The following is a 54890-nucleotide window of genomic DNA, read 5'->3' on the forward strand; positions in this document are numbered from 1 at the left end:
GTAACTGGCAACACGTCTGATTTTGGTTCAGAAGAGTCTAGGTTCGAGCCCTAGTCGGGCAACTATAAAGTAAAAGGTCTGAAACAGCTGTTTCAGACCTTTTTTATTTTAACGCTCGGAGGCTTCTCTTATGTCAGGTTAGAATTGTAATACTTCAAGTTTCCAGTCACCTCTTCTCCTAACCACTCTGGCTTCTCAAACGGTTGGTCTGGATCCTCTAACTCTACTTCTGCAATTACCAACCCATCATATTTTCCGTGAAAGATATCCACTTTAATCGTGTGTTCTCCCCACTTTATTGCTCTACGTGTTTTTTCAATCACACCAGGCTCACATATCTTCAACAAATTTAGGGCATCTTCCATACTGATTTCCTGTTTAAACTCGTATCGGGACAAGCCATCTGCAGAGATTTTTCCTTTTACCGAGATATTTGCCTTATCTTTTCTAGTACGAATTCTTACAGTTCTTTCAGGGTTACGACTTAAATACCCCTCTTGGATTGGCGTATCTTCTCCTTCTGGAATTGGGCCATTTACTAAAAATTTTCTTTCTATATCAATCATATTTATTCAGATATGAGGTGTAGAATATTATACATGGAAAAGGTATAATACTTCTCATTATTTTCCCAATAACAATGTCTTATTTACTAAAAGTTTGACAACACTCATTCAATTCGCCCAATTCTCTCTATCCAAACTTCTATATTGTATGGCTTCTGCCAAGTGTTCCGGTAGAATCTTTTCACTCCCTGCCAAGTCTGCAATCGTTCTGGAAACCTTCAGAATACGGTCATAGGCTCTCGCCGATAATCCTAGCTTTTGCATCGCCATCTTCAATAGGTTCTTACCCACCACATCTAACTCACACACCTTTTTCAAAAGCTCTACAGGCATCATTGCATTATTGTGAACCTTTGGATACCCTTCAAAGCGCTTCTCTTGTATCTCTCGGGCCTGTATCACTCGCTTACGGATTTCCTCACTGCTCTCTGTCTGTACCGCTGAGGTCATCTGATCAAAGCTTACAGGAGTGACCTCTACGTGTAGGTCAATACGATCCATTAACGGACCACTAATTTTATTGAGATAGCGCTGTACTACTCCAGGTCCACAAACACAACTTTTCTCAGGGTGATTGTGGTAACCACAAGGACATGGATTCATACTGGATACCAACATAAAATTAGCAGGGTAGTCTACGGTTACCCTTGCCCTTGAAATAGTCACTTTTCGCTCCTCCAAAGGCTGTCGCATCACTTCTAACACCGTACGCTTGAATTCTGGTAACTCATCTAAAAACAAGACCCCATTATGCGCCAAAGAAATTTCTCCAGGCTGAGGGTTGGAACCTCCACCAACCAGCGCAACATCACTAACCGTATGATGAGGGGATCTGAAAGGGCGTTTTGGAACCAATCGAGAATTTTTCCCTAACAAACCGGCTACGGAGTGAATTTTGGTAGTTTCCAAAGCTTCTTGTAAAGTAGGAGGGGGGAGTATGGAGGGGATTCGTTTAGCCAGCATCGTTTTACCAGCACCTGGAGGGCCTATCATCACCACATTATGTCCTCCTGCTGCTGCAATCTCCAAAGCTCTCTTGATATTTTCCTGTCCTTGTACCTCTGCAAAATCTTCCTCAAAGTCATTCAGCGCATCAAAAAAGTATTCCCTAGTGTCATAATGAACCGGTTCTATATGCTTTCTGCCCTCTATAAAATCAATCGCTTCCATTAAAGATTCCACTCCTATAACGTCCAGGTTGTTCACTATAGCAGCCTCTTCTGCATTTTGTTTCGGAAGGATAAAACCTTTAAAGCCTCTTTTTCTTGTCTCTATGGCTATTGGTAGTACTCCTTTGATAGGACGTAACTTTCCATCCAAAGACAATTCCCCCAAGATCACATAATCAGCCAACTTATCAGGATTTAACTGTCCTGAAGCCCCCAATAAGGTTAATGTAATTGGTAGGTCAAAAGCACTTCCTTCTTTTCTCACATCACCTGGAGCCAGGTTCACGACCACTTTTTTTCTTGGAAAGTAATATCCGTAATGTTTAATCGCCGACTCTATTCTATGAATACTTTCTTTGATGGCACTATCTGGCAACCCTACCATAAAGAAATTAAAACCATTATCCAGTACGTTAGCTTCTACAGAAATTAAAGAAGCATCGACTCCCTGTACCGTACTACCGTGTGTTGTAACTATCATAATAATATATCTTAAATATGAATCCGGTTTATTCGTTCCATCATGATGGAATCAAATAAAGATGGCCGACTATAAGTGAATATAATCGGCCCGGTGTCAATAAATCTTAATGTATCGTAAGTAATTACTCTTCTTCTTCTGTTACTTCTTCACTGCTTTCTCCCTCTTCAGCGGCTTCCGCCTCTTGTTTTTCTTTTTCCTTTTGCTCTCTCTCTAAGCGGATTTGTTCTGCAACTTCTGGGTTTGCCTTTAAATAAGCTCTCCATTTAAGTGCCTTATCCACTCTTGTGGCTGCCTCAGTAGCAATCGTCATGGATGAGTCTAGTTCTACTGCCTGGGTATAAAATATTTTAGCCTTTTCATAGCGTTTGTACCAATACTCATTTGTAAAACCTAGCTGATAATAAGCTTCTGCCAAATCAGGCTGCTGCTCCAGTATCTGCTCGTAATACGTCACTGCTATGTCCGGTTTCCTTTGCTTACGGTAATACCCCGCCACCTTACTCACAATTTCCCAAGATGTACTATCTACTGACAGTGCCTGTTTATACCAATGCATGGCACTATCTAACTTATTTCGTGTTTCCAATGCTTGTCCAACCTGAGCAAAAAGCGCTGCATTAGGAGAACAATCATTAATTGCCCACTTCGCATACTGTAAAGCCTTATTTGTCTCATTATAGCTTAAGTAAAGACTTATCAGATCCACATATACTTCCGGGTTATCACTCCTTTTTTGTATACTCTGTTTCATATAGGACACAGCCTTACTCGTATCCCCTTGTGCCTGATAGACATCTGCTACTGTCGCCAAGATCTCTGGATCATCCGGAATCACAACCAATGCCTGCTTCAAGTATTCAATTGCCTTGCTGTACTTCTCCTGTTTCAAATAACACGCTCCAATTAAACTGAACAAATGAGGTTCCTTAAACCCCAAATCAAAAGCACGTTCTGCCGAAAGTAATGCCTGCTCAATAGACTGCTCCAAGTAGAATACCTTTGCTTGTTGTGCATAATAAGCCGCGCTGCTACTATCTAATTCTAAAGCTTTTCCGATATCCATTAAAGCCTTTTCTGGATCTCCTAACTGCTCGTAAAGCTTAGATCTCAGATAATAATAATGTGCATTATCTTCCTCGTCATCAATCAAATCCGACATAAAGTCAATCTGTCGACCATAAAACTCCTCCGTCTGCTCCTTGAGTGTAATCAAGGCATCCATCTGCTGCTGCTCTTTTTGACAGCCTATCAAAAAAATGCACCCCAATAAGGTGTAAATGATATATTTCATATTTATTTATTTTCTGACTTTCGCCCTTGTAGTTCAAACAACTGATCTCTCAAACGAGCTGCCTCTATAAAATCCAAGTCCTTGGCTGCTTTCTCCATTTGTCGCTTTGTCTCCTTGATTAGCTGATCCAAATCCTTATTCGTATCATAAATCAATTCACTTTCTGACAACTGTAATTTTTCTTCTGCCACTGCTTCCTCCGGTTTTGCAGTTCTATGATCTGCTACCCTCGTTTGTCCTTTAATCGCTTCTGTTGACTTCTTCACCGTTGTTGGTGTAATCCCATGTTCCTTATTGAAGTCCATCTGTATCTTCCTTCTTCGGTTCGTCTCATCGATGGCCTTTTGCATGGACTTTGTCATCTTGTCGGCATACATGATCACCCTTCCTTCAGAATTTCGGGCAGCACGTCCAATTGTCTGTATCAAAGAACGTTCATTTCTCAAAAACCCTTCCTTATCAGCATCCATAATCGCTACCAAAGACACTTCCGGTAAGTCTAGTCCCTCTCTCAGCAAGTTGACCCCCACCAATACATCAAACTCTCCTAAACGCAGTTCTCTTAAGATTTCTACTCTTTCCAAAGATTTAATTTCAGAGTGAATATAACGCGTCTTAACACCAATACGGGTCATATATTTTGTCAACTCCTCAGCCATTCTCTTCGTCAAGGTCGTGACCAGCACTCTAAAACCTTCATCAATCGTCTTATTGATTTCATTCAATAAATCATCAATCTGATTGATACTTGGACGTACTTCCACCTGAGGATCTAATAGACCTGTTGGACGAATCACTTGCTCTACTACAGCTCCTTCGGTTTTCATCAACTCATAATCCCCTGGTGTTGCACTCACATAAATAGACTGATTCAATAACCCTTCCAATTCATTAAATGTCAACGGACGGTTATCCAAAGCAGAAGGCAAACGGAAGCCATTATCTACTAAGGACACCTTTCTGGAGCGATCTCCTCCCCACATCGCCCTGATCTGTGGCAAGGTGACATGACTCTCATCTACCACAAATAAAAAGTCATCAGGAAAGTAATCTAATAGGCAGAAAGGTCTTTCTCCCGGCTTTCTTCGATCAAAGTATCGTGAATAGTTCTCTACTCCGGAACAGTACCCCATTTCACGCATCATCTCCAGGTCATACTCTGTACGCTCCTTGATACGCTTAGCTTCTGCAAAACGTCCTTCTTTTTCAAAAAACTTGATTTGAGCAACCAAATCGTCTTGTATATCGTGAATGGACTGATTTACAGTTTCCTGACCTGTCACGAAAAGATTGGCCGGAAATATCGTGATCCCCGATTCTGAAGAAATTCGCTTTCCAGTTTCTGGATCAATACGATGAATATCCTCAACTTCATCTCCCCAAAAATAAATCCTATAAGCAAAATCAGCATAGGCCGGAAATACATCCACTGTATCTCCTTTTACCCTAAAATTTCCTCTTTTAAACTCTGCCTCTGTTCGGCTATAAAGAATATTGACTAGTTGAAATAACAACTGATTCCGCTGCACACGATCTCCTTGTTTCAGGGTAATGACATTTTCCCCAAACTCTTCTGGGTTACCTATACCATATATACAAGATACCGAAGCCACCACAATGACATCCCTTCTACCTGAAAGAAGCGCAGAGGTAGCCGCCAATCGAAGCTTTTCGATTTCCTCATTAATCGCCAGATCTTTTTCAATAAAGGTATCTGTGGTGGCGATATAAGCCTCCGGCTGATAATAGTCATAGTAAGATATGAAGTACTCTACCGCATTATCCGGAAAGAACTGTTTAAACTCTCCATAGAGTTGAGCTGCCAACGTTTTATTATGGCTTAAGATCAACGTTGGGCGCTGTACTTGCTCAATAACATTGGCAACCGTAAACGTTTTACCAGAGCCTGTCACTCCCAAAAGTACCTGCGCTTCTTCTCCGTCTACTATATTTTTAGATAATTCCTTTATCGCCGCAGGCTGGTCACCCATAGGACGGAACTCTGAGTTTATCTTAAAATCCATATTATCTCTTCAAATATTTAATATGCCTTAGAACATGTTTGGAATCCAGATTTTGAGGAGAAAACTTCTATAAATTGGATCAGAAATTCCTGACTTGAGCCTAATAGTGGTTCTATTGGATGAAAAATCAGGACTTTCTCAGACAAAACTAGAAGAGTTTTGTACCAAAAGATGTGGTTCCAAACATGTTCTTATCTCTCTTATCAAAGGTAGGAAGTAAAAAGTAAAAAATATAGGGAGTACCGAAGATGCTCAATCACAAAGCGCATCGTTACAGCCCCCCAAATTACTGAATAAAATTCATTAGCTTTGCAAGAAAAAAACAATGCAAAAAAACATACTGATCGCAGGCGCTATTCTTGGACTCCTGGGCGTAGCCATCGGAGCATTTGGTGCTCATGGATTAAAAGGAATGTTGGCAGAAAATGGCCGATTAGAAACTTTTGAAACCGCTGTCAAATATCAATTTTATCATGCTCTAGCACTTTTACTCATTGGTCTATTTATGTTTCATATGAATGATCCACTACTTCATTGGGCAGGTATATTGATGGGAGTGGGAACCTTAATTTTCTCCGGAAGTCTTTATATTCTTTGCTTAAGTAATGTCGGATGGTGGGGTGCTATTACTCCTATTGGAGGAACCGCTATGATTGCTGGTTGGGGATGCGCCATTTATGCGTTTATGAAACTATAGTATTTGTTCATGATGTTTAGTTGAGCTTCGCTCGTTCATATTGTTTAGTTGTGTAATCTATTATATGGTGTCTTGACTCCATAACAAGTAGCGTAAGCTACTTCCAATAATTAATTCAACTAACATACTCCGTGTAGCGGTATGAACAAACGAAGCTCATCGAAACAATATGAACAAAGCCTCTTTACTGCTCTTTTTGATTAATAAACTGCAAATCCCACGCTAACCTTCTGGAAATAAATCCTGTCGTTACCTTCACTTCTAACACCTGGCCTATTCTTCTCAGTTCTGTATCGAACCAAGTATTAAGATGAGGAGCATAGATTTCTCCTACCCAGACATCTCCTTGTTTAGAAAAGCCTCTCAGAATTTTCACCCCCAAAGCATCATCCTCAGGGTCTTGCGTCTTAACTACCTTTCCTTGAAAGGTTTCTCCTTCCTGATAAATCTGTATATGTGATTGTTCTTTCCGTGTTACCCACACGCCTTCGATAGACTCTTGTGCTTTAACCATAAGGCTACACAAGAGTAATGAGGTTATTAGTAGTAGCTTGTTCATTTTTAATTGGGTTATTTTTAAAGTAAAAGGTAGTAGATATAAGGTGAAAAATTTTGTCAAATTTCCCCTCAAATGACGTTGGGCGACCACATACAGCCTGCCTTTTACAGGCGAGGACGACCACATGGGGTCGCCCCTACCTTTTTAATAACTATGTTCATCCAACTTGGTCTTTCCTCGAAATACCCAATAGATAGATATGGTATAAGAAAGAACAAAAGGTATCCCCACCAAGGCCAGGTAGAACATGATTTTCAATGTCTTCTGTGATGAGGCTGCATTATATATATCAAGGCTATATGCTGGCTCCAAACTAGAAACCATCATATTTGGAAAAATACCTAAGGCAAAAAGCGTAATAAAGGCCGCTATCGACAGGCAAGAGGATAAGAAAGCCCATCCATAATTTTTAAGCTTAAGAGAGCGATGGATATTCAGTACTGCCAGGAAGTTAAGAATGGCTACTGTCCATGCCCATATAGAAATTAGTACCTCATTATTTTCTACCAAAGGGTGCTTTTCACCAACACCTTCAAAATAACCAAAAGAAAAATTAGCAACCATCTCCGGACGTATCATCAAGGTTATTGCTGTCGTGATCGCATAAAAAATCACAAATGTCCAATAAGCTTTAAAAGCCCATTTTTCAACCTGTTTTTGTAACTCGCCCTCCGTCTTCACTAATAGGTAATTGGCACCATGCATCGTAAACATAACTACTGTGAATAACCCCGTACATATAGCATAAGGGTTAAGTTGCTCCAATAAGGTACCGGCATACTCCATATCGGAACCAATCTTCATTCCTATAATCACGTTCCCAATAGCCACTCCAAAAAGAAAAGAAGCTAGAATGGATCCTATAGAAAATAACTTATCCCAAGTATTTCTCCACAGCTCTCCAGGCTCTTTGGAACGAAACTCCATAGCTACAGCCCGAAATATCAACGCTGCCAACAATAAGTAAAAGGGCAAATAAAATGCTGAGAATGCAGTGGCATACACATGAGGAAATGCGGCAAACAAGGCCCCTCCAGCAGTGATTAACCATACTTCATTGCCATCCCATACAGGACCAATAGAATTCATTACAATCCGTCGGTTATGATCTCCTTTGGATAAAAGATGCAAGGCACCCACTCCCAGATCAAAGCCATCCAGGATCGCATATCCCACTAAAAGAATTCCTACCAATAAATACCAAATAACATTATAGTCCATAACTTAATTGGGGCTTTTAAGAGCTTGTTTGAAATATATTTTCAGAGAGAAAATTGCTCTATCTAAATCAGTATTTGAAACAAGCCCTAAATGAATCTATTCGTCTTTTTCTTTATTATCCAGGCCACTCAACTTCTCTGCTCGCTTGAGATAACCACTTTCAAAGTATGTCTCATCTGTATCATCTGGTCCATGCTTAATCTCCTTATTAAGAATATAAAGCCAAGTGAAGAACAGAAAGACATATAAAACGAAGAATAATAAGATAGAGGTAAACACTTCTCCTCCGGTCACGGACTTAGAAATAGCATCACTAGTTCTCAGCATCCCATAAACGATCCAAGGCTGTCGGCCTACCTCTGCTGATATCCATCCTGTCTGATTGGCGATCACAGGTAACACCACGGACCAGGCAAATACTTTGAGCATTATATCGTTAGAAAACAGTTGCTTTTTAAAATTGAGAAAGGCACCTAAAAGCAAGAGTCCTATTAATAACATTCCAATCCCCACCATAATATGATAGGTCTGAAAAACCAGCCCTATTTGACCGGGCCAGTCCTCTTTAGGAAAAGCCTTTAACCCCTGTACCTCTTGATCAAAAGAAAAACCTATCAGAAAGCTCAACATACCTGGAACCTGAATACCATACGTCTGTTCAGACTCTGGATCCGTATACCCTACTACATATAGGGGGGCTTCTTTAGTCGTTTCATACAAGCCCTCAAACGCGGCAAGTTTTACAGGCTGATACTCCGCAACGACATTGGCTTGCTCATGTCCCAAAATGGGCTGAATCAATGCTGCAAACAACGCCACATATAAACCTATTTTAAATGATCGCTTGGCCACAGACTTGTGTCTCTTTTTCAGTAAGAAGTAGGCCGAAACACTAATCACCAAAAAACTCCCTTGTAACCAAGCGCCTACAATGGTATGAGCAAAGCGTATTCCTGAAGAAGGATTAAATACCATCCCCCAAAAATCCGTAATCACTGCTCTAGCCTGATCCCCTGTTCCAACAATTTCATAAGCTGCAGGTGTTTGCATCCAGGAATTTGCTACTACAATCCAGAATCCTGACATCATAGAGCCTAAGGCAACCATTACCGTCGCCAGAAAATGTATCCTAGGAGATACTCGATTCCACCCAAAAAGCAATATGGCTAAGAAACCTGACTCCAAAAAGAAGGCAAAGATTCCTTCGGCTGCCAAAGGTGATCCAAAAATGTCTCCCACATAGCGGGAGTATGTAGCCCAGTTGGTCCCGAACTCAAACTCCATTACAATTCCTGTAGCTACGCCAATTGAAAAGTTGGCCGCAAAGATCTTGGTCCAGAACTTGGTCATCACTTCATAAACAACATTACCTGTCTTCAGGTAAAGCCCTTCCATGATCACCATAATCAGCCCTAACCCAATACTAAAAGGGGGAAATATATAATGGAAGATGATCGTAAACGCAAACTGAATTCGTGCAAGTATTTCGACATCCATAATTGTTAAGGGTTCTTTTGGGTATATGTCTTGATAAGTGCTACAAGCAATATTACTCCTCCAATCACCTTTAAGCCCTTACGAATCTGTAAGCTCAGGTCTTCAGGGAAAAAAAGGGGTAAAACACGACTTATCAACATGTAAATCAGCAATGCTCCAATTACGATTAAGAACTGCTTTTGTACTTTTGTCAAGGGTTATTCTATTTGATTATAAGCCGAATACAAATTATTGAGTTTTCAAATATTTACTATTTAAAACCCTAATTAGATTGAATAGTTTCCAAGAATAAACAAAAAAGCCCCCCTAATGATTAAGTTCAATCATTAGGGGGGCTGGCTTTATATTATTTATAAAAATTTACTTTCCTAGTAAATGATAAAACTCCAAAAAGGCCGTAATAAAAGGAACTGCTAAAAGTAATCCATCAAAACGATCCAGAAACCCTCCATGCCCTGGAATACTTCTTCCTGAGTCCTTAATAGCAATACTTCGCTTAAATAAGGATTCTACCAAGTCTCCATATGTTCCGGAAATCACAATAATCAGGGCAAATACGATCCATACCCACACCGGTAATACATCAAAATAATAAGATAATCCTAAGCCTACGAGTATCGCTAATAATGTTCCTCCGATACTACCTTCCCATGTCTTTTTAGGAGACACTCGTTCAAATAATTTATGTTTGCCTAAGGTCTTTCCTGAGAAATAAGCCCCTGTATCACTAGCCCACAAGATACAGAACAACCCTAAAGGAACTTCAAACTGATAAGTCTCATGTGGAAAACTCGCTACATTCAATAAAGAGAAAGGCAAAGCCACATACATAATACCCATAAAGGTCAAGGCGATATTGACAAAAGGCTTTTTGTCTTCTTTATTATAGAGCTTTACCAGGTAAACCAAGGCAATCCCTACAAAAAGTAAGTACATATAACGATTACTCAACTGTCCTTTCTGAATAAAAAAAGAACCTATAAACATCATGGCCCCCAAAAAGGTTCCATACGTTTTCAACGGTAAATTGCCCCCTAATCCTAACAGGCGATAAAACTCTTGTATGGAAAAGATCAGGATCAATAAAAAAACTAAAAAGTAAGTCCATTCACTGTATTGTATTCCCATTACAATAACCAATCCTCCCAATATTCCTGATATAATCCTCTGAACCAACTCAGAGGGCTTCTTGACGTTTGCCATGTGTTTATTATTAATAATGCTGTTCCAACTCTACCGTTCGGAAATACCGAAGTACAGTCATCATCACAAAAAATTTATTCTACGGTTGGCACTTTTTGCTCCGGTACTCCGGCAGTACTTACCCTATAAAAACTATATAATGCACCTATAAAAAGAGGTGTACTTATTAGTATAAACCAAAAGGAAGGTGCTTGCACTGATAACATCTCTTCTTCCAGGTTTGTCTCAAAAAACTGTTGGCCAACATAAGCCGACACTAATGTATAGGCGTTATTCACAAAATGAGCAAACATAGGAACGTATAAGTTCCCAGACCACCAATAAAGGTATCCAAACAATGCCCCTAACAACATACGAGGAAGGAAGCCATAAAATTGCATATGAATCGCAGAAAAAACAATGGCACTGATCCAAATCGCCATATGCGCATTGCCCCATTGCTTCAGAAACATATTTTGTAATATCCCCCTAAATACAAACTCCTCCAATATCCCTGCCAATACAGCAACGACAAGTAACCCCAAAATAAACTGGTATATACTCTGAAAGCCAAGTAAAAACAGGGTTGTCTCTGCCAAACGGACTTCCATATCTTTCATGTACAGCTCCAGTTCTTTGAAGGCCTCCGGTAAAGCCATCTGCTGATTCAAGTATACAAACCAGCCAATTGTAGGTATTGCTAATAAAATAATCCCTCCTCCGGCCAAAATTAATCGATTATTGGTCATTGGCTTGAGGTGGAACAACTGCATTGGACTTTCTCCTTTTGTGAATTTCCAGAAATACCAAGGTCCCGCTCCAAAAAGGCAAAAACTCGATACCCCCTGAATCAAAAGCAAAGGTGTACGGTATGACTCATCTCCTGTCATATTCGCAGTCATCGCAAAGATGGCGTCCAGATCAAATCCAAAGTAAGGTAGTACAATGATAATACTTAAAAACTGACCGATGAGGTACCCTCCCAGCATAAATAAAATAAGAAGTACCACCCTAATAAAAAGACTTTGAGAGGGCTTTGCTGTATTTTTATGATCCATATTGTATTTTTGTCCTGATTTGATCTGCTATCCAAAATAACATGTTGGTGTTTATTAACATCCTTCGTGAGTAAATAGCTCAGCAAAATAGTTATATACCTGTATGATTAAAAGTACATCCTTTGTAAAAATAATCATACGATCAATAAGAATATAAAATTATTCATAAGAAAAATTATATCTCGTGGTAAAGATAGGAAATTTAGAGTTAGGAGACTTTCCATTATTGCTAGCCCCTATGGAAGATGTCAGCGATCCTCCATTTCGTGCCGTTTGTAAGGAAAATGGTGCTGACATGATGTATACGGAGTTCATCTCGGCCGAAGGACTTATTCGAGATGCTGCCAAAAGTGTACAAAAATTGGATATCTACGACTACGAACGTCCTATCGGTATACAAATCTTTGGCGATAAAATCGAGTCAATGAGAGAGGCTGCAGCCATTGCTGAAGAAGCCCAGCCCGAGGTGATTGATATCAATTATGGTTGTCCTGTAAAAAAAGTAGCCTGCAAAGGTGCCGGAGCAGGTATCCTTCTGGACTTACCTAAAATGCAAAAGATGACAGAGGAGATTGTCAAGCAAGTCAACCTTCCTGTTACAGTAAAAACACGATTAGGTTGGGACCACAACAATATTAAGATCTTAGAAGTCGCGCAACGTCTTCAAGATGTAGGGGTGCAAGCCTTGAGTATTCACGGACGTACCCGCCAGCAAATGTATAAAGGAGAGGCCGACTGGAATCCTATTGCTGATGTGAAAAATCACCCAGATATTCATATTCCTATCTTTGGTAACGGAGATATTGACTCTCCTCAAAAAGCCTTGGAGTACAAAGAAAAGTATGGGGTAGATGGTATTATGATCGGAAGGGCTGCTATTGGATATCCTTGGATATTCCGTGAGATCAAACATTATATGAATACAGGCGAGCTATTACCTCCTCCTACCTTGGAAGAAAGAGTAAATACTTGCTTGAAGCACCTGAAATTCTCCGTAGAATGGAAAGGTGACCGTCAGGGTATTCTGGAAATGCGTCGTCATTACACACAATACTTCAAAGGTATCCCACATTTCAAACCTTACCGTACTCAGTTGGTGGAATCTTTGGACTTTGACGAAATCGTTCGTGTCCTTCATCAGGTACAAGAAGAGCTGCAAACGGTATAAAAGTGGGTGAAGAAAAATTAACCGACAGTTGAGGTGGCCTGCGCCACCTCAACTGTCGGTTAATTAATTTAGTCATGGCTTTTCTTGCTTAATATAGGCAATGATTTCCTCCAGCTGATCTGGGTGAAACCACTTAGTCTCCTCATCTCTTTTAAACCACGTGAGCTGTTTTTTCGCATAACGCCTACTGTTTCTCTTCAATAAGCGTATCGCTTCTTCCCAATCGTATAGCCCATCCCAGTGATCAAAAATTTCCTTGTAGCCTACGGTTTGAAGGGCATTTTTATCTTTCCACTGCTTTACAGAAGCGACTTCCTCTACCAATCCCTGTTCCAGCATAATATCCATACGGCGATTGATACGGTCATATAATTCTTCACGATCCCTTTCCAAACCTATCTTCAATATTTTAAAGGGACGTTGTTTTTTATTGGCTGTTCTAAAAGATGAAAACGGCTTTCCTGTCATTCGAATAACCTCTATAGCACGCATTACTCGTTGAGTATTCGCTCGATCTACCTGTTCATAATACTGAAGATCTTTTTCTTGAAGCTCTTGTAGTAGATATTCTAACCCTTTCTCCTTGACATCTAAGATTACTTGCTCTCTTATTGCCAAATCTGCCTCAGGCAAATCATCCATGCCTTCACATACAGCTTTCACATACATTCCTGAGCCTCCAGAAAGAATGGCTATCTCCTTTCTTTTAAAAATATCATCCTGCAATAAACTTATGACATCTCGCTCATATTGCCCAGCACTATATTCCTCCTCAATGGACAAGCAATCTACAAAATGATGAGGGACGTCTCTCATCTCTTCAGGAGTAGGCTTAGCCGTTCCTATCGATAGCTCCTTAAAAAACTGTCGGGAATCTGCATAAAGCACCTCTGTATCAAAGGATTCAGCTACTTTTACACACAAATCTGTTTTACCTACCGCAGTTGGTCCTACAATCACCACCAATAATTTGTCAAAGGTCATCTCGAAAAAGCGATTAATTACACCTGATAATTCTACTGAATCTATTAATTTTGCAACCTACAACAAAGGAACACTAGTGCTCTTTTGTACTCTCCATGCTTATTCATCATAGGTTGAATGCTTCAAAGGTAAGCAATCCCAACCGTATAAAGATATACTTCATGTTTGTTGAACCAAGATTTAGTAATACGGCTTCTACCCACGCTGGGTGGATAGAAGTGGTTTGTGGCTCCATGTTCTCTGGTAAAACAGAGGAATTAATCCGCAGAGTTACCCGAGCAGTCATCGCCAAGCAACGCGTTCGCATCTTTAAACCTCATATCGATGTACGCTATGATGCTAACGATGTGGTATCACATAATAAAAATACAGTGGAATCCATCCCCATACGCCACTCTAAAGAAATTCTGGAAAAAAGTGAGGGCTACGATGTTATCGCCATTGATGAGGCACAGTTTTTTGATCAGGATATTGTTGAAGTATGTTGTAAACTAGCCGATCAAGGTATAAGAGTCGTAGTTTGTGGCCTAGATATGGACTATAAAGGACAACCTTTCCATCCTATGCCTGCCCTAATGAGTATTGCTGAATATGTCACCAAACTACATGCGGTCTGTATGCGATGCGGAGAGCCTGCACAATTCTCCTTCCGCACCCATGAAAGCCACTCACAAGTAGAGCTAGGAGAGAGTGATAAGTACGAAGCCCTATGTCGAAAATGCTATAACTTAGCCAATGAGAAATAAAATGTGTAAGGGTGTGATAAATCACGCCCTTACACATTTACCTTTTATATTACATACCATTTATCCTATTCCACTCTTATCAAAACAATAATCCAATTAGATTAAGCATTAGAACATAAAACCCATAGTAACGCTCGTTCACAAACGGCATGTATACTATTAACCCTTTTCGTTTTTAACTATCTATATGCTTGGCAGATCTATTCAGTTCTTATCACACCTTTTCGAAACCTATCTGAACCTAAAAACCATACAGGGACGCATTGTCTTGATGGGTATTCTTTTTGTGTGCTCTCTATCGGTCTTTTCAGGTATGGTATTACTACAAAACCGATATATCCGTAGCACAGGAAGTAAGGTAGTGAATATAAGCAACCCACTGCATGCCAAAATAAGTCAGATACAAGAAAGTATAGAACGATCTTCTGCCGTTCTGAGAGGGTATTTCCTTAGTGATAATAATACCTTAAAAGAAGAAAGAGGTATTATCTGGGACCTAGAAATATCTCCTGCACTCAAAAAAATTGAGGAAATCGCCAAAGAGTTATCCCCTGAAGAAAAACGTAGTATTGATGCTTTAGGGCTGCGTCTTCGAGAATTACGCTACCTACAAGGGGAGTTAGAGCTCTACTATGAACAGCATCGTAGCAATGTCCATTGGTTAAAGAATAATACACCCGACTCTATCAAGGCTATCCAGGAGATTTTATTAAGTGAGCAAGAAGTTCGTTTACATCTGGAAAATGAAATTATCCATACCTTACGCCCCTTAAAAGTTGAAATCAAGAATATGCTTGCTCCTTTGAGCACGGCACAAAGCGCCTCTTTTTCCGAAGATGTTGCCATTATTGATCAAGGTATTTCTCAAGCCAATAACATCCTGTTACTTATCACTGGAATTTTTGGGGGAATGACCCTTTTCATTACTATCTTATCACTAAAAAATATCCAAAGATCCATTGCAGTACCTATTCAGCAGCTCGATACCTTAGCCCAAGGTGTAATTAATGATGAAAAGGTACATTGCAATAATGAGTTACAAACCATCGTACAGGCTGGTCATACCCTAAAAGAAAATATTCAAAAAGCGATCACCTTTGCCACCGCTGTTGGTAAACGACAATTTGATACTCCTTTCGAACCATCGAGTCCACACGATATGTTGGGCAACGCATTAATAGAGATGAGAGAGCTCTTAAAAGAAGCTGCTATAGAAGAAGAAAAAAGAAGCTGGAGTGATCGTGGACTGGCACACTTTACGGAAGTCTTGAGAACCTCTCAGGAAGACCTTTCGGTCTTGTGCCAAAATATGATCAATGAACTAGTACGATTTCTTAATGGCATCCAAGGGGGGATTTATCTTTACACCAAAGATGGACAAGAAGAATACCTTAAATTATGGGCTTCTTGCGGATACTCAAAAGCAAATAAAAATCGGGAAGTGATACATCTGGATGGACATTTTGCTGAGGGCCTTATTGGGCAAGTCTACCTTACGGGAGAAACTACTTATCTGGATGAACTTCCAAAAGACTACAGCCCTATTCGTTCAGGGTTGGGGGAGTCTACTCCAAAATCACTTCTAATCATTCCCATGAAAGTAGGGGAGACTTGTAAAGGAATTATAGAGATTGCTAGTACATTTTCCTTATCTCAGCATGAAATTAATTTTGTACAAAGACTCGGTAATTCTCTCATCCACACCTTACAAGGGATACAGAATGCCGAAAAAAATAAAATCTTGCTTGAGGAATCACTAAAAAGTAGAAAATTACTCGCCACACAAGAAGAGATTACTCGAAAACACGTAGAAAAACTATCCAAAACCCAAGAAGAAACACGTCAAAGACAGGAAGAACTAGAATCTCTCCAAAAAGACCTTGAAAAAGAAGTGCGTAAACGTACCCAAGAACTGGAAAATACACTACAACGCTTTCATTTGGCAACCAAGGGAACTTCAGAAGGTTTATGGGAGTGTATTTTACCTATAGGGATAGAAATCAACGAGATGACTGTATTTTGGTGGTCAGAGCAATTTAAACGACTTCTAGGGTACGAAAACAATCAGCTAGAACACGAATTGGGTAGTTTTCTAGAATGCCTTCTTCCTAATGAGCGTCCCTTGTTCACCAAAGAATTAAATGCTTTTATTCGGCAAAAAGACCCTTCTAAACAATTTACCAAGGAAATATACCTTCACCATAAACAAGGACATATGCAATGGTTCCGATTTATAGGAGCTATTTCCATATTAGAAGATAAGAAAATACAATTTGCCGGATTGATCAAGGACCTTTATGCTGAAAAATCGTTACAAGCAAACCAAGATATTCTAGCAAACAGAGAAGCTCAGTTACAGTCCTTATTGAATAACTCCTCAGATCGGATGATGATGTTAAATAAAGAATTTAAAATCATCATGATGAACAATGCCCAAAAAGATGCCTTCAAAAAACAAGGACTGAAAATAAGAGAACGTAAATCTGTTTTGTGGGAAACTATTCCAGAGCATGAACACGATAGCTACAAAACAATCGTAGAGGACACCTTTATGGGGATTCCACACGCCAAAAATATTACTTTAGGCAAAGGGAATAGTATTCAACACTTTATTGTACAATTCGCACCGGTATATGATCGAGTCAACAGTATTATAGGTCTTTCTATTACTAGTAGAGACGTTACGCCTTACAAACAAAGTCAGTTACAAGCAGAGAAAGCCTTGCAAAAATTACAAACCGTATTAGATAACTATGATGCTGAAGTATACATTAAAGATACTACAGGAAAATATTTGATGGCAGACCAAACATTCTGTGACCGTATTAATAAGCAACAATTTGAAGTCATTGGCAAAACCGATATAGATCTTTTCCCCGAGTATCTTGTGAAAATCATTTGGGAAAGCGACCAAAAAGTCATTCAACAAAAGAAAGCCATGACCACACAGTATATCTCAAAAAGTGGTCAACTGTATGAATTCACAAAGTTTCCTCTGTTTGGCGAGCACGGACGTGTGGAAAGTGTTTGCTCCTTTGGAAGGCAACTTGAGCAAGACACTACGATGAAATATCCTCTTTCCTCCAGCCAAACATGCATACCGGGCATCATTATAGAACGAAAAAGACAATCGCCTGATATTCTAAAAATCAAAGGAGGACAACTAGACTTGTCTGACAGCCTACACACTGATGAGCAATGTCTACAAATTCCATTAGAGCAATATAAGCTCTATCAAGAAGCCCTTAAAACTATTGACAAAGCATTCCAACAGAAAGGAAATTACACCGTTAAATATCAACTTCCCAATAAGACACATACCCCTAGATTATACATGGAGCAAGGTATCATCATAGAACAAGAAGACGGTAGCCTATCAGCAAGTGCCTACCTTACCGATATTACAGCCTTACGCCCATCCTCTCACCATCATAATAATTAATCGTAACTCATAGAGTTATGGCAGTTATCAGAAACTCATAGTATATTTGCGAAAACAAAACACGAAATCATTCAAACAATGAAAAAAGCTATAATACATACCGAGAAAGGTGCTATGACAGTAGAGTTCTACGAAAAAGATGCTCCTAGAACTGTACAGAACTTTATCAACCTATCAAAACAAGGGTTCTATGACGGTCTTACATTCCACCGTGTCATCCCTAATTTCGTAATACAAGGAGGTTGCCCTGACGGAACAGGTGCAGGAGGCCCAGGATACAGCATCGACTGTGAATTGGACGGAGATAACCAATTCCATGATAGAGGAGTACTATCGATGGCGCACGCTGGTAGAAATACTGGAGGCTCTCAGTTTTTTATCTGTCATAGCCGTGACAACACTGCACATTTAGACAGAAACCATACTTGTTTCGGTAAAGTGATCGAGAACGTTGACGTTGTTGACGATATTCGTCAAGGAGACAAGATTGAGAAGATTGAGATTATCGAAGAGTAAAAAATAAAGGGTGTCTGTAAGAGACACCCTTTATTTTTTATCACTGTTATTGGAGCTCAGCTCCTATTAACTATCTACAGACTTTCCTAGAATAGCCTCTGCTTCTTTAGCTAATCGCTTTTGTACCCTTCCTGCAATCATAATACTCATCTCATAAAGCAATAGTACTGGCATAGCGATCAAAACTTGTGTAACCACATCTGGAGGAGTTATCACTGCGGAAATAAGCAAGATCACCACAATAGCATGCTTGCGGTACGTACGCATATCCTCTGCTCCAACCAACCCCGCTCTAGCCACGAAATAAGTAACAATAGGTAACTGAAACATCACACCTCCTGATAGTACAATCATGATCAATGTAGAGACATAAGAAGTCAAGTCAATGGTATTGGCAATACTCGCTGACACCTGATAAGTTGTCAAGAAATTAACTGCCAAAGGCGATACAATATAATACCCAAAAGTGACCCCTAAACCAAAAAGAAGAGAAACAAAAAATGTTGCTCCTGAGGTTGCTCTTTGCTCATTATGATATAGTCCCGGCTTCACAAATCGCCAAATCTCCCAAAATGTATAAGGGAAGGCAAAAATTAACCCAATCACAAAAGAAGAGGCAATATGCATAGAAAACTGACCAATCATCTTACGGTTTATGATCTCCACCTGAAGATCTTTGATACATAAGGCATCAGATCCTAGCCAAGAGGACAGTTCACACAGCTTTTGATAAGTAATAAACTCCGATCTGGATGGAGCCAAAATGATTTGATCAAACACAAAATCATTAAAAATAAATGCCACTGTCGCAAAAACCAAGATAGACGCAAGGCTGCGAATCAAGTGCCACCTCAATACCTCAAGGTGATCTAAAAATGACATTTCGTTTGTAGTATTCGTTGACATGCCCTTTATCGATTATCAGCGGATTTAAACCTCCGCCTCTTTAAAATTCATCGTTACTATTTGTGTTATTCCAATGATTAATAGCACTTTATAAAATAACCCCAAAATATCCGCAAAGGTCGGTATTTTTTCTTTCACCCGCTATAGTTTTTAATTTTTAATTATAGGACAGTACTTAGAATTAGTTTGGATAATCGCATATTGAAAGCGATAAACAACATAAAATAATGTCATTCACTAATAACAATCTCCAATTATTTTCCAGATATAATTGGAGATATAAGTAAAATTCAAAATTTTTACTTTTTAAAGTATTTAAGCTAGCCACTAATCCAATTGAAAAATAGACGCTGTTTTTGCCATGCTCAAACTGTTATTTAACATATTTCTTCTTTGCCTATTGACAATGAGTGTCTCTCAGGGTCAACAAGCAAAAAAGATCAAAAAAACCAGAACGACCCCTTTTGTAGTAGTCATTGATCCAGGACATGGAGGGAAAGACACTGGACAAGAAAGAGGAGCAAAAGGCAGGATGCACGAAAAAGACCTCAATTTAGTCATCTCTAAGTATATTGGTGTTTACTTACAAAAGAACATCAATGATGTAAAGGTACTCTATACTCGTGAAGATGACTCTACTGTTTCCTTGGATGAGCGTGTTGATTTTGCTAACCAACAAGATGCCGACTTATTTCTTAGTGTCCACTGCAACTCCTTACCCATGGACCACTACAAAGGCACCGAAATTCATATACAAATCAAGGAAGGAGATTCTTTTAAGCTTGCAAAACTTCTGAACTCAGAGTTAAAAGATAGGGCTAGACGTCCGAATCGAGGTATTCGTTCCGTACAGGAAAGAGGCTATAATCTACAAGTGCTTAAGTATACACAAATGCCTGCCGTATTAGTAGAATGTGGCTTTATGACCAACCAACAGGAAGAAAAATACCTCAACAGTAAGTTTGGACAAGAAATCGTTGCCTCAGCTATTTATCGGGCTACCAAGGAATTTATTCTATCCACTCCTAGTGTAGAGAAAACGAAAACAGAAAGTGTCTATAAGGTACAATTGGCTTCTTCTAAAGAAAAGCTCGACCTAAACACTGAGCCTTATGTTCATATCAAGGACAAGATAGAACTGTATTATGATGAGAACAACGGCCCCTATAAATACCGCTACCTTATCGGTACCGCTACAGAAATGACTGTTGCCAGAACAATTCTTAAGAAAGCCAAGGAAAGTGGATTTCCTAAGGCTAGTATCGTCGCCATGAATCAGAAAGACCGCAATACGGAACTATCTCCTGATTACACCCATAAACATTGGGCAATACAGGTAATGGCTGGAGCTAATAGAATCAGTCTTCATGATAAAGCTTTCAAAGCTTTACAGTCTGAAGTGGAGGTCATGGAAAAAGAAGGACTTTACAAATACATTGTAGGGCGATCGTACAAAAAGGAGGAAGTAGTCAAACTACTGAAAAAAGTGAAAAAGCAAGAGGGCTTTAAAAAAGCCTTTTTAGTAGAAGTTGATGCGGAAGATATTGTAGCTGTGGAGTAATTGGTTATCGGTTATCGGTTATCGGTTATCGGTTATCGGTTATCGGTTATCGGTTATCGGTTATGAAAATTATTTTAACCCTAAGTGACATACAATACCCTACCGATATTTTTTCAACCTCTTTTAAACGATAAGCAATAACCAATAAACCTTCTTTAAGCGATCACCGATAAACCTCTTACTGTATCGCTTTTTTGACTACTTCTGTATCAATGTCCTTATAAGATAATACTGGTAGCTGCCCATTATAGTCTTTGGCAAAGCTCTCCGCATCTTCCTTTGTTTTAAAGGCAACAAATCCTTTTCCCATAGGACCTACCTTATCACTTCCCCACACAAAGAAGGCCTTTTTCCCATCTATTTTCTCCAAAGTATAGTAATCCGTTACAGATACTTCTGTTGGATTAGATAACTCTTCCATCTGATGTATCGTCATCATCAGACATTTATTGCTACAAAACTTATGTTCTTTGCTATTCTCATCGACCAAGGAAGAACTCCATTGCTTATAAGACGAAGTGGGCATCCCACAATGCGCACAGTTGTCAGAGACTGTCGCCTCTGCTTCTTCCTGTTGGTGCTGATGTTTCTTATCTGAAGATTGACATCCCAAAAATGTCAATGAGATAAATAGTAGAGAATATATCCATTTCATTACTGATTCATTTTAATGTTATATAAAATGGCTTTGATTTGTTGTGCATCCACAAAGCCAACGACCTTACGAATAACTTTTCCTTCCGGAGTGATCAAATAATTAGTAGGAGTTGCTCTTATTTTATACTGTCCAAAAGCAACGTCTTTCCCTTCCTTTAACAGAGGAAAGGTAATATCATAGTTATCCTTAAACTCCTGAGGAGCACTCTTTGAGTCCCCTAAATACACAGCTAGAATCTCAAAGTTTTCACCGCCAAACTCACGGTAATACTCTTCCATAAGAGGAAACTCCTTTTTACATACATCACAGTTATCCTTCCAAAAGTTCAATAAAACCAGCTTTCCTTTCTGTTCTTTTAAACTGTAAGGTTTACCATCGAGTCCCGTTAACTCAAAATTAGGGGCCATTTCTCCTTGCTTAGGTGCTTTTTGCTCACCACAAGCGCCCAACAATAGGGTCATCACAACAGGAAAAAACCAACGGATAGATTGCATTCTCAATTTCATGATTCTCTTCACATTAACTCTGGTTTTATTCGCCTATTCATAGCGATAAAGAAAATATAACTATTCCCACAAATATACGTTAACTTTGGGGGAAAAGTAATGTTATTCTGATTGTTAGAAATGAAGTTATTCTTAAAACGCCTATTCAAAATCACTGGAGTCGCCCTCCTTGTCCTCATCATCCTAGGTTTCTTATTGGTTGACTTTATTGACCGCACACCACTGAAACAGCTCACTGCTTATCAGGAAACTATGCAATCACTTGAAGACAGTACTTATACTGTTCTACAGGGTGATAATCCCATAAAAGCTGGTTGGGCAGCAGTCAACATTACTCCAAATTATCCAGCTCCTTTGGCAGGGTATGGAATTCGAAAAGAGTTTAGTGAAGTGAATGATTCACTATTTGTACGTGCCGTTGTCTTTGAAAAAGACAAAAAGGTCTATGCCATGGTTTCTTATGACTTAATGGTGGTTCCTAAAGTGGCCATAGAAAAAATTACAGGTAAACTTCCTTTCTTAGCTCCTCATCACCTTTATCTATCAGCGACGCATACACATAGTGGTTATGGTGGTTGGGAGGGAACTTTTCTTGGACAAGTCATTACAGGCTTTGCTAATGAAACTACCATTGAAATGCTTTCCAAGGCTACTCAAACTGCCTTAGAAAAAGCCTATGCCAGTCGAAAAGCAATTTCCATGGAATACGGAACGATTACCGCTCCTCAATATGTGAATAACCGCCTTTCCAAAGGTAAAAAAGACGATGGTTTACGCTTTGTCAGGCTCCGTCCAGCTCAGGGACCTTCAGCGATTATAACAACCTACGCAGCCCACCCTACGAATATTAATAAAAAGCTTCAGATTCTTAGCGGAGACTACCCCGGTATACTAATGGCCCAGCTAGAATCATCCCCATCCATTGATTTTGCACTATTTGCTGCCGGAATGGTAGGAAGTCATTCACCCAATTACAACATTGGTGGAAAGGATATTCCAAGGGCTAAAAAAATAGGAGAGGGCCTCGCTAACCTCCTGATAGAACAAATGGACTCCGTTGCTATTCCTTCTAAAAGTTCAGGAATTGGAATGATACATTTTCCTGTTCACGTACATGAAGCCCAATTTCGCATAGATCAGGATTTACGTATTCGCCACACTGTATTCAATTTATTAACGGGAGGACTTACTCCTAAAGTCTCTGCATTTCAGGTAGGTGACTTATTCTTTATGGGAATGCCGTGTGACTTTTCCGGTGAAATTTATCTAGATCATAGCATAGAAAAAATAGCCCAAGATAAAGGACTATTCCCTATTGTAACCTCCTTTAATGGGGAATATATAGGTTACATTATACCGGACAAATACTACGACACCGTCAAGAAACATGAAACCCGGGAAATGAACTGGTTTGGCCCATATCAAGAAGAGTATTTTGTCTCTATTATGGAGAAAATTCTCTCAAAATGGCCTTCTACTCAATAAAATACAATCAAATTCTATGAGGTGTTTTGTAATTTCAACACATTCACTTATTATTGCACAATAACGACACTAGTTAGGTAATTCACTCCCCGATAATAGTTGTGGATCAACACGACAAATTAGATACCCATCAAGACTTCCTGTTATTGGGCAACACTTTTTATACCTGTCTACATTATACGTGAAGAAAATTACCTGAATAATCACTTTTCTTTAGAATTCAACAAAGCAAATCAAAAAGATTCAATCGGCTATCAATGCCGCGATCACATCACTATGTATACAATTGAAGAACTGGAAATCCGATTGCTTTCAGAACTGAAAACAATTGCGAAGGAACTGGGCGTAAAAAGCTATAGTGGACTATCAAAGAAAGAGCTTATTTACAAGATTCTAGATCAACAAGCCATTAATCCTGATAGAAAAACGGAATCCAAACAAGAAACTAGTGACAGTACTGTCACTTTATCGAAGCGAGATACTGCGAAGAGCGATTCCAAAGGAAGCCCAAGAGTCAAGCGAGAAAACGTCGCTAAGGCCACAGAAGAACAAAAGCCTAAGGCTACGACGAGTACTCCAAAAGAACCGCAACCTAAAGCACAACCCCAGCAGCCTAAGAAACCCAGAAAGGAAAGAGAGCAACGTCCAAGACGTGAAGGCATTTCTTCCTCAGACAAACCTAAAAAGGATAATACTCAGGAGCGCCGAGGAAACAGAGGAAACGCTCAAGAAAATCGAAGAGAGAAAGATAAGGATGCTGGCTCTGTAAGAGATTTTGATGGAATCATTACCAACGAAGGGGTATTGGAAATCATGCAAGATGGCTATGGTTTCTTAAGATCTGCAGACTATAACTACCTTGCCAGCCCTGACGATATTTACGTGTCTCCTTCTCAAATCAAACTATTTGGTTTAAAAACTGGAGATACAATCAAAGGACAAATTCGTCCACCTAAAGAAGGTGAAAAGTACTTTGCCTTATTAAGGGTAGAAAGTGTTAATGGAAAAACGACAGAAGAAATTCGTGATCGTGTTCCATTTGAATACCTTACACCTCTTTTCCCTGAGGAACAACTTCACCTCAGCACTCGTCCAAATACATATTCTACAAGAATTCTTGACCTTTTTGCTCCAATTGGTAAAGGACAAAGGGGAATGATTGTAGCCCAGCCTAAAACAGGTAAAACCTGGTTATTGAAAGAGGTTGCTAACGCAATCGCCAAAAACCACCCTGAATGTTACCTAATCGTACTTCTAATCGATGAAAGACCGGAAGAGGTAACAGACATGCAGCGTAGTGTCAATGGTGAAGTTATCGCCTCTACCTTTGACGAGCAAGCAGACCGCCATGTAAAAGTTTCTTCCATCGTATTGGAAAAAGCAAAGAGAATGGTAGAATGTGGACATGATGTTGTCATTCTAATGGACTCTATCACCCGTCTAGCAAGAGCCTATAATACAGTCGTACCTTCTTCAGGTAAAATCCTTTCTGGTGGTGTAGATGCTAATGCACTTCACAAGCCTAAACGCTTCTTTGGTGCTGCCAGAAATGTAGAAAATGGAGGTTCTCTTACCATTATTGCTACTGCCTTGATTGATACCGGCTCCAAGATGGATGAGGTGATCTTTGAAGAGTTCAAGGGTACTGGTAACATGGAATTGCAATTGGATAGAAAACTGGCTAACAAACGTATTTACCCTGCCATCGACATTACGGCATCAGGTACACGTAAAGAAGATCAGCTTCTTGACAAAGATACGTTATCAAGAATTTGGATCATGCGCCGCATGATGGCCGATATGAACTCTAACGAGGCTATGGACTATCTATTAAAGGCCATGAATGGAACCAAAAACAACGAAGAGTTTTTACTATCCATGAATGGATAATATAATAAGTACCAACTAGCAGTCTTTGGGCTGATAGGAGGTATACAGATATAGCAAACCACTCTCAATCTGCGGATTGGGAGTGGTTTCTTTTTTGTTCATGATGTTTAATTGCACTTTGTGCGTTCATGATGTTTAGTTGTTTTTATAAATGAACAAGTTTAAAATAACTAAGAGCTTGTTTGGAATACGTCTTCAGATAGAAAATTCCTCTAATCACTGTTCAAATCGACTCAAATTTTCAATAAATAGAACCACTATTCTTCTCAAATTTGAATCAATTTGAACAGGTTATAGAAATTTTATCTATCTAAATCAGTATTCCAAACAAGCTCTAAACATCATGAACGCAATTGCACAGCAATTGCAATTAAACACCCTGAACAAGAAATAACCTGATCAATACCTACTTATAGGATCACGGAATAGATTTTGTAAATATTCAAAAGGATGATTAAATTATAAGAAGAACTCAAACCACTTAGACTATTGGTGATCGAAAAAAAACTACCCTTACAGTCGCCTTACCTCAAGTCATTTTTACCCTACAGTGCACACCTCAACGACTATAAAAACTACGTCTGCCTGTATCATTTTTTCAATAGTGCGGGAATTATGTCTGCTCTATTGATCACCAGTACCTTCTTGATTTCTCTCAGCTCATCCCTCAAATGGATGTATATGCTTAGTACAGGGGCTGCTTTACTTGCGCTCATTGGACTTTATATGCTATTGATAGAGCGATATATCAGTATCAAAAGACAACTGATTCATCATCATGTTTATCTATTGGTTATTACCTTACTCTTATTGGTGATTCCCCAGTTTCCTTGGTTCAAATTACTACTCATTCCTTCCTTTGGAGGGTTGTGGATCATTCAAAAATATACTTCCTACAACTTATACGAAAGGGGGATTATTTATATAGATGTCAAAGTTTTCTATCAAAAAGTCAAGCTATATACCTTAGGTGGTTTTATCAGTGGGGCGATCGCTTTTGTCCTATTATATTGGTTTTTCAATATCACCGCAGTATTGCTATGGATACTGTTCTGTTTTCTAATTGGTACTATTACGCTGATTCTTGTTTTTTCATTCTCATCCATGAATGCTTCTATACAGTTTCACCGTCATGCCCTAAAAAAGTTTCAACGTCAGTACTCTGTACAAAAGGTAATTAAGGACGTTCTTAATAATGAATACTTCGCCTACCTATTACTTATTTTTATGACCGGTAGTAGTGTTATGACAATATCCCTCCTACATTTACCTGATCATTTTCTACTTGGCAAAAATACTGAACCTTATACCTACCTACTGCTATCGATACTCACCCTTATCCTTAGTCTTTATTGGGGTATATGGAAATGGCCTTTAGAGAGAAACATCTTTCTAAATGCCAGAGTTAAGTCACTCATTAAAATCTTCCCTATCCTTTTTGGTGTATTCTTACTGCTTTACACCTTTACGGCTTTATTACTGAATCACAGCCTTTACCTCAATGTCATCTTTCTTGGAATTTTAGCCTTTTTATTTGCTACTGATATCAGTCTGGGGGATTACCTCATTATTATTTTATTCAAACCCTTCAGAGAGAAAGTCAAAAATACCGCCTTTGTCCTTCTTATCTTCTTGGGGGTATCGCTGCCTACCTTGTTCTTTTGTGCTATCGACACCCTCGTGTACCTCCCTAAATACGTCTGGATCCTAACACTTTTCATTTGTACAGCACTATGGGTCTACTATAGTATCAAGGGAAGTGTAAAATATAAGTCCTTAATGCGGATCGCCATTTCCGAGCGCCATAATATCAGACGGTATGATCTCACCACGATGGAGGATGAAATATTAGAGCATTTTATTACACTCTCTGAATCTCCTTTACCCTATAAAGGGATTTATGCCTACAGTGAGCTCTTACAGATCAATCCCTCCTTAGTTCAGCAAATTGTCCAAGAGGTATTGAGCAAAAAAGATCACAATATGCAAATTCCTATCATTCGTTGGATACAGCAAGAGCGTATTCTGGAATTAAAAGACAGCTTATTGCCAATTCTAGATCAACCTACCGATCAGGATGTACGCATAGATGTATTACAAGCAGCGATTGATAGTCTATTACAGTTATCCAATAAACATACGTACAAAGAACATATTCCTCAACTACAAAAGTGGCTGGAGTCTTCTTATTCTTTACCTATTCTACAGATACTGGTAAGATATGACATACTTCCCCTTCAAGAGCAAGTCAATGAGAAGATTGATAACTTATTGGAAAGTGACTCCCTGCAGGATATTATCATTGCGATTAAACTTATTGCCCAATCTCCTAAACAGCAATATACCACTACACTCGACCATCTAATTCAACATCCTAATAGAGCTGTTCGCAAACAAGCAATCAAAGCTACCGGACAATTGCAATCTCCACACCATATCCCGGTACTCATGCAATTACTTCAAGGTGATGAGATGACTAAAGAAGCCATAGATTCACTCAGTGCTTACGGAAGCGCTGCACTAGAGGCTATTGATCATGCACTCACATTCTATCACAAAAGCAATCCTAATATGCCTTTGTACTTATGTAGGGTATTGGGAAATATAGGAGGAAGTAAAGCTCAAGAAATCCTATGGAGAATCGTCACCTTTCCTTGGAAAGAGGTGCAAAACACAGCACTGATTGCCTTGAGGAAAAGTATTCAAGTATTGGATAACGAACAGACCTTCTATCTCATCACAGACCACATTGAGCGAAAGGTCAAACAGATTTCCTGGATATACACAGCGCTCAAAATTATTGATGGGCAAAAATCTTATCACTATCTCTTTCAAGCATTAGAGGATGAGGCAAGAGTCTTACAGCATCAGATTGGTGTACTTTATAATATTTTGAAGCAGCATATTTCAGAAATCCCCTCTTTCAGTAGCCTTGGAAGCAAGGTTGATGAACTAAGGAGGGAGCAAGATTTGCTTTCTGATGATAATGACCAACTACTTCAACATCTTCTGCCCAAAGACCTATCTCAAAAACTCATGATTATTGAGGGTTTTTATAGTCTGGAAGAGAAACAAAAAAAGCTAGATTTTTACTATAACAACAACTTGATTGATGAATTAAGTATTACTTCTACTATTCTCAAGCCTAGTAATGTGAAAAACAGGGGGTTTAGTCGGTGGACTATCGCCATGACTCTACATGTCACCTTTGATATCGCCACCCCTAAAATCATGGATTACTTCTCTTATTACCTCAACAGTAATGATTGGCTACTAATAGAACCTGCATTGGATCGCTTAAAAAGATATAGTCATTTTCGTGGATTTGATATTGCGTCCTTACTTAAAGAATTTGTTTCACCAACACGGTACAACTTACTTATGAATATCCTCAATGAAAGTGTCAAGCCTCTCACACAAATTGAAAAAGTACTGCTCTTAAAATCAACTCGGTTGTTCAGCCAATTATCAGAAAGTTATTTAACCGAAATCGCAGAACTATTAACCGAGGTCAAGCTAACCCAAGGAGAGAAGCTCTTTGAAAAAGGAGCATTCCTCACTGGCATTTACATCATATATGAAGGGGAAGTACTTATTTCTAAAAGTGCCATCTTGAAAGACACTCTTATTGATCGGGATTTCTTTGGGACACTTTCCGTTTTGGATAACCAACCTGTTGACTATTCAGCATACATCATCAAAGATGCTATTCTACTTAAGATCAATAGGGAAGACTTTCTGGGGCTATTGGAGCAACGTCCCGAGATTATGAAGTATATCATACAGCTCGTATGTAGTAAACTCCGTCAAAAGGATCAACTTTCATCCTTATACTAAGAGCTTTTGTTCATATTGTTTAGTTGAGCTTCGCTTCGCTCGTTCAAAATGTTTAGTTGAAATACTATTCCTCTCACCTCTTGGCGAGAGCCTATATTATACCATCAGTCCGGGAAATTAACTTTTATGAATACTTCCTGTATAAAACAACTAACATACGCCGTGTAGCGGTATGAACGAGCGAAGCTCAGCTCAACAATATGAACAAATAAGTTCCTTAAGATACTACAGCTCGCATAAGTACCCCAGCAAGGCTCTAACGTCCTTGTGCGACTTCACATGATATGATGCTGCCGTCGTTCCCATTCCCACTTTTATGGTATGTGCCCTCTTAGGCATTACTTTGAACATATCTTCGTCGGTCACATCATCACCAATAGTCAAGATAAAGTCTTGCTCATCACTCAGCCATTTGCTTGCAGCCCTTCCTTTGTTCACCTCTTGATGCTTGACCTCGATCACCTTGTTGCCTTGCATGATCTGTAGATTCATATCACTGGTCATGTAACGAAGATTATCCACTAGCTCTCTTGACCTCATGATACCGAACTCGGGATCTGCCTTTCGGTAGTGCCAAGCGATGGAATAATCCTTATATTCCGAAAGTGCTCCTGGCGTACGATCTACGTATCGCTCAATAATTCCTCCTATTTTCTCTTTCCACTCTTCTCCTAAAGGCTCTATCGTACTAAATGCTTCTCCATATTTACGGGTCCATACCCCATGTTCTGCCACAATATCTACCTTTAAGCCCTTCAACCACTCATTTAAGGTATATTTATCCCTGCCACTAATAACAACTATCGTGTTCTTGGGGTCATTGGTTAATTTTGTCAACAAGTTAATCAACTCCTGATCAGGGAAGACACTTTTAGGATCATTATCAAACCCTTTAAGGGTTCCATCGTAATCCAAAAACATAATTCTGTTTTCAGCCCGATCATAACGCTTCTTTAATTCTTTCTTGAAGGAAACAGAGATGTTTCTTGCATCCAGTTCCTTTTGTCGATTTTTGATAACTGTCAATCCCTCCATAAAGCGATCTACCCATTTGTGAACATTATAGCGCTTGAGCTTTTGCTGCATATCCAGCAATCGAGTAGATTGTTCTTCCAACGGCATTTCTAAAGCGGACTTTATTGCCTCGACAATTTGACCTTCATCGTTAGGGTTTATCAAAATGGCCTCGGAAAGCTCCTTGGCAGCACCCGCCATTTCACTAAGAATCAATACCCCTTTACGATCTACCTTACTTGCTACATATTCTTTGCATACCAAGTTCATTCCATCTCTATTCGGAGTGATCAAGGCGACATCAGAACGGGTATACAATGCTGATAAAACGGGGAACGATAAGGAACGATAGAAATAATGGATAGGCATCCAATTTAATCGGCTGTGCTTGCCATTAATATTTCCCACCAATGTATCGATCTCCTCTTTAAGTTGCTGATACTGCCCTACTTTATCTCTTGAGGGCACAACCAACAAAATCATAGATACTTTCCCCTTATAATCAGGGTAAGCATCCAGAAAACGATCCAATGCCAAAAGACGACGTTTAATTCCTTTCGTATAATCCAATCGGTCAATGGAAAGGATGAGTTTCTGATCCTGCCAAAGGCTCTTATAGCGTTGTAATACTGTATGCGTTTTTCTAGACCTTGCCGATTGCTCAAACTTTTCATAATCGATTCCCATTGGAAAAGCATCGACAGCTATCAAGCGATTACCTACAGAAATATTCCCCATACTATGTCCATATCCCAGGATTCTACTGACAGAACTCATAAAATGTCGCATATCATCATAGGTATGGAAGCCTAGCAAATCAGCCCCTATCATCCCTTGTAGAATCTGTACACGGTGAGGAAGTAAACGGAAAATCTCATAAGAAGGAAAAGGGATATGTTGGAAAAATCCAATCGTAGCATTGGGTAAACGCTCCCTCAACATCCCGGGTAATAATAGTAGTTGATAGTCATGTACCCAGATCACATCATCATCTGAGGCATTTTGAAGAATCGCATCACAAAAGCGTTGATTCACCATCACATACATTTGCCACTCTTCATCATCAAACTTGGCAAACTCCGTAAAATAATGGAACAACGGCCATAAGGTTCCATTACTATACCCTTCGTAATACTTCTTTATTTCTTGCTTGGACAAGAACACAGGAAACATATTGTCTTTATGTAGTGCCTTGGTAATCGTCTTTTCCTGCTTTTTATCGACGTCAATCATCCCAGGCCAACCGATCCAAAGGTTTCCTTCCTCTTTGTAAATAGAACTAAGTCCTGTAGCTAAACCTCCTGCACTAGGGGAGAACTCTATATCTCCTTCTTGGGATTCCTTGACTGTGACAGGTAAGCGGTTGGATACAATAATTTTTTTTCCAGCCATGTTTGTTAAGTAATTGGTTTATATGTTAAAGAATTGATTTTGGATTCATCTCTATGGATATAGTACTACACACGATTCCTCTTTATACTATGAAAATATGAGAACATTATTCTCAAAGGATTAATAAAAGTCATTTTTTATCAATGAGATATACTTAATATTGCCGAGGTTAAATAATATATGGATTTTATCATATATTACGATGTATAAATTACAGGTTTCCTAGATCATATTATAATAATTGAACAATTAAGCAAATCACGATAAAACTATTACCACCATGAAAGAAGTTACGATTGGGATCGATATAGGAGGAACTAACACAAAAATTGGAATCGTTGACCGAGAAGGATCATGCTTAGTTTATAAAAGTATAGAAACTGCGGCAGACCAACCTGTAGAGGTTTTTCTTTCCTTACTTTTTAAAGCCATTGAAGACCTAAAAGAAACCCTAACCGAACCTCATGACATCAAAGCAGTAGGGATCGGAGCTCCCAATGGAAACTACTATGCCGGTACAATTGAAAAAGCCGCTAACCTAAAAGGATGGGGAGATTATGTCCCATTGGCCAATATTATTAGTGAGCGTCTAGGTATTCCTGTATCACTAACGAATGATGCGAATGCCGCAGCCTTAGGAGAAATGAAGTACGGTGTCGCTAAAGGGATGAAAAACTTTATCGTGATTACCCTGGGTACTGGTTTAGGAAGTGGCATTATCGTTAATGGAGATCTATTGTATGGACACGATGGTTTTGCTGGAGAATTTGGACATATCAATGTGGTCCCTAATGGTCGTCAATGTGGTTGTGGTAGCAAAGGATGCTTAGAAACGTATGTTTCTGCTACAGGACTTGTGCGTAATATGATTGAGCTTATCGCTGAGAACAACGGCGGAAGCCACTTAGACCAATATAATTTCCACACGATTTCTTCTAAAATGATTTTTGATGCTGCGGAAGACGGTGATCCTATCGCTGCACAAGCATTCGAAATGACGGGAGAAATTCTTGGAAAAGCATTAGCCGATGCGATCGCTATCTTTAGTCCAGAAGCTATTATTTTGTTTGGAGGTATGGCTTCTTCAGGTGATCGTATTATGGAGCCTACAAGAAGAGCGATGGAGGAACATACCATTCGTGTCTTCAAAGGCAAGACAAAATTACTGATTTCAGACCTAAAAGGGGATAATACAGCAATTTTAGGTGCTAGTGCACTAGCTTGGCAAGAATTGGATAAAACCAAGTAATCCACAATTAAATACCAACATCATCCACTTTTACAAAAGCAAGTTCTACGGAGCTTGCTTTTTTTGTTATTATACCCTCCTTAGGAGTGTCAAGAACAAATGCTTAGCCAATGATTATCAGGGTTTTCTCCAACTCTTTTCCCTATATTTGCAAAAATCAACTACTACCATCAACATGCTAACCAAAATTTCAGAACTAAAAGAGCTTGTTGCAAAACAATCTCAAAAGAAACGTGTCGTATTATGTGCCGCTGCCGATGATCACTCATTGGAAGCTGTCTACCATGCCTATAAAGAAGGGTTTATCAAGCCTATCTTGGTAGGAAATGAGGAAAACATACGCACAATGATCAAGGAGTTGAACTTCAACTTTCAGGAAAGTGATTTGACTATTATCCACGAAACTGATCCCAAAATGATGGTGGAGAAATCCGTAAGGCTCATTCGAGGTGGGGGAGGTGACATCCTGATGAAAGGGCATATTACTACCGCTGTTTTGCTCCGAGGTGTCCTTAATAAGGAATGGGGTTTAAAAACACATCGTCTACTATCACACTTTGCACTGTTTGAGATTCCTGCCTACCATAAGCTGCTTACCTTAGCGGATGTAGCCATGAACATCTCCCCTGATTTGGAGACTAAAATTGGGATTATCAATAACTGCGTAGAGTTTATGAATAAGCTAGGCATTCAGAATCCTAAGATTGCCGCTATCGCCGCAGTAGAAATGGTTAACGAAAAAATGTCAGCCACTACAGACGCTGCCTTGCTTTCTATCATGAACCGCAGGGGACAGATAAAAAACTGTCAAATTGATGGGCCTTTAGCCTTTGATAATGCGATTAGCTTTGAAAGTAGAGACCATAAAGGAATTAGTGGTGAAGTAGCAGGAGATGCCGACATGCTATTGGTTCCAGATATTGAAGCTGGTAATGTTTTGTATAAAGCATTTGTCTTCTTTGCCAATGCCAAAGTTGCTTCCATTATTCTAGGAACAAAAGTCCCTGTCGTACTGACTTCTCGTGCAGACTCAGAAGACACTAAGCTCAACAGTATCCGATTAGCTGCAGCTTCTGTGTCAAGCGTAGGTTTCTAACATTGAACATTCAGACATTCTAATTGTATCTATGATATCTTTGGTGATCAATCCAGGGTCTACTTCTACAAAAGTAGCCGTATTTGAAAACGATCAAGAATTATTCGGTCAAAATATAAGCCATCCTACAGAAGAGCTGGCCAAGCTGTCTACTATCGATCAGCAATACCAGTTTCGTAAGGATGCTATTCTCCATATCCTAAAAGAACAACAGCAAGATCTTCAAAAGCTAGATCTAATCATGAGTAGAGGAGGACTATTAAAACCTCTCAGCTCTGGTGTATACCAAGTCAATACACAAATGATTGACGATCTTAAAAATAGTCCCAGACAACATGCCAGCAACCTGGCTGCCATGATTGCCTTAGACATTGCTGAAGAGCTAGGCATCAATGCCTATATTGCAGATCCTGTAGTGGTGGATGAACTCCAACCATTAGCTCGATACTCTGGAAATCCATTATTTCCGAGACGATCTATCTTCCATGCATTAAACCAGAAAGCCATTAGTCGTCAATATGCCAACGATATTGAACGCCATTATGAAGATCTTAACTTAATTGTTGTTCATATGGGCGGTGGTATTTCTGTTGGGGCCCATGAAAAAGGACAAGTAGTCGATGTAAATCAAGCTTTGGATGGGGAGGGACCTTTTTCTCCAGAAAGAAGTGGTACACTTCCAGTAGGAGATGTGATACGTACTGCTTTTAGTGGAAAATATTCTGAACAGGAAATGCTACAAATGGTTGTGGGAAAAGGAGGCATGGTTGCCTACCTGGGAACCAACGATGCTTATCAGGTAGAATTAAATGCACAGGCAGGTGATGCTAAGGCGATGGAGTTCTATGAAGCAATGGCTTATCAGGTAGCCAAAGAAATTGGTAGCATGAGTACTGTTCTAAAAGGAAAAGTGGATGCAATCCTATTAACTGGAGGCTTGGCCAAAAGTCGTATGCTTACAAAACTGATCGAAGAAAGAGTCGCTTTTCTTTCAGAAGTCAAGTGCTATCCAGGTGAAGATGAAATGAAAGCTTTAGCATTTAATGGAATGCTATTAAGCCAAGGCGAGTTGGAGATAAAAAAGTACCAGTAATGAATAATTACTGAATACTCATTAACAAAAGTTCGTAAATAATTGTTAATACATTCTTTTTTAGCGAATTAGAAAGACAATAATTTGTCAGATTCGTTCAAATACTAAAAAGATTAGTACTTATATTTACAGCGCAATACAGAGGGAGATCGCGGGAACAATTTACCACTGTCTCATTAACTTCTGTAAAGTCGCTATTTCATTTATAAAGCTAACCACTCACGGTAATGAAAATCAATCTTAACAACTTTGAGAGATTTGAGGAAAGGCACAACAGCCCCAACCATACTCAAATCGAAGAAATGCTTAAAGTAATCAACGCGTCATCTGTTGACGAACTGATCGAGCAAACCGTACCAGAACACATTCGACTAAAAAAAGCATTGGATCTGCCAGCTCCAATGACAGAGTATCAGTTTCTGAAAAATTTTAAGACGATTGCACAGAAGAATAAAATCTTCAAGTCGTATATCGGAATGGGCTACTACAACACCATCGTTCCAGGGGTAATTCTTCGAAACATTATGGAGAACCCGGGGTGGTATACTGCTTATACTCCTTATCAGGCTGAGATCGCTCAAGGTCGTCTGGAAATGCTGATCAATTTCCAAACAATGATCACAGATCTGACAGGAATGGAAATTGCCAACTCATCGTTACTGGATGAGGCGACAGCAGCTGCTGAAGCGATGGGACTATTCATGGCATTGAGAAAGAAAGATAAGAAGAAATCAAATACTTTCTTTGTTGCTGACCACTGCCACCCTCAAACGATCGATGTAATGAAAACGAGAGCGGAAGCTTTCGGATTCAACCTGGTGATCGGTGATTACAAAACGATTGATTTAACAGACGCTGACCTTGTTGGTGTATTAGTACAATACCCTGATACCAACGGTGAAGTAGTTGACTATGCTGACTTTATTGCTGCTGCACACGAAAACAACGTAAAAGTAGCTGTAGCTTCAGACCTTCTAGCCCTGACGATCCTAAAAACTCCAGGAGAAATGGGCGCAGATGCCGTGGTGGGTTCTGCACAGCGCTTTGGTGTACCAATGGGATTCGGTGGTCCTCACGCTGGTTTCTTTGCCACTCGCGAAGAGTTCAAGCGTCAAGTACCTGGACGTATCATTGGTGTCTCTAAAGATATGGATGGAAATGATGCTTACCGTATGGCCTTACAAACTCGTGAGCAACATATCAAACGTGAGAAAGCAACCTCAAACATCTGTACTGCACAGGTATTGTTGGGGGTTATGGCTGCCGCTTATGCAGTTTATCACGGACCAGAAGGATTGAAGCGTATTGCTTTCCGTGTACACGGTATGGCGACCCTATTGAAAAGCTCTCTTGAAAAACTTGGTTTTGAGGTAGAAACAAACAATATGTTTGATACCATCACTATCAATACCAACGGACAAGCAGCAGCTATCCGTAAAGTAGCTGAGGCAAACGAGGCAAACTTCCGTTATTTTGATGCCAACCGTATCGGTATTGCATTAAACCAAACTACGGATATCAACCACATTAACGATATTGTAAACATCTTCGCAGAAGCAGCTGGTAAAGCGGTTGACTTCACGCTAGCAGAAGAAGTAGAAGCATCTTTGGATAACACACTACTAAGAACTTCTGAGATGTTGACACACCCGGTATTCAACCAGTACCACTCAGAGCATGAAATGCTTCGTTACCTGAAACGTCTTGAGAACAAAGACCTTTCATTAGTACACTCCATGATCTCTCTAGGATCATGTACGATGAAGCTAAATGCTACGGCAGAGATGATTCCTGTAACATGGCCAGAATTTGGACAAATTCACCCATTTGCTCCAGCAAACCAGACGGAAGGTTACAGAGAAATCTTCAAGAACTTAGAAGCATGGTTGGAAGAAATCACAGGATTTGATGCCTTCTCACTACAACCAAACTCTGGTGCAAACGGAGAGTATGCAGGTCTTTTGACTATCGCCAACTACCACAAGGCAAATGGTGACACACACCGTAACATTGCCTTGATTCCATCTTCAGCCCATGGTACTAACCCTGCATCTGCAGTGATGGCTGGTATGAAAGTGATCGTTACAAAATGTGATGAGAACGGAAACATCGACGTAGAAGATCTTCGTAAGCATGCAGAAGCAAATAAGGAAAACCTTTCTTGCTTGATGGTGACTTACCCATCGACACACGGTGTATTCGAGGAAAGCATCCAGGAAATCTGCCAGATCATTCACGACAATGGTGGTAGAGTATATATGGACGGTGCAAACATGAACGCCCAGGTAGGTTTAACAAACCCTGCAACAATTGGTGCAGACGTTTGTCACTTGAACCTTCACAAGACCTTCTGTATCCCTCACGGTGGTGGTGGACCAGGCATGGGACCTATTGGTGTAGTTGCTGATTTGGCTCCTTACTTACCAGGACACGTAGTAGTAGACAATGGTGTAGGAGAAAAAGCGGGTTCTGCTGTTTCTGCAGCTCCTTGGGGTAGTGCAAGTATCCTACCTATCTCTTATGCTTATGTAGCTATGATGGGTGGAGAAGGACTAACCAATGCGACCAAAACAGCCATCTTGAATGCAAACTACATCCAATCAAGACTGAAAGAGCACTATCCTGTTCTTTATGTTGGATCTAACGGAAGATCAGCACATGAAATGATTGCTGATTGCCGTCAGTTCAAAGCCGTAGGAATTGAGGTAGAAGATATCGCAAAGCGTTTGATGGACTATGGCTTCCACGCACCTACGGTATCATTCCCAGTAGCTGGAACATTGATGATCGAGCCTACGGAGTCGGAGACTAAGGCTGAGCTAGACCGTTTCTGTGATGCTATGATTGCGATCCGTAACGAAATCCGTGAGATCGAAGAAGGTAAGGCAGATCAGGTAGTAAACGTATTGAAGAATGCTCCTCATACAGAAGCAATGGCTGTTGCTGATGAATGGACACTTCCATACTCTAGAGAAAAAGCCATCTATCCTCTTCCTTACGTAAGCGCCAACAAATTCTGGCCAACAGTAAGAAGAGTAGACAGTGCCTACGGAGACAGAAATCTATACTGTAGCTGTATCCCTGTCAGTGATTATGCTGAAGAAACCGTGAATGCTTAATCAAGTATTTCATTGTTAAAGTATATATAGAAAAACCTCCCGGAAACGGGAGGTTTTTCTTTTAATAATGCTTCTCCAAAAAAGCCATCGCATTGTCACTCAGGAATCGGCTGACAATCTCTTCAGGATCTGTGTGACTTCCATTGGATAAGTACTTCCCCTTTCCTTCCATATAATCATAAGCATGCATGAGTAGGTAGGTATCCAGCTCCTTTAGATCTTCTGCTGTCCAATAACCATTCAAAGGATTCACTATCCCATCATAATCACTCCCCAATGCCACCGTTCCCCAAGGATAAAAATCCGCCCGATCCAACACTTCAGCTACATGCTGAATATTATTCCAAACGAGCTTTGCCCGATGAAAGAGTACTTTCTTTCGGCCTATCTTTCCTGAGGCTTGCTTAAGCGCCGCTTTACTTGCTATTCTTCGTTCATCAATTTGCAAACAGAATAACCCTCCGGAGCGAGTGATTTCCAAGATTTCATCATCAAAGAAGTTAATATCCATATCATATAAATGACTGCTCATTTCCGTGCTCATCGTTTGCTCGTAATAAGACTTTGTACCTGTGGCTGCACCATGACTCACAATCAGCGGAACCGGATCGTATTGATAATTTTCTTTCAGATATTGTAGATACTGCTGCCGACTCTTGACACTCATATGTTTGATATCAATCAAAATACGATGCTTCTCTTTGTCTAATAAGCGATCTAAGACCTCAAAGCCCAAAGGAGTAATTCCTTCATTTAACCCCTCACTCTGATCCACCAACTTATTGCTAATACCATTCATACTCTCCGCGTGTCCGCATAGATTATTGTAAAAATGATGTGCATACGTCATATAAAGTGGCTTGTGGGACCATGCTTTAATCTTATCGACATTCTGTAAGACTTCTTCTCTATGGATAGGTTTTCCCATCCCTGTATTCAGTACATTTCCCCCTTCAATTGAAAATACCACTCCAATCGCATGTTCATCCTTGGAAATTATATCCATTAAGTGAGCATAATTTTTCGATAAGCAATACTTAAAGGTTCCTTTATGGGTATCTACTTCCTTTCCATCCCACCAACGATAAAAAGCATATTCTTTTTCCAGGTCACTAAAATAATCTTCCATTTCCTGTAGTCGCTTAATCCTCGGCTTACCTACCATAGTCGTTAAATTAACGACAAACTCTGTCAGTTTTCCCGTTCCAAAATTACTATCCACAAACCCTCTTTCTAATGGGTATAAAGCCACGGTCACTACCCTAACATTACCTGCTGCTATGGAAGTAAAATCAGACTGAGAAAAGTGTATCAGGTTACCTGGTAACGCATTTTTAAACTTGTCCCAAAAGGTAGGGTTATCGTAATGCCAAATACTATTTCGTTGTGTTGCCAGGGGAGGGGGGAGCTCTAAAATGTCTTGCTGAATACTATCCGGAATGCCCAACGCATGATGTTGTCCAAAAGGTTTAAGGGCAGGGTGGCAATGCATATCCACTATGATATCGTTAAAATCGGACATGTTTTTAGGGTTTTAGGTTTTTTAGCAAGGGTACCTCATAGTAAGCAATCAAGCGAGATGTTTTTCTAATGGATGAAGGATGAAGGATGAAGGATGAAGTTAATCCATCACTTTTTACCTTTTACTTTTTTCTCCTTTCTCCTTTCTCCTTTCTCCTTTCTCCTTTCTCCTTTCTCCTTTCTCCTTTCTCCTTTCTCCTTCAACCAAAAGTTGAGATAACCTTTCTTCGTTCAATATTTCAGATAATAAACTACATAAGCCTTTCTAAAAATCGAAATATAGTTCCCCGAAATCAGAGAACAGTACATTGATAACATATACTCTATTTATTCCCTTAGAAATTTAGTAAATTGAATTATCACAATATTTCAATTGAACTAAACCTTTCTATTGAACAATACTCTTGGTATTATTCAATTTAAAAGGTGATATAACTCAACCGATAACACCCAAAAGCTATGAAATCAATACTGCTACTTATAAGCATGTCTTTTACGATATGGCAGATCTCCATGGCACAAACAGATCAGGAAGTGGAGATGAATAAACAAGAGGAAAATACCCGCGGACAGGTTCTTTACGAGGAATCTATGCGAACTCAGGAACTTGAGTTCAGAGACCTTTCGCTTGACGAATTCTCTATATATGTAGAAAACCTTGAGGATCTTGAAAGCTACTCTGAAGACGAATTACTACTCATTAAAGCATTGGAAGATCCTGATGCCATGAATGAAGAGGAGATTGAAGCCATGTACCTGCTCGAAGATGAAAAATTTGAAATTTATGAGGAAGATCAAATCAAAGAACTCTACCTCTTTAGTGAAAATGACTTTGAGCTACTGGAACAGCAAAGTACAGAAGAGAATCAGTCAATTGACCTTGACCGCATTCCTTCTGAAGCTACCCTCTTATTCAAAGAAAATGGGGAGTATATTTTTATCATTGATGATACGCCAACGACAACAGGGGACGAATAAATTAACGTTCTGGTAATCCTAAGAGAAAAAACACTTAATGTTCCTTTTTCTTTCATGCGATTTACTAACTTTGTCGCATCTTTGAGCCTTCGGGCTTAAAATTAAGCAATAACAAAACATATCAACATCTTTAGGTACACACTTTAAGAGCAAATCTAGTAATGTCCTCTGTAAAAATCTTTTCAGGCTCCGGCACTGAATATCTCGCAAAAAAAATTGCACACTCTTACGGCAAGTCACTTGGTGAAGTACAAACCAATCGTTTTAGTGATGGAGAAATCTCTGTTCACTTTACAGAATCTGTTCGTGGGTGTGATGTTTTTCTTATTCAATCCACATGTCCTCCAACAGACAATATCATGGAGCTGTTGTTGATGGTGGATGCTGCCAAAAGAGCCTCTGCTGCTACTATTTCTGTGATTATCCCTTATTTCGGATATGCAAGACAAGATAGAAAAGACAAGCCAAGAGTAGGTATTGGAGCTAAACTTGTAGCCAATGTACTAACTGCTGCTGGAGCTTCTCGTGTAATTACTTGTGAACTACACGCTGACCAAATTCAAGGTTTCTTTGACATTCCAGTAGTTCACTTACAAAGCTCTCCTATCTTCGTTCCTTACATCAGTAGCCTTAACCTAGACAACTTGGTATTCGCGGCTCCTGACGTAGGAGGTTCTAAAAGAGCCCGTACCTATGCAAAGCACTTCAAAGCGGAAATGGTAATCTGTGATAAATACAGAGAAAGAGCGAATGAAGTGGCTTCTATGCAGGTGATCGGAGACGTAAAAGACAAAAATGTTATTCTTGTGGATGACTTGGTAGATACAGCTGGAACACTGTGTAATGCTGCTGAGATCATTATGGAGAAAGGAGCTAAGAGTGTAAGAGCAATCTGTACGCATCCTGTGCTTTCAGGCCCTGCTTATGACAGAATTGCGAACTCCGTATTGGACGAGATGATCGTTACTGATACGTTAAAAGTAAAAGCCAATGCTGAAAAAATCCGTGTACTTTCTGTAGCAGATCTATTTGCTAAAGGTATTCGTAAGATTCAGGATCACGAGTCAATCAGCTCTTTGTTTATCTAGTATAAACATTTCTGATATATACTTGAAGCCTTAGTTGTTATCTAAATAAACAGCTAAGGCTTTTTTGTTCATACCGCTACACGACGTATGTTAGTAAACATATTAATTTAATATATACACTTAAAATCAAGTATTTACGGCACTTCCTTCATTCAAATAAGTAATAAAAATACTTTGATTTTTAAAATAATAAGGAGACCTTTGCACGGCAAAAAACCAACCACTGGTTTTTTACAAGAACATGTTTCGGGATGGGGTCTGTCAAGACCAAGTACCGAGGCTATTATACATGTTTTACACTATATCAAAAAAAGACAATGAAAACAGTAGAGGTAATAGGCTTCAGAAGAGAAGATCTTGGAAAATCAACTTCTAAGAAACTTAGAGCAGAGGGTAACGCTCCATGTGTACTTTATGGTGGTGAAGAAGTAATCCACTTCCACGCTCCAATGTACCTGTTCAAGGATATCGTTTACACACCAGAAGCTTGTTTCGTTCACTTGAACATTGAAGGTGTTGAGAAAAAAGCAATCCTTCAAGATGTTCAGTTCCACCCAGTTTCAGAGGTAATCATGCACGCTGACTTCTTGGAGTTGGTAGATGACAAGCCAGTGAAAATGGAGATCCCTGTATCTTTCGTAGGTAAGTCACCAGGTTTGCAAATGGGTGGTAAGCTTGTTGCAAAACTAAGAAAGCTTAAAGTAAGTGCATTGCCAGCTAACATGCCTTCTTCTGTAGAGGTATCTGTTGAAGGTCTTGACCTTGGTAAATCAGTAAAAGTAGGTTCTGTTGAGGCTAAGGATTTCGAAATCCTTTACAACCCATCAGTAACAATTGCTTCTATTGCAATTCCAAGAGCCCTTCGTTCTGCTCAGTCAAAATCTGCAGAATAAGCATCATAGATATTGCTTATCATTTACAAAGGCCACTGTGTATATACAGTGGCCTTTTTTTATGAAAAAATTAGCCCAAAAAAAACCATTCAAAGAGCGTTATAAAAAATCATTAGGATTTCTTATTACGTAATAAGTTTTAATGATTTTACTTTCACTTAGTTCTAATGTATCTTGAGATCAAGATCAAAAAATGTTGAACGGTAATTAAAGAAGGATATTATCTTACTGATTACCGACTACTAACTATATTATTCATTATAACCCCATAATAACACTATGAGTAAAAAAGAGAGTAAAACTAACCGTATTGGACTAGAAACTGAGAAAACAGAAAAGCTTGCTAAAAAACTGAATAAACTTCTAGCCAACTATCAACTTTATTATCAAAACCTAAGAGGGTTTCACTGGAATATCAAAGGAAAGAATTTCTTCGAATTACACGTTAAATTTGAAGAGTTATATACAGAAGCTCAACAGCAAATCGATGAAATTGCTGAGCGTATTCTTACTTTGGGGCATCAACCTTTACATACTTTCAGCGACTATTTAAGTGTCTCTGACATTAAAGAAATCAAAGGAGTCTCTAAGGATGAAACTGCCGTTAAAACCGTAGTAGCTAATCTGAATACGTTACTGGAGATTGAACGTAAAGTTTTAGACCTCGCTGGAGAGCAAGAAGACGAAGGTACTACAGACCTTATCAGTGGACTTGTAAGTGGACAAGAAAAGCATGTGTGGATGCTAACCGCTTGGTTAGGCTAACCCTCACTCTTCATGTATAAAAAAAGCACTTGGCGGTATAACTGCCAAGTGCTTTTTATTTTACCGGATTAGGGTAATGGTCTAAAATTTCACCTCTTTACAAAAAAATCAACATTCCCAAGGCTACCAACATGGTCAGATGTGACAATCCCAAAGCCCATGAAAACATCTTGTTTTTCAAATACTTATCTTTATTGACAATTACCTTGGAAACGATATAGCGTATTGATCTACGTTCGCGAGGAGAATAATGATAATCCTTAAGCGCTCGGTCATCTTTCAATTTAGCATAGTAGTCAATCAACAACATCAGGTCATCTTTCAACATGTCATTTCTTTTCAACTCTTCCTGAAAATAAGTCGCTTCCCTAGTATCCATTTGTCCTGTCAGGTAGCGTTCTGAAAGAATAATATAGCCGATTGTTGTATTGATATTTCTCATAGTGGGTCATGTTAGTGCTGTTGAACTTATCTCTAAAATAGAGGAGGAGGGGTAGTTTACCCAAGATCATTATCGTTCATTAATAAGTGTACGTCCATATTCCTTCTATATTTTTCTTTTTTTGAGCCCCCATTCATACCCTACCTAAAAATAATTATATAATTTTTCATTTTGATTATCAGCACAATAATACTTGACCCTCCATTTTTTTTATAGAAAGATTTGTAGGTTTCAAAAAGCATCGTACCTTTGCATCGCTTTCAGGGAAAAGCAACACACTAAAAGCGAGAATAGCTCAGCTGGTAGAGCACGACCTTGCCAAGGTCGGGGCCGCGGGTTCGAATCCCGTTTCTCGCTCAAAAAAATGCCAATAGGCATGCCGGGATGGTGGAACTGGTAGACACGCAAGACTTAAAATCTTGTCGCCTTAGGGCGGTGCGGGTTCGATTCCCGCTCCTGGTACAGACATAACATAATTATTAGCGAGAATAGCTCAGCTGGTAGAGCACGACCTTGCCAAGGTCGGGGCCGCGGGTTCGAATCCCGTTTCTCGCTCAAAACCTGACAGTATCCTGTCAGGTTTTTTTGTGCCCTATATTTTCCCAAAAGTCCTAAACATCCCTGATCACTGCAAATCCCCTGTATATTCCCCTTTCAAAAGCAGTACATTATCCCCCTTAAACTTATTCTCCTTATATCCTATTGACAATTCAAGATTTGTATGGTATTTATTTGTGTCACTGATGGATTAATCCTACATTTGTACACTTTGAAAAACGTAGTGATCAATCAACTAGTTAAATTCTGCAAGGATTGAAATGCAGATCAAAGTGACCTATATGTTTTGTGATGGATGTATTTTTTATCGCTTAGTACATACAATGGGGATATATAGGATTGAGTTGAATTTTTTGATTTAATGAAATAAGCGGAAACTAACAATTTAGCAGTTCAGTCATGGCGATTATTAATAAGATTAGACAGAAGTCAGGCATTGCCATTGGAGCAATCGGCGGGGGGATGATCCTATTCCTTCTAGGAGGAGATCTATTATCATCTAACTCAAGCATCCTAGGAAAAAACAAACAAGTCGTTGGAGAAGTTGCTGGAGAAGAAATCTCTTTGCAACAGTTCAACAATGCTGTTGAGCGTTTCAAAGGAGGAAGATCCTTTAGTGAGGCTCAAATGGCTCAGGTAAGAACAGCTGCCTGGAATGAGCTAGTAAGAGAAATAGCTTATGGTAAAGAAGCTGAACAACTAGGAATCACAGTAACAGAAGCTGAGCATAAAGACATGATCAATGGCGACAACATTGATCCTACTTTTGCACGTAATTTCATTGACTCTACCGGTCAAGTCAACCGTGAGCAAATCAACAACTACCTAAATGCACTTCAAAGCATGGATGCAGGTAGCCCTTATGTACAGCAGCAGCTTTACATGCAAGAGGTACTTAAGATCAACCGTCAGCGCCAAAAATATGTAAACCTAATTGGCAATACATATTTTGCTAATAAACTAGAGGCAAAACAAAAATACCAGGAGCAAAACACAACAGCAGAAGTTGTTTACGTAAATGTTCCTTACTACTCTGTTCCTGACTCTGCTGTAGAAATTTCAGATAGCGACCTTTCTGCTTACTTCAACAGCCACAAAGAAGACTTCAAGCAAAAAGAAAGCAGAGGAATCAAATTTGTTAGTTTCCCTATCGAAGCTTCTGAGGATGATCAAAAAGAACTTAAAGGAGAAATCTCTAAGTTGATCGCTCCTTTCAAGAATGCTGCTAACGATACTGCATTTATCGCTGCCAATACAGAAGGAGCAACGAACTTCATGACGGTTAACATGACTGGTGTTCCTAGCGTTCTTAACGTAGACGAACTGAAAGAAGGAGAAGTATACGGCCCTTATTTCGCAGCAAACGCTTACAGAATCTACAAAGTAGAAGATATCGCTAAAGATACTGCTTATACTGCTCGTGCGAGCCATATCCTTTACAAAGCAGTTAAAGGAGATGCAGCTTCAGAGGCAGAGGCTAAGAAAAAAGCTGAAGAGACTCTTCGCAAAGTAAGAAGTAATCCTGCTTCATTTGAGGATATCGCCAAAACAGAAGGTGATGCTGCTCCTCAAACAAAATCAAGAGGTGGTGACCTACAGTGGTTTGCTGAAGGTCGTATGGTGAAGCCTTTCAACGATGCAGTATTTAACGCTAGCAGAACAGGTATTATTCCTCGTTTGATCAAAACAGACTTTGGCTACCACATCATCAAGGTAACTGCTACTAAAACCAACAAGCAGTTTGTATTGGGTGTTATTGAGAAAGCACTTCAGCCATCTCAAAGATCTGTAGATACTGCCTTTGGTAAAGCAATGAAATTTGCTTCTTCAAGCAAGAATGAAGCTGCTTTCAACGCAACTGCTGAGGAAGAAGGTCTATTCCAGGAACAAGCATTGAACATCACTCCTGAAGCAACTTATATCAACAGCATGAGAAGCAGTGGAGTAAGATCAATCGTTAGATGGGCTTATGAGGCTGACATGAATGATGTTTCCAATGTATTTGAATTGGAAGATCGTTATGTAGTTGCTGCCTTGATTGCTGAGAAAGAAGAAGGAACAGCTTCTTTGGACGAAGTAAAAGATCAAGTGAGAAGAGAAGTCTTGAAAGAAAAGAAGATCGACTATATTGCAGAAAAGCTATCAAGTCTTGAAGGTTCAGTTGAAGACATCAAAGATGCTTATGGCGCTGGTGCAACTATCCAAAAAGAAAATGATCTTACTGCAGCAGCTAGATCACTTCAAGGTGCTGGTTCTGCTCCTAAGACAATCGGTACTATCTTCGGTATGCAAGAAGGTACTATTTCTTCTCCTATCAAGGACGAAAATGGTGTTACTATCGTGAAGCTTGTGAAAATCAACAAGCCTCTAGAAACTGCTGACTACTCTATCTATAGAAAGCAGATCGAGCAAACACAAAACAGAACAGCTGAAAGCAAAGTATTCAACGCTGTATCTGAACTTGCTGAAGTAGAAGATAACAGACATGACTACTTCTAGTAGATAAATAAAGCAGGTAAGTAATTACTGCATAAACAAGAAGCCATCCTTAAACATATTTAAGGATGGCTTTTTTTATTATGCATAAATCTTTTGGTCATTAGAATGAGATCAAAAATATTGTGCTATACAGCGGTGATGCTAAAATCAATTATAAAGCGAAGGATATTGTAACAGGTTTACATCATACTCCCAAAAACATTGATGGGACAGAGGTCACTACTTTTTATTGCCACGGAACAACTCTTAGTACCTATATTGTATTGTTCAACTTACATACTGGAACCCAACAGCTTTTTGGATCCTGTAATTGTGAGGAAGGAAGTCTACAAATACAGTCAGTAATAATAAAAAGGGGTATGACCTGTGTAGATCATACCCCTTAGGATTTAAATAATTCCCAACTTCTTTCTAAGTTCATTTGGTACTGCATCTTTATGTACCATAAAGGCTACTGACTTCAATCGAACAAAAGAACGGGACATATATAAGTATCCTCCATAAGCATTCGACTCGCTACCCCAAGAGTTCTTCGTCACATAATACTTGCCACCTTTCTCATCGTTTACCGTTCCGATGATATGCATTAGGTGATCATCCGTAGTGGTATAGTTATCAAACTGCGTCTGTCTATAAGACTCATCAACCTGCAATTCCGGCTCATATTGCTCAAACATCCCTTCTCGTTCCTTACGAGATTTTTGCTCCCATGATTTAGCAGGTACAATTGCAATTCCATTCTTATGAGAGAATGACTTCTCACTCACATCACCGTCCCATACCAAGGAATATCCTCTATCCAAAGCATAATCCATCACTTGCTCAAACTCATCCAAAGGCAAGTTGTAATAACGAGCTCCTGCCCAGTTGTCTGGTACTTCTACCTGCACTTGCTCATAATATGGATGATGATTAAAAGAAGTAATCTCTACATAATCTTCTGGATTGAAACCTACAACCTTCTCCGCATACTCTTGAGGAGTAAACGTTTTCCCTTTTACCTCAAAGGTCTCAGGTACTTCCCCTAAATAGCTATCCAATACAGCATTAAAAGCATCTTTCCATTTAGGAGTAATTTTTCGGGATTTGATCAGCGTTCCCAACATACTCTCCAATACATTGAAAAGCTCTCCGTGATCATGAACCACTTCTCCTTTTGCCAACCCTGTATAAACGTTCTCAGGAACAATCCCATGTGTTTTGATAATATTGGTAACGTCATGGGAAAGACTACCTTCTCCGAAGTTAGATTTTCCATGATAACGTACATATTTCTCTGCTTTTACTGGGTAGTTATGACGTACAAAATACATCTCAGAAAGATCCAACTCTCCTTTTCCCATTCGCATCGCCTCTGACTCTATAAAAGACGTCGTGGAGAAACTCCAACAAGTTCCTGTTCTTCCTTGACTCTTAACTGGCGTTACTTTCACCTTTTTCAGCTCTTGCAATTGATATCCATCCTTTAAGGGAATATCCTGAGCATATGAAGGGTTAAAGGCTGCCACTCCAGCTAAAGCCACAGAGGCTAATAAAGATTTTATGGTAGTATAGTTCATTCTATATGTTTGTAATGTTTAGTTATCAAAAAAGATAATAGGTATCTCGTAGTACTTCTCCAATATAATATATAAGGAAATAAAGCACAATCCCATTAACAAACTCATAGAAGGTAAAAAGTAAGAGGTATAAAGTAAAAAGTGTGATTCTCCTAATCTATTACCTTATACCTCTTACCTTTTACCTTTTACCTTAATTAAGGAACTGGGTCATACCCTGAGCCTCCCCAAGGATGGCACCTGCCAATGCGTTTCAACCCCAAACGTACTCCTTTCCATGCACCATATTTCTGTATTGCCTGAATCATATACTGAGAACAAGTCGGCTGATAACGGCAAGAAGGTGGTAGCCAGGGAGAGATAAACAATTGATAGAATCGCACAACCCCAATTGCGATTTTTGAAAGAATATTTTTCATACCGGTCGATACTTTGAATAAAACCTGATCATCTACGAATATACGACATATTTTATTAAGCAATTAATCCCTCTATTCTATCGAAAATAGGGTATTTTTTATGCTCATCGCTAACATTTAATTGTAAAAACGGATAAGCAAATTTATTATAGTGAAAAAAAATTGTATTCTTGTAATAATTTCTATCAATCGTTTAGTAAAAAGGTGTTTTCATGCTTAAATTGGCATGCACTTGCGGCACATGCTTGTAATTGAAATGATTACAGACGCACGTGAAACATTCCTTATTGCACACAATCAAAAAACGGCAAAATGAGTGTATTAGTAAATAAAGACTCTAAAGTCATTGTACAAGGCTTCACTGGATCAGAAGGTACCTTCCACGCTGAGCAGATGATTGCCTACGGAACCAATGTAGTAGGTGGTGTTACTCCAGGAAAAGGAGGTCAAAAGCACCTAGACAGACCAGTATTCAACACAGTAGCTGACGCAGTTAAAGAAGTTAGCGCAAACGTTTCTATCATTTTTGTTCCCCCAGCATTTGCAGCTGACGCTATTATGGAAGCAGCTGAAGCGGGTGTAGAAACAATCATCACGATCACTGAAGGTATCCCAACCAAAGATATGGTTGCTGTTAAAGAATACCTTTCTGATAAAGATGTAACGATGATCGGACCAAACTGTCCGGGTGTTATCACTCCAGGTCAGGCGAAAGTTGGTATCATGCCAGGCTTTATCCACAACCCAGGTAAGATCGGTATCGTGTCTCGTTCAGGTACACTTACTTACGAGGCAGTAGATCAAATCACTAAAGCTGGTTTGGGACAAAGTACTTGTATCGGTATTGGAGGTGATCCAATCATCGGAACAACGACTAAAGACGCTGTGAAACTATTGATGGAAGATCCTGATACAGAAGGTATCATCATGATTGGTGAGATCGGAGGTAGCATGGAAGCTGAAGCAGCTCATTGGGTAAAAGAAAATGGCACGAAGCCTGTTGTAGGTTTCATCGCTGGTCAAACAGCCCCTAAAGGACGTAAAATGGGTCACGCAGGAGCGATCATTGGTGGAGCAGATGATACTGCAGAAGCTAAGATGAAGATTATGGAAGAGTGCGGTATCCACGTAGTACATTCTCCAGCAGATATTGGAGAGACTATGGTGAAAGCACTAGCAGCTAAAGCTGTATAATTCTTAATGAAAAATGAAGAGTGAAAAATGAGGAATTATTCTTCATTTTTCACTCTTCATTTTTCATTTCTATTACTTCCCGCAGCATTTTTTATACTTCTTGCCGCTTCCACAAGGACAAGGATCATTACGACCCACCTTATGGGGATTGATTTCCGCCTTAGGGTTTACCACTCCATTCTGAAAGTACCATATTCCATCTACCTTCCTGAAGGTTGAGTTCTCATGATGACTTTTCAAGGCATTTCCTTCTTTATAATATGCCTTAAACTCGACTTTACCGATCTCATGGTTAATACCCCCTAGTTCCCGACTAATCAGTTCAAGCTTTTCCCATTGGGTATGCTGTGCCCACTCTGCGATCTGGGAACGATCATGCTGATGTCTCTCTGAAGGATGAACAGTATCCACAATATAATCCACACTTCCTTTTACATGAGCGGTATATCGGGAACGCATCAATTGTTCTGCCGTCTTCGCTTTCTCCTTACCTTCTATAAAGATACCACAACAAGTATCATAAGCTTTTCCTGAGCCACAAGGACACTTTTCTATCATAACTTTTCTGTTTTGACAATTAATATTATTTCATAGGGGTTGTTCAAATAAAATAAGCATTACCATTATTCCGTGAACCCTCGCCTGAGCTTTAATGTCGTCAACTTAAGTTAAATACTAGTCCTAGCGAGGACGCAAAGACCAGTGTTTACCATTCCGTATATTACAACCCCTATTCTTCTTCTGGTGGCTCCTGATCAAATATGATTTTCACCTGATTGATTCTTGCTCCTTCCATCGAAAGAATTTCTATCTTAAAATGACTCCCTTCTATCAAATCTCCCATTTCAGGAATATCATGATTGATATTAAGAATTAACCCTCCTAGTGTTTCATACTCTCCTTCCGGTAATTCCCAACGATATTCTTCATTCAGATAATCGACCTCGTTACGGGCACTCAATTGAAAAACCCTATCGGAAAGTTTAATAATCTTCAGCTCCTCATCGTCATCATGCTCATCTTCTATTTCTCCAAAGATCTCTTCAATAATATCCTCCATGGTCACAATGCCCGAAGTACCTCCAAACTCATCCACCACCAAGGCCATACTCTTGTGTTCTGCCGTCATTTGAATCATCAACTCATTGGCTAGCATACTTTCTGGAACCATCACCATTTCTGTAAGAATTTCCTTGATGACCTTCGGCTTTTTAAATAAATGAAATACGTGACAGTAGCCGATTACATTATCCACTGATTGCTTGTAAACAGGGATTTTGGAATGTCCGCTTTCATTAAAAAGATGATTGAGAGATTCTATACTATCATCTATTTCAATCGCCACGATCTCCTTACGAGGAACCATACATTCCTTTACTTTGACATGCTTGAACTCCAATGCATTGGATAGGATTTTCTTATCAACTACTTCTACTTCATCTGTCTCGTTGGTGGCAATCGCTATCTGCTGTAAATAATCACTCAAATCTGTCAGGTTAAACTGAGGTTGTCCCTCAGAATACTCCATATTCATCACCTTTACAATGGTAAATGCAGAAAGGCGCTCTACCATCCAGGTAATAGGAAACATAATGGTATAGATAACATTCATCGGTAAAGCTGAGAATGTCAAAAACTTATCAGGATCAGCTAATGAAACACTCTTAGGTACAAACTCAGCTGTCATCAAAACCAAGGCAGTTGAAAGTACCGTTTGTATAGCCAACGTACTAATATCTAAGGTACTTTGAGCTGTTACATGAAGATGCTCCTGCAATGCAGCCTTAATCATAGGATCCAGGATCTCGGCAATAAAGAAACCATACACCACCAAGGCTACGGTATTTCCTATCAGAATTGTCGTGATAAAAGTAGATTGATTATCATAAAACTTTGCCAATACCTGTCCTAGCAAGTCACCTTTCTTCTTTTGAATTGCTATATGTAATCTGTTCGCCGATACAAAGGCGATTTCTGTGGCCGAGAAAAAGGCAGAAAATACCAAGGATAAAAGTACCGGCCACAATTCCAGTACTATTGAAAAAAATGCTTCCATAAATTACGGGATGAGTAGTTGGCTCCATTTACTTTTGAAAAACCATCTGCCAACTAAACAAGTACTGATTAAAAATCATTTATAAGTTTAAGGGATCAAACAAACATCACCCTAAAAAGATTACTATTAAGAGCTTGTGAAACCACACCTTTTGGAATCTAAACAAGCTTTAAGGCTCAAAAATATCTAATTTGACACTCATCTACAACGATGAACGAATAAGGTAAGCCGAAAGATTCAATAAACAGGACACATTCTACATTGGACCCTATAAAAGTATATAAAACTCCTGATGCTAAAAATCCGCATCAGCTTTTCAAGATTACGGATATGAGTACTGTGTTTTCAGCTCATCCCACTCATGATGACGTACCCCATCGACACGACTTCTATACCATTCTGTTTATCCAGAAAGCAGAAGGGCAGCACATCATTGATTTTAATACTTATGACTTAGGACAACGGCAAGTATTCTTCGTGAGTCCGGGACAAGTACATCAAATGCTCGAATCCAAGCCTTCCAAAGGTTGGGCACTCACCATACGAAAAGAATTTTTGGAAACACATCATATCGATACTTCTTTCATCTCAGAGATCAACTTGTTCCGGGATTTTGGAGATACCCCTCCATTGACTCTAGAAAAAGAAATCTTTCATTCCATGGAGCAGCTCATTCTTCAGATGAGAGATTGTATTGAAAAAAGCTCTCGTTTTCATTGGGAAGCAGTAGGGGCCTACCTCAAGCTTTTCTTGATCAATGCGAATAATCAATGTGTACTTCCCCAGCATAATACCCCTCATTCTCCTGCAGAAATGATCCTCAGGAACTTTAAGTTACTTGTAGAAAAATACTATAAATCAGAACACCAAGTACAGTTCTATGCTGATCAATTATTTATCAGTACAGATCACCTCAATCGTACCATTGATCATCTAATTGGAAAAAAAGCCAAGCAATTTATTCAAAACAGAATTTTACTGGAAGCAAAACGACTACTACAATACTCCGACAGTACAGCCAAAGAAATTGGCTATCACCTGGGATTTAAAGAGGCAGCGCATTTCAGTAACTTTTTTAAGAAAATGACAGGAGTATCCATTAGTCAATGGATCAAAAATCAAGCTATTTAAGAGGATGTCGGATTTTTGCAACATTATACCGTTTTCTTGCATTTATTGATGCCACTAAATATCCCACCTTTGTATTGTCAACAAATTGATCAACCAATAAAACAATTATATACGATGAAAACGGTATTACATAAAGCAGAGACAAGAGGAGTAGCAAACCACGGCTGGTTACATTCGAATCATACGTTCAGTTTTGCAAACTATTACAATCCAGAGCGTATTCACTTTGGGATGTTACGAGTATTGAATGATGATCAGGTAGCTGCTGGAAAAGGATTCGGCACACACCCTCATGACAATATGGAAATCATTTCTATTCCATTGGAAGGGGATCTGGAGCACCAAGATAGCATGGGAAACAAGACTGTTATCAAGCAAGGGGACATTCAGGTCATGAGTGCCGGAACAGGGGTACATCACAGCGAGTATAACAAGAATGCCGATAAGGATGTAAAGTTCCTCCAAATATGGGTATTCCCGAATAAAAAAGGAGTAGAACCTCGTTATGATCAGATTACCCTGGATACAGACAAAATGCACAATAACCTGCAGCAGGTACTATCACCTACTCCAAACGATGAGGGGGTATGGATCCACCAAAATGCTTGGTTCTCTATGGGTAATTTAGAACAAGGTGTTTCTCAGAAGTACCAATTGCATGGAAAAGATCAAGGGGTGTATGCCTTTGTGCTAGAAGGAGATGTAACTATTAATGGACAATCTTTAAATAAAAGAGATGGTCTAGGCATATGGGATATCGACGAACTTGAGGTAACTGCTGATTCCAATGCAAAAATCCTCCTTATGGAAGTTCCTATGAACTAATAAACAATAAAGGACATCGCTTTAGCGGTGTCCTTTATTGTTTAGATCCCATTCTTATACCTCACGTACTCTTCCATAATACTCCCTAACGTAGAAATCGCCAGGCTCACTATTCCTATATCATCCAACCAACCTATAATTGGTAGAAAATCCGGAACCGCATCCACTGGAGTCAATACATACACAATTGCCCCTACCAGAATGGCCATATGTGCCTTACTCACCTTAAACTCCCCAGCATATACATCCTTTGCCATATTAACCATGGTCTGAAACTGCTGCTTCACCCTACCCAACATAGGCACCTTACTTTCAGCATCATGTAACTCTGCTGTAGTGAGATCATTATTTTTCTGCATGTTGACAAACTGAGTCACGGCACGCACGGCTTGTTTTGTTGAGATCATAGTATTGGAGTTATGAGTTATGAGTTAACCTTTAATAATAAGTTAGGTGGTATTCTTTACAATAACCAACTTTTTATTACTTAACTGAGCTTTCGCTCAGTTAATCTTTGGATAAAACATAATTATCCTGAGGAGAGTACTCAAG

General features: G+C 39.4%; 43 protein-coding genes and 3 tRNA genes. 24 read left to right on the top strand and 22 right to left on the bottom strand.

Features of this window, described 5'->3' with window-relative positions; translation table 11 throughout:
• Positions 1 to 128: 128 nt before the first annotated feature.
• The 4 genes from ABD985_RS20590 to uvrB form a co-directional block, all read right to left on the bottom strand.
• The gene (locus ABD985_RS20590) at positions 129 to 566 is read right to left on the bottom strand and encodes a CYTH domain-containing protein (RefSeq protein ID WP_345375125.1); all 438 of its coding nucleotides are present in this window, start codon (positions 564 to 566) and stop codon (positions 129 to 131) included.
• A 108-nt stretch (positions 567 to 674) separates the two neighbouring features.
• A complete protein-coding gene (locus ABD985_RS20595) occupies positions 675 to 2216 on the bottom strand; it encodes a YifB family Mg chelatase-like AAA ATPase (protein ID WP_345375127.1) in 1542 nt (513 codons plus the stop codon).
• A 124-nt stretch (positions 2217 to 2340) separates the two neighbouring features.
• Positions 2341 to 3510: a tetratricopeptide repeat protein gene (locus ABD985_RS20600; RefSeq protein WP_345375129.1), complete on the bottom strand. Its 1170-nt coding sequence runs from the start codon at positions 3508 to 3510 to the stop codon at positions 2341 to 2343.
• A 2-nt stretch (positions 3511 to 3512) separates the two neighbouring features.
• Entirely contained in the window at positions 3513 to 5534 is a 2022-nt protein-coding gene (gene uvrB / locus ABD985_RS20605; RefSeq protein ID WP_345375131.1) for an excinuclease ABC subunit UvrB, read from the bottom strand.
• Between the two features lie 325 nt (positions 5535 to 5859).
• Here uvrB and ABD985_RS20610 point away from each other — a divergent pair, with 325 nt between their 5' ends.
• Positions 5860 to 6231: a DUF423 domain-containing protein gene (locus tag ABD985_RS20610; RefSeq protein WP_345375133.1), complete on the top strand. Its 372-nt coding sequence runs from the start codon at positions 5860 to 5862 to the stop codon at positions 6229 to 6231.
• Between the two features lie 184 nt (positions 6232 to 6415).
• Here the strand turns inward: ABD985_RS20610 and ABD985_RS20615 are convergent, their stop codons facing one another.
• The 6 genes from ABD985_RS20615 to ABD985_RS20640 all read right to left on the bottom strand — a co-directional run bounded on the left by ABD985_RS20615 (position 6416) and on the right by ABD985_RS20640 (position 11748).
• Positions 6416 to 6790, bottom strand: a complete 375-nt coding sequence (locus ABD985_RS20615; RefSeq protein ID WP_345375135.1) for a DUF2147 domain-containing protein — start codon at positions 6788 to 6790, stop codon at positions 6416 to 6418.
• Between the two features lie 144 nt (positions 6791 to 6934).
• Positions 6935 to 8011 carry a cytochrome d ubiquinol oxidase subunit II gene (gene cydB / locus ABD985_RS20620; RefSeq protein ID WP_345375137.1) on the bottom strand — a complete coding sequence of 359 codons (1077 nt, stop codon included), beginning with the start codon at positions 8009 to 8011 and terminating at the stop codon, positions 6935 to 6937.
• 96 nt (positions 8012 to 8107) lie between these two features.
• Positions 8108 to 9508 carry a cytochrome ubiquinol oxidase subunit I gene (locus ABD985_RS20625; protein WP_345375139.1) on the bottom strand — a complete coding sequence of 467 codons (1401 nt, stop codon included), beginning with the start codon at positions 9506 to 9508 and terminating at the stop codon, positions 8108 to 8110.
• Between the two features lie 5 nt (positions 9509 to 9513).
• On the bottom strand, positions 9514 to 9702 hold the full coding sequence (locus tag ABD985_RS20630) for a hypothetical protein (RefSeq protein ID WP_345375141.1): 189 nt from the start codon (positions 9700 to 9702) through the stop codon (positions 9514 to 9516).
• A gap of 166 nt (positions 9703 to 9868) precedes the next feature.
• Entirely contained in the window at positions 9869 to 10711 is an 843-nt protein-coding gene (locus ABD985_RS20635; RefSeq protein WP_345375143.1) for a phosphatidate cytidylyltransferase, read from the bottom strand.
• A gap of 74 nt (positions 10712 to 10785) precedes the next feature.
• Positions 10786 to 11748 (bottom strand): CPBP family intramembrane glutamic endopeptidase, encoded by a 963-nt coding sequence (locus tag ABD985_RS20640; RefSeq protein ID WP_345375145.1) that lies wholly within the window; start codon positions 11746 to 11748, stop codon positions 10786 to 10788.
• 184 nt (positions 11749 to 11932) lie between these two features.
• Here ABD985_RS20640 and dusB point away from each other — a divergent pair, with 184 nt between their 5' ends.
• Complete coding sequence (gene dusB / locus ABD985_RS20645; protein ID WP_345375147.1) at positions 11933 to 12916, top strand: tRNA dihydrouridine synthase DusB; 984 nt, start codon at positions 11933 to 11935, stop codon at positions 12914 to 12916.
• A 72-nt stretch (positions 12917 to 12988) separates the two neighbouring features.
• On the opposite strand, the gene miaA is transcribed toward dusB, so the two are convergent.
• Positions 12989 to 13900 carry a tRNA (adenosine(37)-N6)-dimethylallyltransferase MiaA gene (miaA, locus tag ABD985_RS20650; protein ID WP_345375149.1) on the bottom strand — a complete coding sequence of 304 codons (912 nt, stop codon included), beginning with the start codon at positions 13898 to 13900 and terminating at the stop codon, positions 12989 to 12991.
• A 161-nt stretch (positions 13901 to 14061) separates the two neighbouring features.
• On the opposite strand from miaA, the gene ABD985_RS20655 reads away from it, so the two are divergent.
• From ABD985_RS20655 to ABD985_RS20665, 3 genes are all read left to right on the top strand, one after another.
• A complete protein-coding gene (locus ABD985_RS20655) occupies positions 14062 to 14646 on the top strand; it encodes a thymidine kinase (RefSeq protein ID WP_345375151.1) in 585 nt (194 codons plus the stop codon).
• Positions 14647 to 14833: 187 nt separating this feature from the next.
• The gene (locus ABD985_RS20660) at positions 14834 to 18088 is read left to right on the top strand and encodes a PAS domain-containing protein (RefSeq protein ID WP_345375153.1); all 3255 of its coding nucleotides are present in this window, start codon (positions 14834 to 14836) and stop codon (positions 18086 to 18088) included.
• Between the two features lie 78 nt (positions 18089 to 18166).
• A complete protein-coding gene (locus ABD985_RS20665) occupies positions 18167 to 18604 on the top strand; it encodes a peptidylprolyl isomerase (protein ID WP_345375155.1) in 438 nt (145 codons plus the stop codon).
• Between the two features lie 66 nt (positions 18605 to 18670).
• Here the strand turns inward: ABD985_RS20665 and tatC are convergent, their stop codons facing one another.
• On the bottom strand, positions 18671 to 19486 hold the full coding sequence (gene tatC / locus ABD985_RS20670) for a twin-arginine translocase subunit TatC (protein WP_345375157.1): 816 nt from the start codon (positions 19484 to 19486) through the stop codon (positions 18671 to 18673).
• 430 nt (positions 19487 to 19916) lie between these two features.
• On the opposite strand from tatC, the gene ABD985_RS20675 reads away from it, so the two are divergent.
• Positions 19917 to 21071, top strand: coding sequence for an N-acetylmuramoyl-L-alanine amidase family protein (locus ABD985_RS20675; RefSeq protein WP_345375159.1), 1155 nt, complete (start codon positions 19917 to 19919; stop codon positions 21069 to 21071).
• A gap of 178 nt (positions 21072 to 21249) precedes the next feature.
• On the opposite strand, the gene ABD985_RS20680 is transcribed toward ABD985_RS20675, so the two are convergent.
• Positions 21250 to 21726, bottom strand: a complete 477-nt coding sequence (locus tag ABD985_RS20680) for a nitrous oxide reductase accessory protein NosL (protein ID WP_345375162.1) — start codon at positions 21724 to 21726, stop codon at positions 21250 to 21252.
• Positions 21726 to 22247 (bottom strand): peroxiredoxin family protein, encoded by a 522-nt coding sequence (locus tag ABD985_RS20685; protein ID WP_345375164.1) that lies wholly within the window; start codon positions 22245 to 22247, stop codon positions 21726 to 21728. Before ABD985_RS20685 ends, ABD985_RS20680 begins: the two co-directional genes overlap by 1 nt.
• Positions 22248 to 22355: 108 nt before the next feature.
• On the opposite strand from ABD985_RS20685, the gene ABD985_RS20690 reads away from it, so the two are divergent.
• The 3 genes from ABD985_RS20690 (at position 22356) to ABD985_RS20700 (ending at position 29447) form a co-directional block, all read left to right on the top strand.
• The gene (locus tag ABD985_RS20690; protein ID WP_345375166.1) at positions 22356 to 23720 is read left to right on the top strand and encodes a neutral/alkaline non-lysosomal ceramidase N-terminal domain-containing protein; all 1365 of its coding nucleotides are present in this window, start codon (positions 22356 to 22358) and stop codon (positions 23718 to 23720) included.
• Positions 23721 to 23996: 276 nt separating this feature from the next.
• Positions 23997 to 25610 carry a transcription termination factor Rho gene (rho, locus tag ABD985_RS20695; protein WP_345375168.1) on the top strand — a complete coding sequence of 538 codons (1614 nt, stop codon included), beginning with the start codon at positions 23997 to 23999 and terminating at the stop codon, positions 25608 to 25610.
• A 492-nt stretch (positions 25611 to 26102) separates the two neighbouring features.
• Entirely contained in the window at positions 26103 to 29447 is a 3345-nt protein-coding gene (locus ABD985_RS20700; protein ID WP_345375170.1) for a HEAT repeat domain-containing protein, read from the top strand.
• Between the two features lie 225 nt (positions 29448 to 29672).
• Here ABD985_RS20700 and ABD985_RS20705 read toward each other — a convergent pair whose 3' ends face one another.
• A complete protein-coding gene (locus tag ABD985_RS20705; RefSeq protein ID WP_345375172.1) occupies positions 29673 to 31853 on the bottom strand; it encodes a bifunctional alpha,alpha-trehalose-phosphate synthase (UDP-forming)/trehalose-phosphatase in 2181 nt (726 codons plus the stop codon).
• Positions 31854 to 32133: 280 nt separating this feature from the next.
• On the opposite strand from ABD985_RS20705, the gene ABD985_RS20710 reads away from it, so the two are divergent.
• The 4 genes from ABD985_RS20710 to gcvP all read left to right on the top strand — a co-directional run bounded on the left by ABD985_RS20710 (position 32134) and on the right by gcvP (position 38410).
• Positions 32134 to 33102 (top strand): ROK family protein, encoded by a 969-nt coding sequence (locus ABD985_RS20710; RefSeq protein ID WP_345375174.1) that lies wholly within the window; start codon positions 32134 to 32136, stop codon positions 33100 to 33102.
• 175 nt (positions 33103 to 33277) lie between these two features.
• Complete coding sequence (locus ABD985_RS20715) at positions 33278 to 34198, top strand: bifunctional enoyl-CoA hydratase/phosphate acetyltransferase (protein ID WP_345375176.1); 921 nt, start codon at positions 33278 to 33280, stop codon at positions 34196 to 34198.
• A gap of 31 nt (positions 34199 to 34229) precedes the next feature.
• Entirely contained in the window at positions 34230 to 35291 is a 1062-nt protein-coding gene (buk, locus tag ABD985_RS20720; RefSeq protein ID WP_345375178.1) for a butyrate kinase, read from the top strand.
• A 227-nt stretch (positions 35292 to 35518) separates the two neighbouring features.
• Positions 35519 to 38410, top strand: a complete 2892-nt coding sequence (gcvP, locus tag ABD985_RS20725) for an aminomethyl-transferring glycine dehydrogenase (protein WP_345375180.1) — start codon at positions 35519 to 35521, stop codon at positions 38408 to 38410.
• A gap of 61 nt (positions 38411 to 38471) precedes the next feature.
• Here the strand turns inward: gcvP and ABD985_RS20730 are convergent, their stop codons facing one another.
• Positions 38472 to 39932 (bottom strand): membrane dipeptidase, encoded by a 1461-nt coding sequence (locus ABD985_RS20730; protein WP_345375182.1) that lies wholly within the window; start codon positions 39930 to 39932, stop codon positions 38472 to 38474.
• Between the two features lie 458 nt (positions 39933 to 40390).
• On the opposite strand from ABD985_RS20730, the gene ABD985_RS20735 reads away from it, so the two are divergent.
• From ABD985_RS20735 to ABD985_RS20750, 4 genes are all read left to right on the top strand, one after another.
• Positions 40391 to 40909: a hypothetical protein gene (locus ABD985_RS20735; RefSeq protein WP_345375184.1), complete on the top strand. Its 519-nt coding sequence runs from the start codon at positions 40391 to 40393 to the stop codon at positions 40907 to 40909.
• A 161-nt stretch (positions 40910 to 41070) separates the two neighbouring features.
• Entirely contained in the window at positions 41071 to 41997 is a 927-nt protein-coding gene (locus ABD985_RS20740) for a ribose-phosphate pyrophosphokinase (protein ID WP_345375186.1), read from the top strand.
• Between the two features lie 317 nt (positions 41998 to 42314).
• A complete protein-coding gene (locus ABD985_RS20745; protein ID WP_345375188.1) occupies positions 42315 to 42890 on the top strand; it encodes a 50S ribosomal protein L25/general stress protein Ctc in 576 nt (191 codons plus the stop codon).
• Positions 42891 to 43169: 279 nt separating this feature from the next.
• A complete protein-coding gene (locus ABD985_RS20750; protein WP_345375189.1) occupies positions 43170 to 43655 on the top strand; it encodes a Dps family protein in 486 nt (161 codons plus the stop codon).
• 97 nt (positions 43656 to 43752) lie between these two features.
• On the opposite strand, the gene ABD985_RS20755 is transcribed toward ABD985_RS20750, so the two are convergent.
• Positions 43753 to 44097: a hypothetical protein gene (locus tag ABD985_RS20755; protein WP_345375191.1), complete on the bottom strand. Its 345-nt coding sequence runs from the start codon at positions 44095 to 44097 to the stop codon at positions 43753 to 43755.
• Positions 44098 to 44381: 284 nt separating this feature from the next.
• On the opposite strand from ABD985_RS20755, the gene ABD985_RS20760 reads away from it, so the two are divergent.
• From ABD985_RS20760 to ABD985_RS20775, 4 genes are all read left to right on the top strand, one after another.
• Positions 44382 to 44454, top strand: a tRNA-Gly gene (locus tag ABD985_RS20760).
• Between the two features lie 21 nt (positions 44455 to 44475).
• Positions 44476 to 44559, top strand: a tRNA-Leu gene (locus tag ABD985_RS20765).
• Positions 44560 to 44579: 20 nt separating this feature from the next.
• A tRNA-Gly gene (locus ABD985_RS20770) sits at positions 44580 to 44652 on the top strand.
• Positions 44653 to 45054: 402 nt separating this feature from the next.
• Complete coding sequence (locus tag ABD985_RS20775) at positions 45055 to 47154, top strand: SurA N-terminal domain-containing protein (RefSeq protein ID WP_345375193.1); 2100 nt, start codon at positions 45055 to 45057, stop codon at positions 47152 to 47154.
• Positions 47155 to 47543: 389 nt separating this feature from the next.
• Here ABD985_RS20775 and ABD985_RS20780 read toward each other — a convergent pair whose 3' ends face one another.
• Positions 47544 to 48713 carry a C1 family peptidase gene (locus ABD985_RS20780; protein WP_345375194.1) on the bottom strand — a complete coding sequence of 390 codons (1170 nt, stop codon included), beginning with the start codon at positions 48711 to 48713 and terminating at the stop codon, positions 47544 to 47546.
• 197 nt (positions 48714 to 48910) lie between these two features.
• A complete protein-coding gene (gene yidD / locus ABD985_RS20785) occupies positions 48911 to 49132 on the bottom strand; it encodes a membrane protein insertion efficiency factor YidD (RefSeq protein ID WP_345375196.1) in 222 nt (73 codons plus the stop codon).
• A gap of 312 nt (positions 49133 to 49444) precedes the next feature.
• Between yidD and sucD the strand changes: the two genes are divergently transcribed.
• Entirely contained in the window at positions 49445 to 50326 is an 882-nt protein-coding gene (sucD, locus tag ABD985_RS20790) for a succinate--CoA ligase subunit alpha (protein WP_345375197.1), read from the top strand.
• A 72-nt stretch (positions 50327 to 50398) separates the two neighbouring features.
• On the opposite strand, the gene ABD985_RS20795 is transcribed toward sucD, so the two are convergent.
• Together ABD985_RS20795 and ABD985_RS20800 are read right to left on the bottom strand one after the other, a co-directional pair.
• Positions 50399 to 50884, bottom strand: coding sequence for a YchJ family protein (locus ABD985_RS20795; protein ID WP_345375199.1), 486 nt, complete (start codon positions 50882 to 50884; stop codon positions 50399 to 50401).
• A gap of 172 nt (positions 50885 to 51056) precedes the next feature.
• A complete protein-coding gene (locus ABD985_RS20800) occupies positions 51057 to 52382 on the bottom strand; it encodes a hemolysin family protein (protein ID WP_345375201.1) in 1326 nt (441 codons plus the stop codon).
• Positions 52383 to 52712: 330 nt separating this feature from the next.
• Between ABD985_RS20800 and ABD985_RS20805 the strand changes: the two genes are divergently transcribed.
• Positions 52713 to 53513: a helix-turn-helix domain-containing protein gene (locus ABD985_RS20805; RefSeq protein ID WP_345375203.1), complete on the top strand. Its 801-nt coding sequence runs from the start codon at positions 52713 to 52715 to the stop codon at positions 53511 to 53513.
• Between the two features lie 114 nt (positions 53514 to 53627).
• A complete protein-coding gene (locus tag ABD985_RS20810; protein WP_345375204.1) occupies positions 53628 to 54338 on the top strand; it encodes a pirin family protein in 711 nt (236 codons plus the stop codon).
• A gap of 41 nt (positions 54339 to 54379) precedes the next feature.
• Here the strand turns inward: ABD985_RS20810 and ABD985_RS20815 are convergent, their stop codons facing one another.
• Positions 54380 to 54745, bottom strand: coding sequence for a YkvA family protein (locus tag ABD985_RS20815; RefSeq protein ID WP_345375206.1), 366 nt, complete (start codon positions 54743 to 54745; stop codon positions 54380 to 54382).
• Positions 54746 to 54890: the final 145 nt, after the last annotated feature.

It is taken from the genome of Algivirga pacifica (assembly GCF_039543525.1).
Taxonomy (GTDB): Bacteria; Bacteroidota; Bacteroidia; order Cytophagales; family Flammeovirgaceae; genus Algivirga; species Algivirga pacifica.

What these genes read in the sequence shown, in the direction of transcription:
- ABD985_RS20755 (WP_345375191.1), bottom strand. Translation starts at nt 44,097, where the DNA reads ATGAGAAATATCAATACAACAATCGGCTATATTATTCTTTCAGAACGC.
- ABD985_RS20660 (WP_345375153.1), top strand. Translation starts at nt 14,834, where the DNA reads ATGCTTGGCAGATCTATTCAGTTCTTATCACACCTTTTCGAAACCTAT.
- ABD985_RS20810 (WP_345375204.1), top strand. Translation starts at nt 53,628, where the DNA reads ATGAAAACGGTATTACATAAAGCAGAGACAAGAGGAGTAGCAAACCAC.
- ABD985_RS20690 (WP_345375166.1), top strand. Translation starts at nt 22,356, where the DNA reads ATGAAGTTATTCTTAAAACGCCTATTCAAAATCACTGGAGTCGCCCTC.
- ABD985_RS20795 (WP_345375199.1), bottom strand. Translation starts at nt 50,884, where the DNA reads ATGATAGAAAAGTGTCCTTGTGGCTCAGGAAAAGCTTATGATACTTGT.
- ABD985_RS20815 (WP_345375206.1), bottom strand. Translation starts at nt 54,745, where the DNA reads ATGATCTCAACAAAACAAGCCGTGCGTGCCGTGACTCAGTTTGTCAAC.
- ABD985_RS20705 (WP_345375172.1), bottom strand. Translation starts at nt 31,853, where the DNA reads ATGGCTGGAAAAAAAATTATTGTATCCAACCGCTTACCTGTCACAGTC.
- miaA (WP_345375149.1), bottom strand. Translation starts at nt 13,900, where the DNA reads ATGACCTTTGACAAATTATTGGTGGTGATTGTAGGACCAACTGCGGTA.
- gcvP (WP_345375180.1), top strand. Translation starts at nt 35,519, where the DNA reads ATGAAAATCAATCTTAACAACTTTGAGAGATTTGAGGAAAGGCACAAC.
- ABD985_RS20680 (WP_345375162.1), bottom strand. Translation starts at nt 21,726, where the DNA reads ATGAAATGGATATATTCTCTACTATTTATCTCATTGACATTTTTGGGA.
- ABD985_RS20635 (WP_345375143.1), bottom strand. Translation starts at nt 10,711, where the DNA reads ATGGCAAACGTCAAGAAGCCCTCTGAGTTGGTTCAGAGGATTATATCA.
- ABD985_RS20590 (WP_345375125.1), bottom strand. Translation starts at nt 566, where the DNA reads ATGATTGATATAGAAAGAAAATTTTTAGTAAATGGCCCAATTCCAGAA.
- ABD985_RS20775 (WP_345375193.1), top strand. Translation starts at nt 45,055, where the DNA reads ATGGCGATTATTAATAAGATTAGACAGAAGTCAGGCATTGCCATTGGA.
- ABD985_RS20610 (WP_345375133.1), top strand. Translation starts at nt 5,860, where the DNA reads ATGCAAAAAAACATACTGATCGCAGGCGCTATTCTTGGACTCCTGGGC.
- ABD985_RS20625 (WP_345375139.1), bottom strand. Translation starts at nt 9,508, where the DNA reads ATGGATGTCGAAATACTTGCACGAATTCAGTTTGCGTTTACGATCATC.
- uvrB (WP_345375131.1), bottom strand. Translation starts at nt 5,534, where the DNA reads ATGGATTTTAAGATAAACTCAGAGTTCCGTCCTATGGGTGACCAGCCT.
- ABD985_RS20710 (WP_345375174.1), top strand. Translation starts at nt 32,134, where the DNA reads ATGAAAGAAGTTACGATTGGGATCGATATAGGAGGAACTAACACAAAA.
- tatC (WP_345375157.1), bottom strand. Translation starts at nt 19,486, where the DNA reads ATGTCATTTTTAGATCACCTTGAGGTATTGAGGTGGCACTTGATTCGC.
- ABD985_RS20640 (WP_345375145.1), bottom strand. Translation starts at nt 11,748, where the DNA reads ATGGATCATAAAAATACAGCAAAGCCCTCTCAAAGTCTTTTTATTAGG.
- ABD985_RS20800 (WP_345375201.1), bottom strand. Translation starts at nt 52,382, where the DNA reads ATGGAAGCATTTTTTTCAATAGTACTGGAATTGTGGCCGGTACTTTTA.
- ABD985_RS20600 (WP_345375129.1), bottom strand. Translation starts at nt 3,510, where the DNA reads ATGAAATATATCATTTACACCTTATTGGGGTGCATTTTTTTGATAGGC.
- ABD985_RS20675 (WP_345375159.1), top strand. Translation starts at nt 19,917, where the DNA reads ATGAGTGTCTCTCAGGGTCAACAAGCAAAAAAGATCAAAAAAACCAGA.
- buk (WP_345375178.1), top strand. Translation starts at nt 34,230, where the DNA reads ATGATATCTTTGGTGATCAATCCAGGGTCTACTTCTACAAAAGTAGCC.
- ABD985_RS20750 (WP_345375189.1), top strand. Translation starts at nt 43,170, where the DNA reads ATGAGTAAAAAAGAGAGTAAAACTAACCGTATTGGACTAGAAACTGAG.
- ABD985_RS20615 (WP_345375135.1), bottom strand. Translation starts at nt 6,790, where the DNA reads ATGAACAAGCTACTACTAATAACCTCATTACTCTTGTGTAGCCTTATG.
- yidD (WP_345375196.1), bottom strand. Translation starts at nt 49,132, where the DNA reads ATGAAAAATATTCTTTCAAAAATCGCAATTGGGGTTGTGCGATTCTAT.
- ABD985_RS20740 (WP_345375186.1), top strand. Translation starts at nt 41,071, where the DNA reads ATGTCCTCTGTAAAAATCTTTTCAGGCTCCGGCACTGAATATCTCGCA.
- ABD985_RS20780 (WP_345375194.1), bottom strand. Translation starts at nt 48,713, where the DNA reads ATGAACTATACTACCATAAAATCTTTATTAGCCTCTGTGGCTTTAGCT.
- cydB (WP_345375137.1), bottom strand. Translation starts at nt 8,011, where the DNA reads ATGGACTATAATGTTATTTGGTATTTATTGGTAGGAATTCTTTTAGTG.
- ABD985_RS20595 (WP_345375127.1), bottom strand. Translation starts at nt 2,216, where the DNA reads ATGATAGTTACAACACACGGTAGTACGGTACAGGGAGTCGATGCTTCT.
- sucD (WP_345375197.1), top strand. Translation starts at nt 49,445, where the DNA reads ATGAGTGTATTAGTAAATAAAGACTCTAAAGTCATTGTACAAGGCTTC.
- rho (WP_345375168.1), top strand. Translation starts at nt 23,997, where the DNA reads ATGTATACAATTGAAGAACTGGAAATCCGATTGCTTTCAGAACTGAAA.
- ABD985_RS20715 (WP_345375176.1), top strand. Translation starts at nt 33,278, where the DNA reads ATGCTAACCAAAATTTCAGAACTAAAAGAGCTTGTTGCAAAACAATCT.
- ABD985_RS20805 (WP_345375203.1), top strand. Translation starts at nt 52,713, where the DNA reads ATGAGTACTGTGTTTTCAGCTCATCCCACTCATGATGACGTACCCCAT.
- ABD985_RS20655 (WP_345375151.1), top strand. Translation starts at nt 14,062, where the DNA reads ATGTTTGTTGAACCAAGATTTAGTAATACGGCTTCTACCCACGCTGGG.
- ABD985_RS20665 (WP_345375155.1), top strand. Translation starts at nt 18,167, where the DNA reads ATGAAAAAAGCTATAATACATACCGAGAAAGGTGCTATGACAGTAGAG.
- ABD985_RS20735 (WP_345375184.1), top strand. Translation starts at nt 40,391, where the DNA reads ATGAAATCAATACTGCTACTTATAAGCATGTCTTTTACGATATGGCAG.
- ABD985_RS20745 (WP_345375188.1), top strand. Translation starts at nt 42,315, where the DNA reads ATGAAAACAGTAGAGGTAATAGGCTTCAGAAGAGAAGATCTTGGAAAA.
- ABD985_RS20730 (WP_345375182.1), bottom strand. Translation starts at nt 39,932, where the DNA reads ATGTCCGATTTTAACGATATCATAGTGGATATGCATTGCCACCCTGCC.